We start from the raw sequence: 54,180 nt of genomic DNA on the forward strand, positions 1-54,180 counted from the left end.
CCGGGGCCGCTGCTGTTCGCCAGGCGCTCGCGCTCCTCCCGGTCGCTCCTGCGGACCTGCGCCACGGCATCGTCCGTCAGGCCGACGCCGACCTGACCGGTCTTGCCGTCGACCGAGATGACCGTGCCGTCGGCCAGGTCGGTGATGCCCATGCAGGCGACCACGGCGGGCAGGCCGCGGCCGCGCGCCAGGATCGCGGTGTGGCTGGTCGGGCCGCCCTTCTCGGTGACCAGCGCCACCACGTCCGCGCCCAGGCCCGCCGTGTCGGCGGGGGAGAGGTCCTCGGCCACCAGGATGTACGGGTGGCCTGGGGCGGGGATGCCGGGCATCGGCAGGCCCAGGCAGGCGGCGATGGCGCGGTGCTTGAGGTCGTCCAGGTCGGCGGCCCGCTCGGCGAGGTAGCCGCCCAGGGCGGCCAGGGTCTCGCGGTGGTGGGTGAAGGCGGCGTCCAGGGCGTGGGGCGCGTCCAGGCCATCGCGGACGGCGGCCTCGGCGTCCTCGCGCAGCATCGGATCGTCGGCGATCATGGCGAGCGCGTCGAGAATCTCCGCCGCGTCGCCGCCACCCGCGAGGACCACGCGTTGCCGCAGGTCCGCGGTGACCGACTCCAGGGCCTTCACCACCGCGGCGGCCTCCGCGGCAGGGTCGGCGACCTGCCTGGGGCTGGGAAGTACGGGCGGCGGCGCCATGCGTATCACCGGCCCCGCGGCCCGCCCCTGACTGACCCCCAGCCCAGCCAGCCCCGCACCCGGTGGGCCGTCGCCCGGGTCAGCCATCGAGGGCCCCTTCCGCGTCCAGGTCCTGGGCGAGCAGTGCCACCAGCGCGTCCAGCGCGGCGTCCGCGCCCGGCGCGTCCGACTCCAGCGTCACCTCGGTGCCCTGGGTGGCGCCGAGCGACAGCACGCCGAGCATGCTGTTCGCGGGCACCGACTTCGCACCCACCCGGATCCGCACCGGAACCCCCAATCGCACCGCCTCCTGGACGAACAGCTTCGCGGGCCGCGCGTGCAGGCCGCTCGCCGATGCCACCGTCACCGTACGTTGTGCCATCACAACCCCCTCAGGGCTCGATCGTGACCTTGATGGCCGCGCCCCGGCTGACGAGGTCGATCCCGTCGAGCACCCGGGACAGCGGCAGCCGGTGGGTGATCAGGTCCGCCACCGGCACCAGACCTTCGGCGATCAGCCCGAGGGCCTCGGCGTTGTGCGCCGGGCTGGAGCCGTTCGCGCCGACGATGGTCAGCTCGCGGTAGTGCACCAGGTTGGAGTCCAGGGCGATGATCGGGGCGTCCTTGGGCAGGCCGCCGAAGAAGCTGATCCTGGCCTGCCTGGCCGCCATGCGCAGGGCCTGCTCCTGGGCCGCGCCGGAGGCCGCCGCCGTGATCACCACGTCGGCGCCGCGGCCACCGGTCAGCTTGAGCACCTGGTCCACCGCGTCGGTGTCGACGACCGCGTCGGGGCGTACCAGCTCGGCCGCCATCGCCAGCCGGTCGGCGTTCACGTCGACCAGGAACACCCGCGCGGCGCCGCGCGCGCGGGCCAGCCGCACGTGCAGGCAGCCGATCGGGCCCGCGCCCATGACGACCACGTCGTCGCCCGGGCCGACCCGCGCCAGCGACTGGCCGTTCAGCACGCAGGCGAGCGGCTCGGCCACCGACGCCTCGGCGAAACCGACGCCGGACGGGATGACGTTGACGCCGTCCACGGCCCGCACCTTCGCCGGGATCACCATGTACTCGGCGAAACCGCCGTCGTAGTGGTACCCCACCGACTCCTGGTTCGGGCAGACGGTGAGGCGGCCGCGCCGGCACTCCTCGCAGGTGCCGCACGGGATGGCCGCGATCACCTGCACGCGTTCGCCGGTGCCGACCACCTCGCCGGCGATCTCGTGGCCCATCACCCGGGGCGGGCGGATGTGGTGGTGGCCGTGCTTGAAGATCTTGGCGTCGGTGCCGCAGGTCGAGCAGTTGCGTACCCGGATCTTCAGCTCGCCGGGACCGGCGACCGGCTCCGGCGCGTCCTCCACGCGGATGTCCCCTGGGGCGTGGAAACGGGCGACCTTCACGATCTGAGCTCCTTCATGACTTGGCCGACCTCCGTCGCCTCACGGAGTGCTCTGGCGCGTTCGGGGTCGAGCAGGATGTCGGCGAGCGCCGCCAGCAGTTGTACGTGCCCGTCGTTCTTCGCGGCGATACCGACGCAGAGGGTAACGGGCTCGCCGCCCCAGTCGACGCCATCCGGGAAGCGTACGACGCAGATCGCGTCGTGCCGGACGACCTCCTTGGCGGCCGCGGTGCCGTGCGGGATGGCCACGCCCTCGCCGACATAGGTCGAGATCGTCTGCTCGCGTTCGAGCATGGCGTCGATGTACGGCTCGGCGACCGCGCCCACCTCCACCAGGGCGCGCCCGCACCGCCTGATCGCCTCGTCCCGATCGGCCGCGCTCTCGTGCAGGAGTACGGCCCGCGGATCGAGCAGGTCGTCACGCATCGACCGTGCCGCCGTTCTTGATGGTGGCGACCAGCTTGGTCACGGCCGGGTCGCCGAGGAAGATCTGGAAGGACACCAGCACCTTGCCCGGCGCCGAGACCCTGGCCCGGGCGGCGAGCCCGGAGTGGCAGACCACCACGTCGGCGTCGGCCGGGATCTCGTTGACCGGCGTGTGCTCCACGGTGACGCCGGTGTCCTTGAGCTGCTTGCGCAGCTGGCTGGCCAGCATGACGCTGCTGCCCATGCCCGCGTCGCAGGCCACGATGATCTTGTGAATGTCCTTGCTGTCGATGCTGGCCATGGTTCACGCCTCCTTGGCGACGGGCTGGGCCTGGGTGTCGCGGTCGTTCGCGCCGCTCTCCTCGACGCGGTCGGCCGTGGGTTCGGGGGCGGCGGTGGCTTCCGGGGTGTCCTCCGGCGGCTCCTCCTTCTCGCCGCGGCCGAAGCCCAGCAGGAGCGAGGAGACCGCGAACGACACGGCGGTGGCCACGAGGATGCCGGCGATCACGCCCAGCCAGCCGCCCTTCGGCGTCACCGCCAGGTAGGCGAAGATGCTGCCCGGCGAAGGAGTCGCCACCAGCCCGGCACCGGTGATCATGAAGGTGAACACGCCGGCCGCGCCGCCCGCGATGACCCCGAGGATGAGGCGGGGCTTCATCAGGACGTACGGGAAGTAGATCTCGTGGATCCCGCCGAAGAAGTGGATGATCATCGCGGCGGGCGTGCTCGGGCGCAGCGGGCGCGGGCCGAACAGCAGGAACGCGATGAGCAGGCCGAGTCCGGGGCCCGGGTTCGACTCCAGCATGAACAGGATCGACTTGCCATGCTTGACGGATTCGGCGACGCCGAGCGGCCCGAGGACGCCGTGGTTGACGGCGTTGTTGAGGAACAGCACCTTGGCGGGCTCGATCAGGACCGAGGCGAGGGGCAGCAGGTTGTTGACGATGAGCCACTCGACCGCGTTGCCGGCGGCCGTGGTCACGACGCGGACGACCGGCCCGATGGCCCACATCCCCACGATGGCCATGACGGCGCCGACGATGCCCGCGGTGAAGTTGTCGACGAGCATCTCGAAGCCGGACTTGGTCCGATCCTCCGTGAACTTGTCCACATATTTCAGGATCAGGGCGGTGAGGGGGCCGATGATCATGGCGCCCAGGAACATCGGGATGTCCGACCCCACGATGACGCCCATCACCGCGACCGCGCCCACCACCGCGCCGCGTTGCCCGTGGACCATCCGGCCGCCGGTATAGGCGATGAGGATGGGCAGCAGCGTCTTGATGATCGGGTCGACCATCGCGCCCAGCGCCGCGTTCGGCAGCCAGCCGGTGGGGATGAACAGTGCGGTGATCAGCCCCCAGGCGATGAACGCGCCGATGTTCGGCATGATCATGCCGGCCAGGTGGCCGCCGATGCGCTGGATGGTGGCCTTGGCTCCGGTCCCATAGACCGCGGGTGTGTAGGTTTCGGCCATTGGACGTGCTCCTTCGGGGGGATGAGCAGGTTCCTGGTATGTCGAAGTCGGGTCGGTGAGGGCTTCCAGGAGGTGGGTCAGGTGGGGTCGGCGGGGGATTCCAGCGGGCGGGTCAGGAGGGGCGGGCCGGTGCGGACGCCGTCGCGGCGGATGTCGGCCGGTGCGGGCATCCGGCTGCCCGGCAGGCACACCGCCGCCGCGCCCCAGGCCAGCGCCTCGACCAGCGCCCGCTCGCCGTGCCCGCCGCCGGCCAGGAAGCCCGCCAGCATGGCGTCCCCGGCCCCGACCGAGCTGCGCGGCTCGGTCACCGTGGCGTGGCCGTACCAGATGCCGCTGTCCTGGACGAGAACCGCGCCGTCGGCGCCGAGGCTGGCCAGGACGGTACGCGCGCCCGCCGCCCGCAGCTTGCCCGCGGCCTCCACCACGTCGCCGAGACAGCGGATCGGCATGCCGGTGGCGGCGGCGAGCTCCTCCAGGTTCGGCTTGACCAGGGCGGGGCCGGCGGCCAGCGCGTTGGACAGCGCCGGGCCGCTGGTGTCGACGGCGACGTGGATGCCCGCGCCGGCGAAGCGGCGGCAGAGCCTGGTGTAGACGTCGGCGGGCACTTCCGGCGGCAGGCTGCCCGAGGCCACCACCCAGTCGGCCTCGTGCGCGGCGGCCAGTACGGTGTCGGCGATCGTGTCCAGCTCGCCGGGGGACAGGGCGGTGCCGGGCTCGTTGATCTTGGTGACGGTGCCGTCGGGCTCGGCCAGGGTGACGTTCGACCGGGTCGTGCCGGTCACCGGGACCGTCACCATGTCGAGCCCTTCGAGGGTGAGCAGGCGGACGAGCTGCCTGCCCTCGTCGCCGCCGAACGGGACCACCGCGCGCGAGGCGACCGCGTTGGCGAGCAGCGCGCGCGAGACGTTCACGCCCTTGCCGCCGGGGTCCAGGCGGGCGGCGGCGGCCCGGATGACGGCGCCCCGGTCGAGCGAGCCGATCTCGATCGTGCGGTCCAGGCTGGGGTTGAGCGTCAGCGTGAGGATCATGGCCGCCACCCTCCGCCGAGGTCTCTGTAAGGGTTCATGCGCGGACCACCTCCGGGCCCGCGGCGGACAGGTCGGCGGCCAGCGCCAGGTCGAGACCCGCGTCGGTGATCACCACGTCGATCTCGCTCAGCTCGGCGAAGCTCGCGAGGTAGGTGTTGGTGAACTTGGTGTGATCGGCCAGCAGCACACTGCGCTCCGCGGCCGACACCATCGCCCGTTTGATCGCCGCCTCCGCCGGATCCGGCGTGGTCAGGCCCTTGGCGACCGAGCAGCCGTTCGTCGCCATGAACGCCACGTCCACGTGCAACTGGGACAGCGGCCGCAGCGCCCAGTCATCCACCGTGGCCAGCGTCCGGCCGCGCAGCCGGCCGCCGAGCACGATGACGCTGATGTTGGCGCGGGCGGCCAGCGCGGTGGCCAGCGGCGGTGAGTTGACCACGACCGTGAGCTCCCGGTCGGCGGGCAGGATCTGCACCAGGCGGCCGGTGGTGCTGCCGGCGTCGATGATGACCGAGCCGTCCTCCGGCAGCTCGGCCAGGGCGGCCTTGGCGATGCGCTCCTTCTCCGCGGTCATCACCTCGTCGCGGGTGGCGAGCGCGGGCTCGAACCCCATCCGCTCCACGGGAATCGCGCCGCCGTGCACCCTGCGCAGCACGCCCGCCCGCTCCAGCGCGGTCAGGTCGCGGCGGATCGTCTCGGTGGTCACGTCGAGCTCGCCGGCCAGCGACACCACGTCGACACGGCCCGCGGCGCGGGCCCTGCGAAGGATCTCCTGCTGCCGCTCCTCGGCGTACATGATGTTGATTCACCGCCGTTTCAGTGTGGTTTCATCTGTGTTTATACCCGAGTCTGTTGGTTGGTCAAGACTCTGGTAGGTATGTCGGATGCGAACCAAGCCCTGGGCCGCCGTCGCGGCAGCCTTACCTCTCGCCGTGGCATGCGTCGCCGGGCCGCCGGCGGCCGCGTCCACCGATGGCGTCAAGCCTCCGACGGTGCCGGCTGGTACGACGGCGTCGTGGCTGGCGTTCGACAGGAAGGCGGGCAAGTTCGTCGCCACCCGCAACGCGCACCGCAAGTTCCGCTCGGCCTCGGTCGTCAAGATCCTGATCGCGATCGACTACCTGGACAAGCGCAAGACCGTCCCCGCCGCCGACGCCCGGCTGCTCAAGGTCATGCTGCGCTCCAGCGACGACGGCGCGGCCACCACGTTCTGGAACCGCGGCGGCAAGGGCGCGATCGTCCAGCGGATGGCGCGCGAGCTCGGGCTGTCCGACACCACGCCGCCGCCCGCGTCCAAGCCCGGGTTCTGGGGTTACACGTCGTTGAGCGCGTACGACATCGTGCGGACCTACCGCTACCTGCTCGACACGGCGGCGCCCGGGGTGCGGGAGACGATCCTGGGGCACCTGCGCAACTCCACGCCGTGCGGCACCGACGGCTTCGACCAGTACTTCGGCATCCCGCGCGCGGTGCCCAAACCGTGGGCGGTCAAGCAGGGCTGGTCGGGGTTCGGCGACGTCGCGCCCACCAAGTGCGGCACCGGCGCCTCGATGAACCCGGTCCCGCTGCGGGCGCCGGGGGCCGACCTGTCGATCAGCGGGGTAGCGTCACGGGCCACCGGGTCCGGCGTGCCCGACTACGGCCGTCCGGTGCTGCACACCACCGGCCTGCTGGGCAAGGACGACCGGTTCATCATGGCGCTGCTCACGGCCCACCCCGTGGGCGGCACCTGGAGCTCCTCGGTCAAGCGGATCACCGGGCTGACCCAGGGTCTCTACCGGAGCGTGTCCTAAAGACCGGAGCGTGTCCTAAAGAAAGGTGAACATCCGGACGCCCGGCTCCAGCGGCCTGGGCGGGCCGGTGTAGCGGTGCACGCCGACGCCGTAGTGGCCGTCGCTGTCCAGGTGGATGCGCTCGAACTCGTCCTGCTCGAACCAGTCGCAGATGGTCGCCAGCAGGTCGGGTTCGTGGCGGCCCCTGGTCCAGATCACGGTCGCGCCGGGCGCGCAGAGGCGGGGGAGTGTGGCGACCGTACGCCGGATGTCGGCGTCACTGATGTTGCCGAAGATCCCGCAGGCGAGGACCAGGTCGGCGGGCACGGCCCCCGCGTAGGCGTCGGTCAGCGCGGCGTCGCCGCACACCACCTCGACGCCGTCGGGCGCGTCACGCTCGGCGATCCGGGCGTTGTGCTCGTCGAGCTCCACCAGCCTGGCGCGTACGCGGTCCCTGCGGGGGTGGGCGGCGAGCACGGGCAGCAGGTCGCGGCCCTGTCCGGCGCACAGGCTCACCACCCGTTCGGCGCCGGCGTCAAGGGCGAGCCGGACGTGTTCGCGTACCACGGCCAGCCGCCGGCTCAGGGAGGAGCCGGGCGTGTCGTAGTGGTCGTGCCAGGAAATCCAGTCGCGCTCACTCATGATCACGATCATGCTTGGGTGATGGGTGATGAATCAACGGCTTTGCGGCGGGTGCTCAGGAAAGCGGGCGGTCCCGAGATCCTCGACGTGCTGGCCGAGCGGCTGTCCGGCGCCGACCTCACCACGCTGCTGCTCGAAGTCATGCGGGTGCGGGCGCAAGGCCTGACCCCGGCCGATGTGCTCCGCCGCTACACGACCGACCGGTTCGTGGGGCCGGCCACGGTGCCGTTCGAGCGCGTCCGCCGGGCCGAGGACGCGGTGCTGTCGGTCGTACCGGACGCTTTCGAGCTGCTCACTCTGGCGCCGGTCGCGCCACTCGGGGCGCACTCGGCGCCGGCCACCGTGGACCAGAACAAGGTCATCACCACGATCAGGAACACCGAGGTCGCGGCCGACCCGACGAACGCCCTGGCGCTGGAGGCGGCCGTCCGGCGGCGCCGCTCCACCGGTCCGGTGCGGCTGGCCGCGTTCCAGCGCGTGGTGCGGGCGCAGCACTTCGCGGGCGCGGGGATGTGCGCGCACTTCGGCCTGTTCGCGCTGGTGTCGGGCGACCGGGACACGGGGAACCTGGCGTTCGAACGCCATCATTTGGCCGAGCACCTGGACGTGCTGACGGACGCCGTCCGGGCGTGCGGCGTCCCCGAGCCGGAGGTTCGCGTCACCGTCCTCGACCCTCGCTTCGAACGGGTGGCGGACGGAATCGGCGCGACGGACGACCCGGACCGCCACTCCGGCCGGGGCTACTACACGGGACTGTGCTTCAAGATCTACGCGGACGGTGTGGAGCTGGGCGACGGGGGTTTCGTCGACTGGACGGCCCGCCTGCTCGGCAACCGCAAGGAACGCCTGCTGATCAGCGCGTTGGGTGTTGACCGGCTGAGCTGATGTAGGCGGCGTAGACCTTCTTCGGGACCGTCAGCCGCCACGCCTCGACGACCAGCTCCCGCATCTCGTCGGCGTCGATGGCGGCCATGCGCGCGACGACCCAGTTGAACCGCATGTCGGACTCGCCGGGCAGCAGGAACTTGTCCGGCTCGGCCGCCACCAGGGCGGCGCGCTCCTCCTTGGGGAAGCCGAAGCCCATGAGGGTCTCGTCGCGGGAGAAGGCGACGTAGACGATCGAGCCGACGCGGAACTTGATCCGATCTCTGATGAGATGCTCCGACGAGCGCGGGAGCGTGATCGCCAGCCGCCGCACGTCCTCCACTGTGATCACATCGCCACCGTAGCCCAATTCCATGGTCACCTCACGGCGCGGGACTCCTCGTACGCCGCCAGCACCTGCTTGCGGCGCTTGGCCGGGAGGCGGTCGATGTAGAGGTAGCCGTCGAGGTGGTCCGTCTCGTGCTGCAGGCAGCGCGAGAGCATGCCGGTGCCCTCGACGGTGACCGGCGCGCCCTCGGCGTCGAAGCCGTGCACGGTGGCGTGGTCGGGGCGGGGGAGCGGGGCGTACTGGCCCAGGACCGACAGGCAGCCCTCCTCGCCCGCGTCGAGGTGCCGCTCGCCGAGTCCGGGCAGTTCAAGCGACGGGTTGACCACGACGCCCTTGTGCCGGTCGCCGTTCTCGTCGGGGCAGTCGTAGACGAACACCCGCAACGCCACGCCGATCTGGTTGGCGGCCAGGCCCACGCCCTCCGCCGCGTACATGCTCGCGAACATGTCCTCCACCAGCGCCGCCAGCGCTCCGTCGAACCGGGTGACCGGTTCGCAGGGCGTATGCAGCACCGGGTCTCCCACCTGAACGATCGGCCGGACCTCTCCCACGACCAGTGCCCTTTCCACATGCGGATGTGTCGCCACAAAGTCTACGAGCGACCAGGAGATGATCAGCACTCGACAGTGCTCAAATAATGAGACATATATTCTTGAATTGTGAGATAGGGGCTATGGTCGTCCTACCGAGGCGAGACGAAGGAGTTTCGATGGACGCCGTCTACACCCATGGCCACCACGAGTCCGTGCTGCGCTCCCACCGCTGGCGCACCGCCGAGAACTCGGCCGCGTACCTGTTGCCCCATCTCAAGCCCCAGATGAAGCTGCTGGACGTGGGTGCCGGGCCCGGCACCATCACGGCCGACCTGGCCGGCCGGGTGGCGCACGTGACGGCGTCCGAGGTGAGCGCGGAGACGCTGGAGCTGACCAGGGCCGGAGTGGGAGCTGTAGGCAACGTCGAGTTCGCCGTCGCCGACGTGCACGCGCTCGACTATCCCGACGCCACGTTCTGCGTCGTCCACGCCCACCAGGTGCTGCAGCACGTCGGCGATCCCGTACGGGCGCTGCGGGAGATGCGGCGCGTGACGAAGCCGGGCGGTCTGGTGGCGGCGCGTGACAGTGACTACGCCGCGTTCGCCTGGTACCCGCTGCTGCCGGAGCTCGACGAGTGGCTGGCGCTCTATCAGCGGCTGGCGCGGAGCAACGGCGGCGAGCCGGACGCCGGGCGGCGCCTGCTGTCGTGGGCCAGGGCCGCGGGCTTCGACGACGTCACCGCCACCTCGTCCACCTGGTGCTTCGCCACACCGGAGGACCGGGCCTGGTGGGGCGGGATGTGGGCCGACCGGATCAAGCAGTCCGCCATGGCCGAGCAGGCACTCGCCTCGGGCGCCGCCACGAAGGAGGACCTACGGCGCATCTCCGAGGGCTGGCTGAAGTGGGCCGCGGCCGACGACGGCTGGCTCTCGATCACCCACGGCGAAATCCTCTGCCGCATCGCCCGCTAGCCCGTTCGCCGCACGACGGACCGCCTGCCTCTTCTCCTCCGAGGGGGTGTCCGTCCTTTGGGACCTGTGCCACGACGGACCGCTCGCTTCTTCTCCCCCGAAGGGGGTATCCCTTCCAAGGGACACCAGCCACAACGGACCGTCACAGGGAGCGGACCAAACCCGGGGGCCGTTGCTAAAGGACAGAGGTGCGGGCCCACTGCGGGTCGCGGTAGAGGACCACGTCGGCGCCGTCCAGCAGCTCGTCAGGAGCCGACAGCATGGTGATCTCGCCCGCCGCCTGCAGCCGCAGCAGCAGGTCGCGGACGCGTGGCCCCACCGGCAGGCGGCCGGGCGGGAGTCCGAGGCCCGATCGGACCGCGTCCGCGACCTCCGACAGGTGGAACGGCCCGCCGAACTCCGCCACCACACCCCGCACCAGGCTCATGGTGATCACCTGTTCGGCCTCGGCGTGGGCCAGTTCCCAGACGATCTGCTCCCTGCGGCGGCCCGTGGCCGCGCAGGCCGTGCAGGGGCGCATCAGGCCACGCGAGAGGCCGGGCAGGATGCCGGGCGCCAGGCCGGGCAGCACCGGCTGCTCCGCTGAGCCGAGGCAGACGGTGCACTGGTTGGTCTCGGAGGCGTGCAGCTCGGCGGACATGAGGTCGGGCAGGTCCGCCTCGCAATCGCAGGAGTACGCGCCGAGAACGCCGGTCCGCGGGCTGATCGTGTGGTTCATCATCTCGGGAGACTCTACCCGCGGGCGTCCATCAGGCCGTGCCGGCGCAGCGCCTTGCGGGCCGCCGCCACCACCCGCTCGTCCGGATGGTGGTCGATAAACACCTGTAGCACCCGTTCGGTCCAGGGATGGTCGCCGAGGGCCAGGAGGGCGATCGTGCCCGCCTGCTCGTCCTTCTCCATGCCCTGGGAGACCGACTTGATGACCTCGGCCGCCTCCCCGCCGAACTCCAGCAGCGCCGCCGCCATGTCCACGAACGCCCACGCGATCTCCTCGGGCGTCGGCGGCCGTTCCTCGCGGCCCAGCCGGGCGGCCACGACGGCGCCCAGCCTCGGCGCGCCGAGCAGCCCGTCGAGCGCCTCCGTGCCCGCCTCGCCCAGCCCTGTGGCGAGCAGTTCCACGCCGACGGCCCGGCTCAGCGGGCTGACCTCGCTGAGCGCGGCCGCGATCTCGGCCGCCGCCTCGCCCTGATCCCGGTCGGCCAGCCAGCCGGCGAGCTCCTCGTCGCGCTCCGGCTCCGGGTAGGAGCGCAGGCCGTACAGCAGCGCGCCGGCGTCCCGCCCGGCCAGCGAGCCCATGACCGGGATCTCCTGCCCGGTCGCCTCGCCGATCACCAGCCCGGCCGCCCAGATGCCGAGCGGGGTCAGGGTGCGCGGCGGCGCCTGGCGTACCAGGCCCAGGTCCGTCAGGACGGCGGGCACCTCGTCGCTCAGCGGGCCGCGGCCCAGATAGAGGCGTACCACCTCCATGAACAGCGTCTCGTCGGTGCTCAGCGTGCGGCGGCAGACGTCCGCCCACACCTGGAGCACCTTGTCGTCGGAGCCGTCACGCAGCGCCTCCGCCGCGTCCGGCGCGAACGCCGGATGAGCGGAAGCGTCGGCGTCGCCGGTCGCCAGAGGAGTCTCGCGTACGGCCGCCACCAGCTCGTCGTCGGCCGGCAGCCGGACGGGAGGCTGGAGCGGAAGCGTGTCGTCGTCGTAGGAGCCCACGTCCTTATCCTGTCGGAACTCGCCTTACATTTGCGATAAAGTCCCCGCTGACCGCGAAAAGTCCGGAAGAAGGGAGGCGTCGAGATGGTCCGTGGTATCCGGACGCTCTCCGCGTCCGCTGGTGTAACTTTCCGGAGGAATCGTGCTTTCTGCCACAACGCTTTTCCGCTCCACGGTCGAGGCTGACCTCGACCGACTGCTTGACTGCGTCGTCGACGAGCCCATCAGCTGGGCCGACTCTGACCGGCTGCTCTCCTTCCTCGAAACCGGCCACTACCGCCACGACCGCATGTGGGTCGCGGAACAGGACGGCCGCATCCTCGCCCGCGCCGTCTGGTGGGGCTTGCCCGACGGCGACCGCCCGCTCGCGCTCGACTGCCTCTGGGTCCACCCGTCGGTGCCCGACCGCGTGGAACTGGCCGCCGAGCTGCTGCGACACGCCCATAAGGGGTACGGCGACGCGCCCGCCTACCACGTGTTCGTCACGAACGGCTGGCGGGACGACCCGGAGGTCACGGCCGCCATCGACTGGCGGTGGCGGGCCGGGGCGCTGGCCGGGCTGACCGACGAGCTCGAACGGCTCAGGTATGAGTGGACGCGCGGCACGCCGGTGCCGGAGGCGTCGGAGCGGCTGGTGTTCCGGGCGGAGGCCGACGACGAGGCGTTCGTCGAGGCGTTCAGCCGCGTGGCCGTCGGCACGCTCGACCACCACACCCGGCAGGCCCTGGCCGCGACCGCCCCCGAGGCGCAGGCCCGCGAGGATGTCGAGGGCTACCGGAGCATGCCGGGCGACAGGGGCTGGTGGCGCCTGGCGTACACGCCGGACGGCGACCTCGCCGGTGTGGCGCTGCCGTCGGCCAACGCGGGCGGGCCCGTGGTCGGCTACCTCGGCGTGGTGCCCGAGCACCGCGGCCACGGCTACGCCGACGACCTGCTCGGCGAGATCACCCGGCTGCACGCCGAGCGGGGCGCCGAGCGGATCGTCGCCGACACCGACGCCGTGAACGTCCCGATGGCCAGGGCCTTCGAGCGGTCCGGCTACCACAACTTCGCCGTCAGACTCGTCCTGTCGGCGCCGTCTGACCCTCTGAGCGCGTGATCCGGCGGCACCGCCCGGTCCGGTGAACAGGGCGTCGAACTCACGCGGTGGCGAGGCGCGCCCGGACCACGAGGTCGTGCATGGCCTCCCGGACCGTGGCGGCCTCCGGCAGCGGTGAGGAGTCCCTGGCCGCCTCCAACCCGGCGGTCAGGCGCGCCACGTCGTCCCCCGCCGTGCCCACCCCCGGCGCACGGCCGTGCTCGGCCTCCCGCTTGGCGGCCACCAGGTCGGGCAGGTACGCCGGTACGTACGCGAACAGGTGGGTCAGGTCGGCGTCCAGCTCACCGGTGCGCATCAGGTGGATGCCGGTGGCCAGCACGCGGAAGGTGTAGAGCAGCGGCTTGAGCTCCCCGTTCTTCTCGAACAGCCGCCACTGCGTACGCGCGAACCCCAGATAGTGGTGGGCGTGGTGCCGCGTCAGGCAGCCGGGCGCCAGGTCCTTCAGCTCCTCATGCAGTGGCGAGGAGGACACGACCAAGGGGGAGAGGAGCTGTTCCAGGACGTAGCCGTTGCGGTTCAGCAGCAGCCCGCAGAACTTGGCCAGCTCGTGCGTGACCAGGTCCACCTCGACGCCGTCGCGCGTCCAGGTCCGGTCGAGGGTCGCCGGTCCGGTACGCAGGCCGACGACCTCCCGCAGCGGCAGCAGGTGTACGCCCCGCAGGTCCACGTCCGAGTCGGCCGAGGGGAAGCCGTAGAGGTGCGCGCCGCTTATCGTGGCGAACACCAGCGGGTACGGCTGCTCTTCGGGGATCTCCGGCAGCCAGGCAGGCAGGTTCACACGCGCTCCCGGGACAGGTGGGCCCTCCGCACGGCCACGAGGTACGTCTCGACGGACGCCCGGTCCGGCGCCGCCGGCAGGACGCCGGCCGCGTCGGCCAGGTCGCCGGTCAGCTCGGCCCGCCAGGCGGCGATCTCCGCCCACGCCACCTCGCCCCGCTTGATCGCCAGCAGCCGGTCGCGGTGGTCGCCGACCTGGATCAGGGGCTCGCCGTGGCGTACCAGGTGGCGGCCGCTCAGCAGCAGCCTGATCAGGTGCATCGCCTGCTTCCACTTCGGCGCGGCCGGGTCGAGGCGGCGGAACTGGGCGTCGGCGTACCGGGTGAACGACTCGTGCGCCCGCCGCGACAGGAACGCCCCGCGCAGGTCGCGCAGCCGCCCGCCCTCCGGCGTGAGCACCTCCGTGAGGGGAGACCACAGGCACTCCAGGACCGTGGGGTTCGCGTCGAGGGCGAGCCCGCAGAAGCGCTCGACCTCCCACGAGAACTGCTCGGGCAGCGGCCCGTCGCGGTGCGTCACCGGCTTGTCCAGCCGCCAGAACGCCTCCGTCGGCACCACGAACACACCGCGCCGGTCGGTGTCGGACTCGGCGGTGTCCAGACCGTAGGCCCGCGACCCCACCACGACCGAGAGAATCAGGTCTTCGCTCACGTGGCCACTTTCACGGGGTCGGGGGACAGACCGCTCAGCATGTCGGCTGCTCCAAGCTGGTGTACCTCGCCGAGGCCGTCCGGGTGCAGCGCGTACGCCGCGCAGCCGCTGGGAAGGGGCAGGTCGCCCTGGACGAGCACGGCGAGCTCGACCCCGTCGAACGACACGGGCTGTCCGACGGCCGGGGCGTCGGCGCGGGCCATCAGCCGGTCGGCGAACGCGGCCACGTCCTCGCCCGGCCGCCGCTCGTAGCGGACCACCTCGCCCTGGCGCTTTCGTACCAGGACCTCGGCGGCGCGCGCGGCGGCGTGCCAGCAGCCCACCTCCCACAGCGTCACCCGGTGCGTGAACGCCTGCTCCAGCGCCGCGCCCAGCAGGCTCAGCTCGTCAGCACTCCCGTCCACGCTGTGCCCGTAACCGGCGGCGCCCAGGTTGAAGTCCGCCCACCGCATCGTCCGCGTCCACAGGTCGGCCACCAGCGGAACCAGGATCTTGGCCTGCCCCGTCAGATCGAAGCGCTGCCGGACCGCCAGCGGGTCGAACAGTCCCTCCGGCTGCTCCATGAACCCGGCGAACCCGCGTACCAGCTCCTCGAACGGCACGTCGTTGTAGCTGAAGACGACCGGCACGAGGTAGCGGCCGCGCAGGGCCCGCACGTTCACGTCGATGAACTCCGACGCGCCCAGCGGCTCGGGCGCCGACGTCAGGTCGCCCGAGTGGGTGACGGCCTTGCCCAGCCGCAGGTTCGTGTAGTCGCACAGCCCGACGAAGGCCCAGCGCTCGTCGAAGACGGCCACGGACAGGTCGAGGTCCACCCGGGTGTCCTTCGGCTCGGCCCAATGGAGGAAGAACCGGAGCCGCTCGCCGCCGGGGATGGGCTGGACGCTGCCGCGCGGCAGCTGTACCAGCGTCTTGACCGCCGTCCGCTCGGACGTGGGCGCGATCAGGTCGGCCAGGCCCTCGTCCAGCAGCACCCGCCGCAGCGGGGGGAGCGCGGCGGCGCGGCGCAGCAGCTCGGCGGCCAGCGTCCGCTCGGCCTCCAGCACGACCTCGTCCGGCAGCGGCGGCCGGTCGTCGCGCCGGGTGTGGAAGCGCGCGGTGCCGCCGCGCGGCAGGAACAGCCGCAGCCCGCCGGGCGGCGTCCTCAGCTGCCCCAGGGCGGCGAGGAGCACGCCGGGCGCGACCCGCGCCGCCACACCCGCCAGCCCGGCAGACGTCGCCACGCGCGACAGCCCGGTAGACGTCGCCACGCCCGCCAGTCCGGCAGACGCCGGTCCGGACGCGGGTGTGTCCGCCTCTGCCCGGCCGATGGTCTCCAGCAGGCCGGGGGAGAGGCGGAGCAGCTGCGACAGCCGCCGCATCAGCTCGCCGGGCCGGTGGACCAGCAGGTCGGCCGCGTCGGAGTGGCGGCCGTCGGCCAGGGCCGTCTCCACACGACTCGCGAACGACGTGGCCACCAGCCGCCCGTCGCGCACCCGCAGCACCTCCGGCCGCCGCGCGGCCAGCTCCAGCAGGGTCCGCCCGAACGCCGTCTCCGGATCGAGGCGGGTGCCGCGCACGGCGGCGAAGGCCAGCGCGGCGTTCGGGTAGCGGGCGTGGTGCTCGTGGGGGTGCAGCACCTCGGCCATGCGCTTCCACTGCCCGCCGTACCGGAACAGGTCCTCGATCGCGTACGGCATGGCGTCCAGGCACGACAGCAGGGTCCGGCGGACGGCGCGCGGCAGCGACACGCGGCGCCCCGGGCGGATCCGCAGCCCTGGGTCGGCGTCCATCAGCACGTACAGCAGGCGCAGCACGTCCGTGGCCGTCTCCAGATGGTTGCGCAGCAGCTCGGGGGCGCCCCGGCGCAGGGCGACGGCGAGCACGACGGCGCGCGTCTCCTTGACCGGGACGCTCTCCGGCAGCCAGTCGCCCGACTCGGGCCAGAACGCCTCCAGCAGCGCCTCCAGGTCGGCCCGGTCGTGCGGCGGCATGGGGGTGCGGCGGGTCATCAGGTCCACGGCCACCTCGCGGCAGGCCGCCGTGGGGTCGCCCGCGAGACGCAGCAGGCCGGTGGCGGTGACGGCGGCGCGGTCGACGCTCGTGCGCTCCTCCGACGGGAGCAGGAACGGATCGTCCGGGTCGACGCGCCGGTGGCAGATGGGGCAGGCGCTGAAGTCGGCCCCGTCCCAGCACGTACGGCACACCAGGTGCGCGCAGGGCGACACGGCGTGGACGGTGCCGACGTTCCCGCACAGGACGCACGGCCGCTCCGGCTGCTGCAGCAGCAGCGAGAACACCCGCCGCACGTAGAAGTCGCCGGTGTCCCGGGGCACGCTGTCCGGAAATTTCCGGAAAAGGGGTACGTGCGAGACCGCCGCGCCCAGCTCACCCCGCAGCCCGTGCAGCAGCCGCCGCCCGACGCGCGTCAGCTCCTTCGACGACAGTGCCACCAGCGCCCGATACAGCTCCGCCGACACCAGGAAGCCGAGCTGCAGCAGCTCGAACTCCAGCGCAGCCACCCCGGACCGCACCTCGGCCCGCGTCATGTTCAGGGACTTGGGCAGCTTGCCGACGGCCTCGGGCATGCGCGGATCGGCGGCCAGCAGCGCGGGCGCGACCACCCGCGTACGGCGCAGCAGGATCTCGGCGGGACCGTTCATGGAGACACCTCCGATGCCCTAGAGACCGCGGAGCGACCTTCGCATTGAGAGAGGTCGCGTGGGAGCCCCGCGCGACCTCTGGAGAGGTGGAGAGCGGGCGCGCTGGACTCATTTGAAAGATGAAGAAGGAAGCACACCCAAAGAGCCACCCCGGTGATCCACGGTACCGGCACAAATCGCCAAATGTCCGCCGAATTTCCAGTCCGGCAAGGCCCGGCATGCGCGAGAGCCGCTCCGATGGATAGGGTCTCCGAATTCGACCAGGACAGAGACGTCCAGGACAGAGACCCAGGACAGATAGAAGGGGCCGACCGGTGACCATGCGGAGCTGGCTGCTACACGGGCTGCAGCCGACGTCCGGGATGCACGACGAACATCCCGGCAAGCGTCACTCCTGGTGGCAGGTCATGTGCCTCACAGGTGTCGACTACTTCTCCACCCTCGGCTACCAGCCGGGCATCGCCGCGCTGGCCGCGGGCGCGCTGTCGCCGATCGCCACGCTGATGCTGGTGGCGCTGACGCTGTTCGGCGCGCTGCCGACCTACCGCGTGGTGGCGGCCGAGAGCCCCAACGGCATGGGCTCCATCGCCATGCTCGAACGCCTGCTGCCGAGCTGGTGGGGCAAGCTGCTGGTGCTGGTGCTGCTCGGGTTCGTGGCGACGGCCTTCATCTTCACGATCACACTGTCGGCCTCCGACGCGACCGCCCACATCCTGCAGAACCCGTTCTTCCCCGACGCGCTCGCCGGTCAGCAGGTGCCCATCACGCTGCTGCTCATCGCCGCGCTCGGCGCGATCTTCCTGCGCGGGTTCAGCGAGGCCATCGGGCTGGCCATCGCGCTCGTGGCCGTCTATCTGGCCCTGAACCTGGTCGTCGTCGGCACCGCCGTCGCCCAGGTGCTGTCCCGCCCGGAGCTGGTGGGCGACTGGCAGGACGCGCTCACCGCGGGGCACTCCAGCCCGCTCGCGATGATCGCGCTGTCCGCCTTCGCGCTGCCCAAGCTGGCGCTCGGCCTGTCCGGGTTCGAGACGGGCGTCGCCGTGATGCCGCAGATCGAGGGCGACCTGGAGCAGCGCGTCAAGGGCGCCAAGCGGCTGCTCACCACGGCGGCGTTGATCATGAGCGTGTTCCTGGTGTTCAGCGGGTTCGCCACGGCCGTGCTCATCCCGCACAAGGAGTTCGAGGAGGGCGGCCACGCGGCCGGGCGCGCCCTGGCGTACCTGGCGCACGAATACCTGGGCGACTGGTTCGGCACCCTCTACGACATCAGCACCATCGCCATCCTGTGGTTCGCGGGCGCCTCGGCGCTGACGGGCCTGCTCAACATCGTGCCGCGCTACCTGCCCCGCTACGGCATGGCGCCCGACTGGGCGCGGGCCGTACGCCCGCTGGTGCTGGTGTTCACCGCGATCTCGTTCGTCATCACGATCCTGTTCGGCGCGAACGTCGAGTCGCAGGGCGGCGCTTACGCCACCGGCGTGCTCGCGCTGATCCTGTCGGCCGCGGTCGCCGTCACCATCTCGGTCGCGCGCGCCGGGCGGCGGGGCGCGGCGGCGGCGTTCGGCCTCATCTCGCTGATCCTCACCTACACCTTCGCCGCCAACGTGATCGAACGCCCCGACGGCCTGTCGATCGCGGTGTTCTTCGTCGTGGCGATCATCGTCACCTCGATCATCTCCCGCGCCACGCGCTCCACCGAGCTGCGGGTGACGGGGGTGGCGCTCGACAAGGAGGCCAAGCGGCTCATCGACGAGCTGCCGCCGGGCGAGCTGCGCATCATCGCCAACGAACCCGACGCCCGCGACGAGGCCGAATACGCCGAGAAGGACACCGAGACGCGCCAGTACCATCACCTGCCCGACGACGAGCCGATGCTGTTCCTGGAGGTCACGCTCGGCGACACGTCGGAGTTCGAGTCCGAGGTGCTCGTGCGCGGCGAGGTGCGGCACGGCTACGGGGTGCTGACCGCGACGAGCGCGGCGGTGCCCAACACGATCGCCGCGATCCTGCTGCACCTGCGCGACTCCTCCAGCCGCCGTCCCCACGTGTACTTCCACTGGGCGGAGGGCAATCCGGTGCTGGCGCTGGTGAGATATCTGCTGTTCGGCGGGGGTGACGTGCCGCCGCTCACGCGTGAGGTCCTGCGCCAGGCCGAGGAGGAGCCCGGCCGCCGCCCTCAGGTGCACGTCGGCTGATCCTTTTACCAACCAGACGATCTGTTACGGAACGGCCGCTCCGATCGCCACTCGCCGCACGGAGTGGTTGGCCTCCGGGAATACGGACGATCTGTTACGGCACAGCCGCACCCACCGCCACCCGCCGCACGGGGCGGGTGGCCTCCAGGAAGACGGCCGCTGAACCCGCACGGGGCCGGGCGCCGTTACGCGCGTCTTGTTGGCCATGGCTTCCGTTTGCGCTTGCCATCGGGGGGAGGCGCTGATCTGATCGGATTATGAGTGCTTATGATGCGGTCTACCAGCGGAGCATCGTGGAGCCAGAGGCGTTCTGGGGAGAGGCCGCCCGGGACATCGAGTGGGATGTGGCTCCCACGATCGTGTTCGACAAGGGGCGCTGGTTCGTCGACGGGCGCCTGAACACCTGCCACAACGCCGTCGACCGGCATGTGGCCGGCGGACGGGGCGAGCAGGCCGCGTTGATCTACGACAGCCCCGTGACCGGGGTCGTGCGGAGCTTCAGCTACGCCGAGTTGCTCGACGCGGTGTCCCGGACCGCCGGGATGCTGCGTGATCTCGGCGTGGTCGCCGGGGACACCGTGGTGATCTACATGCCGATGGTGCCCGAGGCGGTGATCGGGATGCTGGCCTGCGCCCGGCTCGGCGCTGTGCACTCGGTGGTGTTCGGCGGCTTCGCCGCCAATGAGCTGGCCGTGCGCATCGACCACGCCAAGCCCAAGGTCGTGCTCTCCGCTTCCTGCGGGATCGAGCCGGCCCGGATCGTGCCGTACAAGCCGCTGCTCGACACCGCCCTTGAGCAGGCCGAGCACCGGCCGGCGCGCTGCGTGATCCTCCAGCGGCCCGAGTCGCCCGCCGACCTCGCCGAAGGGCGGGATCTGGACTGGGCGGAGACCGTACGCGACGCGGCGCCTGCCGGATGCGTGAGCGTGGCGGCCACCGATCCGCTCTACATCCTCTACACCTCCGGCACCACCGGCGTGCCCAAGGGCGTGGTCCGCGACAACGGCGGGCACGCCGTGGCGCTGCGCTGGAGCATGTCCAACGTCTATGGCGCCGCGCCGGGCGAGGTCTACTGGGCGGCCTCCGACGTGGGGTGGGTCGTCGGCCATTCCTACATCGTCTACGCGCCGCTGCTGGCCGGGTGCACGACCGTGCTGTACGAGGGCAAGCCGGTCGGGACGCCTGATCCGGGCGCGTTCTGGCGGGTCGTGGCCACGCACGGGGTACGGACGCTGTTCACCGCGCCGACCGCGCTCCGCGCCATCAAAAAAGACGACCCATCCGGAAATTTCGCGCAAAAGTGGGATTTGTCGGGTCTGCGGTATCTGTTCATGGCCGGGGAGCGGCTCGACCCCGACACCTACCACTGGGCGTCCGACCTCCTCGGGATCCCGGTCATCGACCACTGGTGGCAGACCGAGACCGGCTGGCCGATCGCGGCCAACTGCGTCGGCCTCGAACCGCTGCCGATCAAGCCGGGCTCGCCGACCAAGGCCGTGCCGGGCTGGGACGTACGCGTCCTGGACCCGGAGGGGAAGGAGTGCCCGCCCGGAGTGGAGGGCGCGGTCGCGATCAGGCTGCCCCTGCCGCCCGGCGCGCTGCCGACGCTCTACCGCGACGACGCCCGCTTCGCGGAGTCGTACCTGTCCCGCTACCCCGGCCACTACCTGACCGGCGACGGCGGTTTCCTCGACGACGACGGCTACCTGTACGTCATGGGGCGCATCGACGACGTCATCAACATCGCCGGCCACCGGCTGTCCACGGGCGCGATGGAGGAGGTCATCGCGGCCCACCCCGACGTGGCCGAGTGCGCGGTGATCGGCGTGAACGACGCGCTGAAGGGTCAGCTCCCGCTCGGCTTCGTGGTGCTCAAGGCCGGCGCCGACCGCGACCCGGCCGAGGTCGAGCGCGAGCTGGTGGCCCTGGTCCGCGAGCGCATCGGCCCGGTCGCCGCCTTCCGCCGCGCCGTCGTCGTGGCCCGCCTGCCCAAGACCCGGTCCGGGAAGATCCTGCGCGCCACCATGCGCGACATCGCGGCCGGCCGTGACTACCGCGCCCCCTCGACGATCGAGGACCCGGCGGCCCTGTCGGAGATCGCCGACGCACTCTAACCCAATCCGGCCAAACCCTCATCCGCCGAAACTCTCCCTCAAGGCGATGGAACGCGCCATCATGGGAATTCCTCTGCTCTTCAGAGACCTGATGACGGAGACCGTGATGACGGAGACCTTGAGCTACGCCGACGCTCTGAAGATCCTCGGCTGCAAGGACAGCAGGCTCGTCAAGGTGATCGACTTCGCCGCGACGGCCGCACTGACCGGATGGGCGCTCGCCGGTGGCGCCGACCTGGCGCTGGGCCTGCGCGATCTGCAGGAGGACGCCGTCCGTTACGGCAACGACGTGGTGCGGCGGGTGCCCGAGTGGCGCGGCGGCGCCGGCCGGTTCGCCCGTACCCAACGGCTGGCCGCCGTGCACGCCGTGGTGATCGTCTCGGCGTACTTCGAGGCGCTCGGCCGGGCCAGCCTGCCGTTCGGGCTGGACCGGCTCGACCGGGACCGCGCGGCCGGCGGCACCCGCGCGGCGGCGTTCGCCGAGCTGGTGGAGAAGCTGCTCACGCGGCCGCTGCCCATGCCGGAGCCCTACCGCCCCTACGCGGAGACCCGTGAGGACGTCGAACACCACTACCGGCGGATGTCGGAGGCCGTGGCCGGGTATGTGCGCGAGGTGGCGGCCTGGGACGAGCTCTCGGCCGACGAGCGCGTCCGCGTCCCCCTCGCGCTCGTGGAGGGACCGTCGGCGCACGCTCTGCGGATCTATGACGAGGACTACCGCTCGCTCACGCTCGACAGCCCCGAGTTCCGGATGTGGAGCCTGGTCACCGAGACGCAGGCGTTCGCCCCCGGGCTGTCGCGCGTGGCGCGGCTGCTGGCGGAGCTGGCGCCGCCGCGCGTGGGCGACCGGCCGATGATCCACCTGGTCAGGATGGCCGCCGCCGCGCTCGACCAGTCGCTCATGGCCGTCGGCAGGGCGCCGGACGACGTCACGCTGCCGCTGCTCGGCGAGGGGTACATCAGTCCCCGGTGCAAGGTCGCGGAGATGACGCGCGAGTCCGCGCCGGCGGCGAAGAGCTGGTGGAAGGGCCGGTTGGAGCTGCCCGACGCGGAGGCCTTCCTGGTGGGACACCTCACCTCGCCGCACGCCACCCAGGCGCCCCTGGTGGTGCTGGGCGAGCCGGGGTCGGGCAAGACCAAGCTGACCGAGGTGCTGGCCGCCCGGCTGGCCGCCTCGGAGTTCCTGCCGATCAAGGTGGAGCTGCGCGACGTCGCCGCCGAGTCGTCCGTGATCTCGCAGATCGAGCAGAGCGTTTCCCCCTTACTCCACGAGAAGGTGAAATATCGGCACTTGGTGGAGGCGGCGGAGGGGATGCTGCCCGTCGTCATGCTCGACGGGTTCGACGAGCTGCTCCAGGCCGCCGGCACCAACCGCTACGACTACCTGGAGCAGGTCCAGGAGTTCCAGGACGAGCAGTCACGGCACGGCTGTCCCGTCGCGGTGATCGTTACCAGCCGGACCGTCGTGGCCGACCGGGTCCGCTTCCCCGAGGGCGTGCTCACGATCGAGCTCCAGCCGTTCGAGAAGGAGCAGGTCCGCCAGTGGCTGGAGATCTGGGCGGAGACCAACCGCGCGGTCCTGTCCAGGCGCGGTAGGATGCCGCTGCCGGCCGACGTCGCGCTGGCCCAGGGCGAGCTGGCCAGGCAGCCGCTGCTCCTGCTGCTGCTGGCCATCCACGACGCCGCCGAGAACGCGTTGCAGCGCGACGAGGCGGTCCTCGGCCGCGGCCGCCTCTACGAGTCACTGATCAGGGACTTCGCCTACCGCGAGCTCCTCAAGGACCCCGAGGTGCGGGCGCTGCCAGCCGCCCGGCATGGTGGGTTGGTGGACCGGGAGCTGGTGCGGCTCGGGACCGTGGCGCTGTCGATGTTCGTCCGCGGCCGGGCGGTCGTCTCGGAGACCGCCCTCGACCGGGACCTGCCCGCCCTGTGCGCGGCGCCGGGGGAGGAGTGGGACGGCGAGGGCGGCTGGGCGCGGCGAGCCACCGAGCGGTTCTTCTTCGTGCACATGAACGACCCAGGCGGCACGCGGGGTTATGAGTTCCTGCACGCCACGTTCGGCGAGTTCCTGGTGGCCTGGCTGGCCGTGTACGCGCTGCGCGACCTGATCAGGCGGCACGGCCACGACGAGGAGCTGGCGGGCCAGCTGGTCGACGACGATCTGCTCTACGCGATCACGTCGTTCTCCTGCCTGGCCGAGCGGGGGCCGACGGTCGGCTTCGCCATGGAGCTCATGGGCGCGCTGCCGGCCGAGGTCCGGGCCAGAAGCGTGACGCTGCTCAGCGCGCTGCTGCGTGAGTCGCTGCACGAGCGCCCGCGCCGCTCCTTCCTCGCCTTCCGCCCGGTACGCCATCCCGTGCCGCGCCGCCTGGCTGCCTATTCGGCCAACCTCACCCTCCTGGTGGTGGCCGCGTCGGACAAACCGGTCAGCGTCGCGGAGCTGCTCGGCGACTCGGGGGACTTCGCCCGGTGGAGCTCGTACGCGCATCTTTGGAAGAGCCAGCTCGGCGGGGAGGGCTGGACCGGCCTCATCGGCGCCATGCCGGCCCGTCGCGTCATGGACGGCGGCAAACGCGACATCCGGCTCGGCGGGAGCGGCGAGTCGTGGGAGTTCGAGGGCGCGGGCTGGTGGTTCGGCCGCCCGCGGCCCGCGACGCGCACCAGGGCGCTGGGCCGCTACAAGTCCTACGCCCTGCTGGAACGGCCCTACCTGCTCAACGTCGACGCCGACCTGCTGACCGACTCGCTGCGCGCCGACGACGAGACGCACCCGAGCCTGATCGTCGTGCAGCGGGGGTCCGGCCAGGTGGTGAGCTGCACCCGCCTGGTCGAGGAGGTGCTGATGAACCGGCCGTCGAGCGTCGAGGCCCGCGTCGCGCTGTACGCCGACGCGATCGAGGCGGTCACCGCGTTCCACACGCTCGAGAACCGGCGGCTGCTCGACCTGGTGTTGCGGGCGCTCGCCCTGGAGGGATCGGCCATGCCCTTCCAGGACCGGGCCGGCCTGCTCAGCGGGCTGGCCGGCGATGGCGTCGACCCGGCGCTGTGGCGGCCGCTGCTGGAGTCGATGTTCTTCGAGCGGTCCGACAGCTGGGAGCTCCTCCTGCGGGCGGGCGTCCCGGAAGCGGTCATGCGCGAGGTGCGCTCGCCCTAAGGCGGTCTAAGTCGGCCTCAGGCGGCTGATCGGTCCAGGGGCAGTTCGACCGTGATCGTCAAGCCGCCCTCCTCGCGCGGCCGGGCGACGACCGTGCCGCCGTGGGCCTCGGTGATGACGCGCACGATCGACAGGCCGAGGCCGCTGCCCCGGTCGGAGCGCAGCCGGTCGCCGTGCAGCCGCCGGAACGGCTCGAAGATCGTCTCGATCTCGTACGACGGCACGTGCAGGCCGGTGTTGGCCACGACCAGCTCCACCTGCTCGACGCGCCGCCGAGTCGTCACCCACACCTCGCCCTTGGGCTGGTTGTGCCGGATCGCGTTCTCCACCAGGTTCTGGACCAGCCGCTCCACCAGCACCGCCTCGCCGGTCGTCGGCGCCGCGTCCAGCAGCCGGTGGATCGTCACCTCCCGCTCGGCCGCCTCCTCCGCCGCCTGGTCCAGCACATGCTCGGCCACGTCCGTCAGGTCGAACGGGCGCCGGTCCAGCACCGCCTGCTCGCCCTCGGTCAGCGCCAGCAGTCCGTCGATGAGCCGCTCGTGCCGGGCGTTGACCAGCAGCAGCGACTCGCCGAGCCGTTTGACATCGTCGGTGGCGTCGGGCCGCCGCACCGCCACGTCGACCAGCGTCCGGTTGATCGTCAACGGGGTGCGCAGCTCGTGGGAGGCGTTGGCGACGAAGCGCCGCTGGCCGTCGAAGGAGCGGGCGAGGCGGCCGAGCATGGTGTCGAAGATGCCGGTCAGCTCCTTCACCTCGTCGTTCGGCCCGTCGTACCCGATCCGCTCGGCCAGGTCGTGGCTCTGGGCCACGCGGCGCGCGGTCTCGGTGACCGAGGTGATCGGCCGCAGCACCCACCCGGCCGCCCGCCAGCCCAGACCGAACGCGCCGCCCGTGACGGCCAGCACCGCCAGCGCGCCGATGTTGCGCACGCTGGTCAACGTGTCGCGCTGGTAGGTCGCCACGACCTGGAGGGTCCGGGCTCGCGCCACCTCGTAGTAGTCGTCGTATCTATAGAAGCCCCTGCCGTTGGGCAGGGTGATGGACTTGGGGGTGATGAGATCGGCGCGGTAGGAGAGGTTCGACCGTACGAGGAAGTAGACGGCCGTCAGCAGCAGGCCGCCGCCGATGAGGAACACCACCGCGCAGGCCAGGGCGAAACGCAGACGGACGCTCATGGAATGCGATACCCCGATCCCGGCACGGTCTCGATGACCTGCGGCTCGCCCAGCTTCTTGCGTAACTTCATCATCGTGGTCCGCACCGTGTTCGTGAACGGGTCGATGTGCTCGTCCCACACCTTCTCCAGCAGCTCCTCCGCCGAGACCACCGCGCCCTGCGCCCGCAGCAGCTCGGCCAGCACCCCGAACTCTTTGCGCGCCAGCGGCACATAGCGCCCCTCGCGGAACACCTGCCGGTGCGCCCAGTCCAGCCGCACCCCGGCGCGGGCCAGCATCGGCGGGTCGGCCCGCCTGGCCCGGCGGCCGAGCGCGTGCACCCGCGCCACCAGCTCCTCGAACGCGAACGGCTTGGGCAGGTAGTCGTCGGCCCCCAGCGACAGCCCCGCCACCCTCGCCCGTACGTCCCCGGCGGCGGTCAGCATCAGGATCCTGACCGGCCACCCCCGCTCGACCACCGCCTGACACACCTCGTCGCCGTGCACCAGCGGCAGGTCCCGGTCCAGGATCAGCACGTCATAGTCGTGCACGCCGAGCCGCTCCAGCGCCCCGTCACCGTCGTAGGCCACATCGACGGCCAGCGCCTCCCCCCGGAGCCCCTCGGCGATCGAATCGGCGAGCATGCGCTCGTCCTCCGCGACCAGAACACGCAATGTCGCCCCCATGAAGATCGAAAGTCCCGACAGTCTGCTCCAGCCTGCATAACGCGGACATAACCACTTTTGGTGACGCTCAGGTTAGCGCCGACTCGGTGGACTGCCCTCCCTACGGCCGGGACTCGCCCGGCCTCTCATGGGGGAGAGATGTCATGGTTGCCGCTCTTGTGGCGCCCGCGCGGCCCCGCCTGGCCGATCCGGTCTTGAGGAAGACGGGTCACCGACTGTTCGGGGTGGTCCTGGTGCTGGCCGCGGCGCTGCGCGTGCTGGTCATGCTCGGGTACGACACCGCGCAGGTCTACTGGTACGACTCGTTCACCTACCTGAACACGGCCGTGCACATGAAGCCGCAGGGCGCCTTCCATCCGGCGGGCTACTCGTGGTTCCTGTGGCTGCTGCGCCCCTTCCACAGTGTCGAGCTGGTCGTCGGCGTACAGCACGCGATGGGCCTGGGCATCGGCGTGCTCATCTACGTACTGCTGCGCCGCTGGTCGCTGCCCGGCTGGGGGGCCGCGCTGGCCGCGGTGCCGGTGCTGTTCGACCCGGCGTTCCTGCGGCTGGAGCACGCCGTGCTCTCGGACCTGCAGGTGATCTTCCTCGTCATGTCCGCGCTCACGGTGCTGATGTGGCGTCAGGAGGTGTCGTGGCGGGCCGCCGCGCTGGCGGGGGCGCTGCTCGCGCTGGCCGGACTGACCCGGACCGCCGCGGTGCCGCTGCTCGCCCTGGCCGCGCTCTACCTGCTGCTGCGCCGCACCCCGTGGCGGAAGGTCGTCGTCCTGGTGGTCGCCGGGGCGCTGCCGCTGCTCGCCTACGCGGGCTGGTACGCCCAGTATCACGGCCGGTTCGCGCTGAGCGGCTCCGACGGCGTCGCCCTCTGGGCCCGCACGATGACGTTCGCCGACTGCTCGATCATCAAGCCGCCCGCGGCGGAGGCCAGGCTCTGCCCGAACGGCACCGTCGTCGACGCCGCCTCCGAGTACGTCTGGGCGCCCGGCGCCGCGCTCAACCGGCTGCCCGGCGACCGGTTCGCCTACAACGACCTGGCCAGGTCTTTCGCCCTGAAGGCCATCGCGGCGCAGCCGCTCGACTATCTGCGCGAGATCGTCAAGGACACCTCGCTGGCCTTCACCTGGGAGCCGGTGGCTCATCCCAAGCGGGTGGGCGCCATGTCGAACTTCCCGCACGGCTCGTGGGGGCTGCCGGAGGAGCACGCCCTCATCGGGCAGGTGCGCAAGGAGTATGACCCGGCCATCCGTGGCATGAGCTCGGTCGAGCCGTTCGGGTCCATCCTCGCCGCCTACCCCTATCCGTGGTTCCTGCACGGCACGCTGTTCGGCGTGATCCTCCTGGCGGGGGCGGCCGGGGCGATCGGCCGCCGCCGTCCGGCCCTGCTGCCGTGGGCGTTCGCGATGTTCCTGCTCGTCGCGCCGGTGGCGGCACTGGACTTCGACCACCGCTACGTGCTGCCCGCCATTCCGATCGCCTGCGTGGCCGCCGGGCTGGCCGTACACGGGCTGCCGTGGCGGCGGCGGAATCGCGCGGTGGAGAGTGAGCGGATTACCGTACCGGTGTGATCCGGATTCTGATCGCGGAGGACATGCACATCCTTCGCGAGGCGCTGGTCGAGTTGCTGTCGCTCGAGGACGACATCACGGTGGTGGCGGGGGTCGCCTCGGGCCTGGAGATCGTCTCCGCCGCACTGGAGCACCGGCCCGACGTGGCCGTGATCGACATCGATCTGCCGGGGCTGGACGGCATCTCGGCGGCTGCCGAACTGCGCGGCCGGCTGCCCGGCTGCCGGGTGCTGATCTTGACCGCGCTGGCCAAGCCGGGCGTCCTGCGCCGGGCGCTCGGTGCGCAGGTCGCCGGATTCGTCCAGAAAGACATCCGTCCGGCCGAGCTGGCCGCGGCGATCAGGACCGTCGCCGCCGGGGGACGGGTGGTGGACCCGGCCCTGGCCCTGGTGGCGCTGGAGGCGCCGGAGAGCCCGCTCAGCCAGCGGGAGACGGAGGTGCTGCGCCTGTCGGCCAGCGGGGCCCAGCCCGCCGAGATCGCCGAGCGGCTCTTCCTGACCTACGGCACGATCCGCAACTACCTCACCTCAGCCGTCACCAAGCTGGGTGCTCGCAACCGGGTGGACGCCATCCGGATCGCCACCGAGTCCGGCTGGATCTGAGCCGACTCCCGCTGGGTCTGAGCTGAGTCCGGTTGGGTCTGAGTCGAACTCGGCGACCACCTCGAACCTGTCGCCGGGCAGGCGCACCGCCGTCAACCGCCCGCCGGTGCGCCGCGCCAGGCTGCCGAGCCCGGAGCCGTGATGCCCCGGCTCCGGCGGCGTCGATGGTTGGGTCCGCGTGACGGGCCGGACGCCGTCGTTGACGACACGCAACCGTACGAGTCCGTCGGCGCCGGAGACGGTCAGCTCACAGGTCCGGGCCCGGCTGTGCCGCAGGACGTTGGTGACGGTCTCGCGGAGCGCGGTGGCCACCGCCGTGTCGACCTCGGCCGGCAGCGGGCCCGTCGTGACCCGTGCCCTCGCCTCGATCCCGGCGGCCGTCAGCACCTCTCGCGCCGCGTCCAGCTCGGCCGCCAGCCGCAGCTCGACCCGGTCGCCGGCGATGGACCCCAGCTCCACCAGCGCCTGTTCGACCAGCGACACGAGCGAGGCGAGCTCGGTCCTGGCCCGTCCGGGGTCCGTGTCCAGCAGCCGCTCGGCCAGCTCGCCCTTCAGGGCGACCGCCGACAGGCTGAAACCGAGGACGTCGTGCAGGTCGCGCGCGACCCGGGTCCGTTCCCGCCGTACCGCGGCCTCGGCGAGCTCATGCCGGGCCCGGTCCAGCACGGTGATCAGCCCGGTGAGGCGCCCCAGGCTGTACGCCAGCCACGCGAGCATGACGTGACCTCCGAAGTTGGCCAGCGCGTTCAGGATGCCGATGCCGGCGGTGATGCTGTCGTACAGGAGCCAGGCCAGATGCCCGGCCAGGACGGCGCCGGCGATCGCCCACGATCGAGGCGGTCGTACGGTGAGCAGCACCTTGCCGGTGAAGAAGCTCAGCACGCGGTCCCAGGAGCCGGGGATGACCGCGAGGGGCAGCAGGAACAGCAGGCCCTGCACGACGAACGTGACCCGGGTCTGCGGCAGCACCTGCAGGACCACGATCCCGATGAGCCCGAGCAACGCCCAGGCGACCGTCGGCGGGGCGGCGTGCTCCCAGTAGTAGAGGTTGATCAGCACCAGCACGCACTGGATGAGCAGCACCGCGAGCAGGACGAACCGCGCCAGCCGGGGTGACTCGATCCGCGCCGCGGGCTCGGCGATCGGCTCGGCGCGATAGGCGCCGGCCGTCGCCCGCACCTCCGCCAAGGTACGCCGGGCGAGCGCCACGCCCTCACGAATGTCCTGCCGAGCGTCCACCGGCTCTTCCCCGGCCGCATCGCCCACACGGAACGTGGCCGCTTCCCCCATCGGGAACGCGGCCGCTTCCCCTATCCGGAACGCGGCCGCCTTCCGCATGCGGAACGCGATGGCCCCCAGTTTCCCGCCCAGGACGTTCCGCAACTCGTCGTCCAGTCTCAGGCGCTCCCTGACCAGGGCCGGCCGGGCCAGCTCTCCTTGGGTGTCGTGCAGCCGCCGTGCCGTCCCGACGAGCGCGGCGAGGCTGAACACGATGAGGGCGTCGTCCGCCGTGACGATCACGAACCAGATCGAGTCGTAGACCCCGTACCCGAGCAGCGCGGCCGTCGTGCCGGTGGCGGCCAGGACGAGGGCGAACAGCGGCCAGGCCGGCCGCGCCGGGAGCACGCAGAGCACTCCGGCGGCTACCGTCCACGGCATCCAGTCCCACGCCGAGCCGATCACGAGGAAGGGCAGCAGGTAGAGCAGCACCACTGCCGCCAGCAGCCCGTACCGGACGGCCGGGCGCCGGTGCCGCGCGAGGAGCGCGATCAGCGGCGGGTACGACGCCATCGTCAGCAGCAGCGCGAGCGGGGCGGCGTCGCGCGACACCCCGCTGATCGTGCGGATGTAGACCAGGATGCCGAACGAGGCCCACAGCATGCCCTGGGCGACCCGCAGCGGGAGGTCGTCAGCGGTCCGTGCCAACCCGAGCTCCCGATGAACTATGCAAAATGCATGACCGCCTGATTACAGGGACACTATCGGCGCTTTCCCGGTCGCTGTCACCCTTTGGGGAGATCACCTGGATCCGCTCACCATGACCTGGGTCATGGCCGTACAAGGGCAGGGAGCCTGATGGAGCCCACCAAAGTCTTGCCGATCATCGCGATCGCCTCGCTGGTCACGGTCGAGTTCGGCGGGCACGCGCTGCTGCGCTTCATCACCACCGATCGCGACAAGCTGGGTGAGTTCCGCGAGCGGTTCTTCCGCGCCGGCCACGCGCATGCCGGAGCGTTGCTGCTGCTCTCCCTCGTGTACCTGCTCTACCTGCCCCGTGCCGGTTTCTCCGACGGGCTGGAGTGGCTGACCGGCGGTGTCCTGCTGGCCGGGGTGCTGGCGCAATCGGGTGGATTCTTCCTGCACCTGGCCGTTGGCGAGCAGGGTGCCCGCTCGTCCGGCACGATGGTCACCCGGGCCGGGGGACTGCTCCTCGCCGCCGCGCTGATCGCCCTGGCCGTGGGCCTCGTGGGTGGGGCTTAACACAATGGGAGACATGATGATCTTAGTGACCGGCGCCACCGGCAATGTCGGATCGGCACTGGTGGCCGCTCTGGCTCAGGCCGGGCAGGGGGTGCGCGCGCTCGTACGCGATCCGCGGGCCGCCACGCTGCCGCCCGGCGTCCAGCCCGTCACCGGCGACCTGAACGAGCCCGGCAGCCTGTCCGATGCCCTGAACGGCGTGCGGGGGGTGTTCCTGCTGCCGGGATACGCGGACATGTCAGGACTGCTGGCCCAGATACGGCGGGCGGGGGTGGAACGGGTCGTGCTGCTGTCGGGCGGCTCGGCCGCGCAGGCGGACATGAGCAACGCGGTCTCCCGCTACATGGCGCTGTCCGAGCAGGCCACGCGAGAGGCGGGCGTGCCCTGGACCTTCCTGCGGCCCAGGGCGTTCATGTCCAACGCGCTGCGCTGGCTGCCGCAGCTTCAGGCCGGCGACCTGGTGCGCGTACCGTTCGCCGGGGTGGCGGCCGCGACCATCGACCCCGCCGACATCGCGGCGGTCGCGGCCCTGGCGCTGACGAGCGGCGGGCACGAGGGCCGGATCTACGAGCTGACCGGCCCTGACTCGCTGCTGCCCGCCGACCAGGTCGCCGTGCTGGCCAAGGTGCTGGGCAGGGACCTGCGCTGCGAGGGCCAGCCGGACGAGGAGGCGCGGGCGCAGATGGAGGCGACCACGCCGGTCGAGTACGTCGACGCCTTCTTCAGCTTCTACGTCGACGGCACACTCGACGAGTCCCAGGTCCTGCCGACCGTTCAGGAGGTGACGGGACACCCGCCCCGCACCTTCGAACAGTGGGCGCGGGCACACGCCGACGCCTTCCTCTGATCTCGCCCCTCGTCCGGGTGCCGTCGATCATGGACGCGATTGGTGAGCCGACCGGCGGTTTCCTCGACTGTCCCCCATGCGAGGCTGCCGCTCCAGCGAAATGTTACGTAGTATCCGGACATCACGAGCGTTGGGGGCGCCAGGGTGCCAGGACAGAGCGTGGGTGTGGTCGTCGATCCGGGAGTACCCCCGGAGGTCGCCGGAATGCTGCGTGCGAACGCCCCGCTCCTGTCCAGGATCCGAGCAGGCTGGGTGCCCCCTGCCGTGCAGCCGGTCGAGCGGCGCTGGCCGTCGAGCCTGGCGCTGCTGGCCGCAACACCCCTGGTCGTCGCGCTGATGTCCGCGCTCCTGGCCTCCCCGGTGAAGCCGATCGGCTTCGTGCTGCTGGGCGGCTTCGTCTTCGTCGTGCTCGTCAAGATCGCCTCCATCAACGAGGGGCCGTTACACGACCGCCCCTACGAGCGTGGCGTCTACGAGCGGGCCCGCTGGTATGACGGGCGCTACCTGCTGGCCGACGACTTCGACGCGGAGGCCAAGGTGGTGCTGGCCAGGGCGCAACGGGCGATCGGCGCCGTGCTGCGTTCCCACGTCAACGCCGAAGGACTGCTGGACGACGCGCGCAACGCCGTGATGCTGCCGGAGCAGGAGTGGGAGATCGCCCGGCTGCTGGCCAAGCTCTCGGCCCTGCGCGGTGAGCACAAGGAACTGCTGATCCGCGGCATCGCGCCGGAGGTCGCGGCGGTGATCGAGCCGCTGGATCGCGCCCTGGTCACCAGCGAGGCCGCGGTCGTGGCGCGGGTCGAGGCGCTGGAACGTTACGCCGGGCACGTCGCCGAGGCCGAGCGCGCTTACCACGCCCGCGGCCAGATCGAGGAGCTGCGGGCCCGGCTGCCGCGCTACGAGGAGCTCTTGGCCGAGTCGGGCGCCGACGCGCTGGCCGTACCCGAGATCGAGAAGCTCGCCGAGGACGCCGACGACCTGGAGCGGCTGCTGCGCAGGAGCGTGAGCTCGGCGCACGAGGCGTTCCGCCACCTGGAAGGCTGATGCCGGAACAGACCGTGAGCAGGCGGTTGCGTCTTGTCGTATGACACGTTCCAGCACCTCGCCAGGTGACAATCCCATAAAATCCGTTTTTGTGGCGGATGTGGTGGTCGATCCAGATGTCCCGGAGGATGACGCCCAGCTGATCACGGAGAGCGAGCATCTCCTGATCCGCATGCGGCGTGGCTGGGCGCCCGACCCCCTGCCGTCCAGGGCATCCGGCAAGACCGGGCGCGTGGCCATCGCGGCCATCACGCTGATGGTTCTGTCCCTTCTGCTGTCCGGGACGCACGTCTTCCGGGGAGGCGGCCTGCTGCTGGTCGGCCTCATCGCCATCCCCGTCCTGCTCGTGGTCTTCCTCCGCAAGGACCTCGACGAGGACGAGGAGACGGCCGTCGACCGGGAGACCTACGAGCAGCTGCGCTGGTACGAGGGCCGCTACGTGCTCGCCGCCGACCTCGACGAGTCTTCTCGCAGGCTGCTCGCCCGGGCCAGGCGGGCCGTGGCCACGGTGACGCACTCGGCGGTCAACGTCGAAGGACTGCTGGACGACGTGCGCAACGCCGTGATGCTGCCCGCCCAGGAGTGGGAGATCGCCCGGCTGCTGGCCAAGCTGTCGGCGCTGCGGACCAAGCACCGCGAGACCATGTCGGAGGTGAACTCGCCGGAGGTCGCCGCCGTGGCCGAGCCGCTCGCCCGGGCGCTCGACAGCAGCGAGGAGGCCGTCGTGGCCCGGGTGGAGGCGTTGGAACGGTACGCCGCCAATGTGGCCGACGCCGAGCGCGCCTACCGGGCCCACCATCAGATCGAGGAGTTGCGGGGCCGGATCCACCAGTATGAGGAGCTGGTGTCCGAGTCGGGCGCGGACGGCTTCGCCGTACCGGAGATCACCCGGCTCGCGGAGGACGCCGACCAGCTGGAGCGGGCGCTGCGGCGGAGCGTGCGCTCCGCCCACGAGGCCTTCCGCTACCTGGACCCCTGACAGCTGTCCGGGACTATCGGACGTGCGCGGCCTCCAGCAGCACGTCGCACAGAGCCTCGGCCGCGTCGATCCGGCCCAGCTTGCGCGCCGCCTCGGCCATCGTCGCGCGCAGGCCGGGATCGGCCAGCAGCGGCATCAGCTCGGCCAGCAACTGCTCGCCCGTCGGGTGCGGCTCCAGCAGCGCGCGGCCCGCGCCCGCGGAGGCCAGGTAGCCGGCGTTCTTGCGCTGCTCGTCGCCGCCGGTCGGGATCAGCGGGATCAGCACCGACGGTCGGCCGATGGCGGTCAGCTCCGACACCGTCCCGGCGCCGCTGCGCGCGATCACCACGTCGGCCGCGGCGAACAGATCGGGCAGCTCCGAGCCCACGTACGGCACCGGGTGGTAGCGGTCGGCCAGGTCCGGCGGCAGCGCGGTGGCGCGCATCTGGTCGATCCACGCGGGCCCGCACTGGTGCACGATCTGGGCGTGCGGCAGCAGCCGCGGCAGGATCTCCGCGATCAGCGTGTTGATCTGCTTGCTGCCCTGGGCGCCGCCTGTCACGTAGATCAGCGGCACCTCGAACGTCAGCCCGAACAGGTCGTAGGCCGCGGCCCGATTGCCCTGCAGCAGTTCCGGCCTGATCGGATTGCCGGTCACCACGGCCTTCGCGCGCGCCGACGGCGGCAGGTATTCCAGCGACGACTCGTGGGACAGCGCGATCCGCGTCGCCAGCCTGGCCAGGATCCGGTTGGCCAGCCCCACCACCGTGGTCTGCTCGTGCATCACCAGCGGGCGGCGGATCAGCTTGGCCGCCACACCGATCGGCACCGCCACGTAACCCCCGGTCGACAGCACCACGTCGGGCAGGTAGCGGGCGGCGTGCCCGATCGCCTGGACCACGCCCACCGGGATGCGGAACACGTCGGCGATGTTGGTGCCGAGCTCCTTGAGGTTGGGCCGGCGCCGCAGCTTTCCGGTGGTGATGGCCTTGAACGGGATGCCGTGCTCGGTGGTGATCCTGGCCTCCAGGCCGTTGGCCGTGCCCACCCAGAGCACATCGTGCGGCACCTGACGTCGCTGAACGGCCGACAGGGTCGTCAGGGCCGGATAGGTGTGACCGCCGGTGCCGCCGCCGGTGATCAACAGTCGCAGGGTTCGTGACATGCGATCAGACTAGGGCCCCGGCGGGAAAGGTCGTCGCGCCGCACGGTCACTCAGGGCTCGGCTTCGCCGTACAGGCGGTTGACCGGTAGCGTTTCCTCATGCGACTCGGCGTGCTGGACATCGGCTCGAACACCGTCCACCTACTCGTCGTGGATGCCCACCGCGGCGCGCGGCCACTGCCCGCCTACTCGCACAAGGAGGAGCTGCGGCTGACCGAGCACCTCGACGAGCGCAACGAGCTGTCCGCCGAGGGCATCGAGCGGCTCGGCGAGTTCGTCGAGGAGGCGCTGAGCATCGCCGAGGACAAAGGCGTGGAAAACTTCCTGGCCTTCGCCACCTCGGCCGTGCGCGAGGCCGCCAACGGCGAGCACGTGCTAGCGCAGATCAACGACCGCTGCGGCGTGCACATCGAGGTCCTGTCCGGCAGCGACGAGGCCAGGCTGACGTTCCTGGCCGTGCGGCGCTGGTTCGGCTGGTCGTCGGGGCGGCTGCTCGCCTTCGACATCGGGGGCGGCTCGCTGGAGATCGCCGCCGGGGTCGACGAGGAGCCCGACGTCGCCGTCTCGCTGCCGCTCGGCGCGGGGCGGCTCACCCGCGGCTGGTTCGCCTCCGACCCGCCGTCCGCCGACGAGGTCCGCAACCTGCGCCGGCACGTACGCGCCCAGATCGCCCGCACGGTCGGCGACATCGTCCGATACGGCGAGCCCAACCGGGCCGTGGCCACCTCCAAGACCTTCAAACAGCTGGCCAGGATCGCCGGGGCCGCGCCCACCAACGACGGCCTCTATGTCTCCCGGTCGCTGTCGCGGCAGGACATGGCCGAGTGGGCCGTCAAGCTGACCACCATGAGCTCGGCCGAGCGGGCCGCGCTGTCGGGCGTGTCCGACGGGCGGGCCGCGCAGCTGGCCGCGGGGGCCATCGTGGCCCACGCGACCATGGACCTCTTCGAGGTCGACCGGCTGGAGGTCTGCCCCTGGGCGCTGCGCGAGGGCGTCATCCTGCGTCGCCTCGACATGCTGCCCAGTCGGCCGGATGTGACGTCGAGGTAACCGCGATCTACCCGAATCTCGCGCATAACTGCCGGTTCTCGGGGCATCTCCGGCTGATGTTGGCAGTGCTCAGCACGATCGCCTCGCTGGTGATCGTCCTCATCCTGGCGTTCCTGGCCGTCTTCCTCATCTCCGTGGCCGTCCTGCTCGCGCTCGCGCTGATGGCGGGATCGACGGCCCACAAGCCCGAGGCGCGGCCGGTCATGGGAGGGCTCGAGGCACGGTTGCGGGGGACGACGATTGGGAGAACACGATTGGGGAGGAGGGGTGAGCAGGTACGACCGTCCGCCTGAGCGTGGGGGTCGTGCTTTTCAGTTGGCGATGAAGTGCGGCCCCGCCGCGCCCGGCGCGAAGCGCAGGCGCTTCTCCAGGCATACCACCGACCCGTCCTCGTGCCGGTTGGTGAAGCGGATGTCGTCGGCCAGCGCCCGCATGATCTGGATCCCCCGGCCGGACTCGGCGTTGGGCGCCGCCCCGCCGTTGTTGGGTGGCGGGTCGAAGCCGCCGCCCATGTCGATCACTCTGATGACGCAGAGCTTGTCGTAGACCCCCGCGCTCACCACGAACTCGTCGCTGGGGCCCGCGTGCCTGACGACATTGGAACACGCCTCGGTGAGCATGAGCTCGATGTCGTCGCGGATCTGCGGCTCCACCCCCAATGACCTCAGTGTGCCGTCGAACATCTGCCTGATCAGGGGGACGCTGGCCGCATCCCTGGGCAGCCGGAGCGCTATCGTGGCCTCCACCGCACCTCCTCCGTAGTCCCTTGGACGCGTCAGTGGCCACTCCTCTGCCCATTCAGACCCGCCCCAATCGTCCCTACGGTTCCATGAGGCGGAGCGCCACCTCCATCGCGGCCTGGCTGATCTCCTCTTCGGTCAGCTTCTCGTCCTGCGTCATCCACTTGCCGGCGTGCAGCGTGAACAGCGCCATCGAGCGGCTGATGCGCACGGCCAGCGGGTCGCCGGGATCGGTGACCTCGGAGGTCAGCTCCAGCATCACCTCGCGCATCCGAAGGATCTTCGGGTGATCGCGCAGCGCCGTCTGGTTGCGCTCCATGAAGCGGGCGACCTCGAGGTAGCGCTCGTTCGTCAGCTTGTCGGCGTAGCGCAGGAGCAGCTCGCGGCGCGTCTCCGGCGTGTTCGACCGGCTCCTGAACCAGGCCAGGAGCTCCTCCATGTCCGCCACCCGCAGGTCGGCCAGGCTGGCGACGATGTCTTCCTTGGTCTTGAAGTGGTAGTAGAGCGCCGCCTTCGTCACGCCGAGCTCCTCCGCGATCTCTCGCAGCGAGGTCGCTTCGTAACCCTGCTCGATGAAGAGCTTGAGCGCGATCTCCTGGATCCGGCTCCGCGTGTCTTCCCGCAATGTGCACCTATTTCGACTTGTATCGACTTGACCGTCGGCAAGTAAGGTTTCTAGCTTATTCTATGCTTGCCGGTCGGCAGGTAAGCAAGGACGTCCTGTGGGGGTGTGTATGGCGGAAACGGTCGCACGACGGCGTGAAGTCATGGTGGTCCTGCCCGGGCTGATGCTCGCGATGCTCCTCGCCATGCTCGACAACATGATCATGGGTACGGCGATGCCGCGCATCGTCGGCGAACTCGGGGGACTGACCCATCTGTCATGGGTCGTCACAGCCTACGTTCTCGGTACGACGGTCTCCACCCCCATCTGGGGAAAGATCGGCGACCTGTACGGCCGTAAGACCATCTTCATGATCTCGATCGTGATCTTCATGATCGGCTCCATGCTCTGCGGGATGGCGGGCTCCTCCCTGCTCGGCGGCCCCGACGGCGGAATGGCCGAGCTGATCGGGTTCCGCGCGCTGCAGGGTCTGGGCGCCGGCGGCCTCGTGGTCAACGTGATGGCCATCATCGGCGACCTGGTGCCGCCCCGCGAGCGCGGCCAGTACCAGGGCATCATGGCGGGCGTCATGTCGCTGGCCATGATCGCCGGCCCGCTGGTGGGCGGCTTCATCACCGACAACCTCGACTGGCGCTGGGCCTTCTACGTGAACCTGCCGGTCGGCGCCATCGCCCTGGTCGTGCTGGCGCTGAGGTTGAAGCTCCCCAAGCTGCACAACCGGGTGCGGATCGACTGGCTGGGCGCGATCCTGCTGTCCGTCAGCATCACCGCGATGGTCCTCATCACCACCTGGGGCGGCAACCAGTACGGCTGGGGCTCCTGGCAGATCCTCACTCTGGCCGCGCTCGCCGTGGTCACGCTGGCGGTGTTCATCTTCGCCGAAGGCAGGGCGGCCGAGCCGATCATGCCGCTCCAGCTGTTCCGCAACCGCAACTTCGCCCTGATCTCGGGCATCGGCTTTCTGCTCGGCTTCGCCATGTTCGGCGCCATCAACTTCCTGCCGCTGTTCCAGCAGACGGTTCAGGGCGCCTCGGCGACCAACTCGGGCCTGCTACTGCTGCCGATGATGGCCTCGGCCATGGTGGTGTCGCTGTTCGTCGGCCGGGCCATCACCGCCACGGGCAAGTACAAGATCTACCCGGTGCTCGGCGGCGTCGGCATGGCCGTGGCCATGTGGCTGCTGTCGACCATGGACGTCGCCACGCCCAGCTGGCGGACGGGCGTCTACATCGCCGTCCTCGGCCTCGGCATGGGCTTCCTCATGCAGACCACGATGCTCATCGCGCAGAACAGCGTCGAGCAGAAGGACCTCGGCGTCTCCAGCAGCGCCGCCACGTTCTTCCGCTCGATCGGCGGCTCGTTCGGCGTCTCGATGTTCGGCGCCATCTTCAACAACCACCTCCTGTCCGAGCTGACCGGCCGGTTCGGCCCGCAGGCGGCGGACAAGATCGCCAAGGGCGGCGGCCGGTTGGACCCGGCGACGCTCGGCCAGATGCCGCCGCAGATGCGCATCGGCCTGCTGGAATCACTCGCGGCGTCGATCTCCGGCGTCTTCTGGTGGGCCATCATGTTCGCCGTGGCCGTGCCGGTGCTGGCGGTCTTCATCAAGGAGATCCCCCTGCGCGGGGGCCCGTCGGCCGACGCCGCCCAGCAGGAGGCGGTCAGCCCGGCGGCAGGCTGAACAGCTTGTCGAGCCCGGTCATCCGCATCAGGTTACGCAGATAGGGCGTCAACGCCACCACGCGCAACTCGGCGTCGGCGCCCTCGACCTGCCGCTGGAGGCGTACGAGAGCGGCCAGACCGGAGGAGTCGATGAAGGCCAGCTCCGACAGATCGAGGTCGAGCCGGCGATAACCGGCGTCGAACGTCAGCCCCGATAGCTCGGCGGCGGTGTCGAAGTCGAGGTCGCCGCTGAGCGCCAGCCGGATCGTCATTCCGTCCAGCGTGGCGACATCGATGCGCAGCGGCGTCTTGTCGAGCACCGTCTCAGCTTATCCACCGCGCGGATAATGGGAGGCGTGGGGCGCCCGGGTTCGGGAAAATCGCCGCTATGAAGCCCTCTGCTGCCCATCGGTTCAGCCGCCCACGAGCGGCGGACGCCCCCGCCATCCACGAGCTCGTCGCGGCCTGCGACCTGGCCGTCATCGGTGTTCCCGACGCCACGCTCGCCGACATCGCCGACGAGCTGGCCGAGCCGGACTTCAACCTCGACACCGACGGCTGGCTCGTCCACGACGCCGACGGCACGCTGGTCGGCTGGGCCTGGGCGGGCGCCAAGGGCGACAGCGACATGCTCGACATCGAGGTCCTCGTGCGCCCAGGCGTCGAAGGGCTCGCCGACGAGCTCTGGCGCCTCGTCCTCGACCGCGCCGGGGAGCTGGCGCTGGAGCGGGGCCACGACGCCGCCACGGTCGACATCGGCATCTACCGGGCCGACACCGTCAAGCAGGCGCTGGCCAAGGAGCGCGGTTTCGAGCCCGGCACCAGCTTCCACCGCATGCGCGTCGACCACGAGGGCCCGGTCGAGCCGCCCACCCCGATCCCCGGGCTGACCCTCCACAGCGGGGAGACCGACGCCGTCCGCCGGGAGGCGCACCAGATCTACCAGGAGGCGTTCGCCGACCACTTCGGCTTCGTCAAGAACGACTACGACCATTGGCTCGAACGCAGGCAGGCGCAGAGCATCACCGACTGGACCCAGCTCGCCGTCGCCAGGATCGACGGGCGGCCGGCGGCGGTGGTGATCGGCAACAACCAGTTCGTGCCGGACGAGGACTGCGGCTACGTCGCCACGCTGGCCGTCCTGCCCGAGCACCGGGGGAAGGGGCTGGGCCGCTTCCTGCTGCGGCACGCCTTCGCCGCCGACGCGGCGCGCGGGCGGCGGGGGACGCTGCTGCACGTCGACTCCAACAACACCTCGCCCGCACTCGACCTCTACCTGTCGGCGGGCATGCGGCCGGTCCTGGTGATCGACGTCTGGCGCCGGCTGATCCGCCCCACCCGAGCCGCCTGATCCGCCCCGCCTGAGCCCACCGGCCCCCGTCTTACGGTTGGGTCTCACGGGTGGTGCTCCTTGGGGTGCCGGTAAGAACCTTGTCAGGAGCCCCAAACCGGGTTCTCGATGGTCAGTTCCGGCTTCGTTAATGATCGGTGATGAGCGCGCCCAGGGCGGCGGCCTTGTCGGCCTCGGTGGGCAAGGCGTACCGGCGGGTGGTGTCCAGAGAGCCGTGGCCGAGGAGCTCGGCGACCAGGACGGGGTCTTTGCCGTCGCGGATGAGCTGGGTGGCGAAGGTGTGGCGCAGGACGTGCGGGCCGAAGGGTTCGGTTGGGTCGTCGTTGATGCCGCATGCTTCGCCGAGGCTGGTGATGATGTCGCGGGCGGCGCGGTCGGTCAGGCGGCCGCCGCGCTGGTTGAGGAACACCGCGGCGGCGCCTGCGCCTTTCCAGCCGGCGCGGGCGTCCAGCCAGTCGGTCAGGGCCTGGCGGAGGTCGGGGTGGACGGGCAGGTGGCGGATCTTGCCGCCGTCGCGGCCCTTGCCACGGACACGCAGTTCGCCCTTGCGGGCCGACAGTCGGATGTCGGCCAGGTCGAGGCCGACGACTTCGGCGATGCGCAGGCCGGCGAAGTAGGGCAGCAGGGCCAGGGCCTTCTCGCGAGGGCTGGCGGTGAGCTGGACGTGGCGGACGTAACGGCGGGTGCGCCGTTCGTCCAGGGCACGGGGTGCGGTGCGGCGGGAGTCGCGTTCCCGGCGGGCCTGGGGCTTGCCGAGGCCGCGGCGGGCGTAGAAGTCGTCGATGGCCGATAGGTAGGTGTCGATGGTGTTGGGGGCGCGGCGGCCGTTCTTCAGGTGGCGGCGGAAGTCGCGCACCGCGCCGGTGGCGGCGATGGGGTCGGTGAGCGGGTCGCCGTCGAGGGCGTCGGCTTGGTCGGCGAGCCAGGCGAGGTAGCCGCGCAGCCGGGAGTGGTACTTGGTCTTGCTGGAGTCGGCCAGTGGGGAGCGCTCGAGCGCGGTGGCGTACTGGTCGAGGATCGCCGCGTACGGGGCGGGCAGCGTCACGGCTCGCGACCGGCTTGTGTTTCCGGAAGCTGTTCCGGGGGCCTGCGGGATCTCTGCGGTTGTGTTTCCGGAAGTCACTCCCGGAGTCTACTTCCGGAATTGAGCGATTCCGGAAGTAGGCAGGATCGGTTGCGCCTGCGTCCAGGGGTTTGACCTCAACTGTGGTTGAGGTTGCAGGATGGCGGCCGGGGCGTTGCCCCCTGTATCCGACCTTGAGGAGTGTGCCTGTTGAGCACGGATTCCGGTTTCTATTCGATCATCGACTACACCGTTGATGGCTTTGACACGCAGCGTGAGCTTGTGGAGGCGTTCGCGGAGATCCAGGAGCGGTGGGTGCGCTTCTATCCCGGCTATCGCTCGGCTCGTTTCCATGTGAGCACCGACGGGACCCGGGTGTACAACATCGTGCACTGGGCGAGCGAGGCGGACAACCGCCACTTCGTGGAGACCTCCGACACCGACGGCCGGATGGCCGCGATCGGCAAGGCGCTGGAGGGCCTGTCCGGTAAGGCCGAACCCCGTATGACCGGGGTGCCCACCTACACCGTCGTGCGCGAGGTCGGTCCTGGGCCGCAGCGCCTCGATGCCTGATCGTCCGATCCCTGCCGGCGGGCGGCGGTGCCCGCCGACAGCACGCCGGGTCGCCGAGCTCGCTCCATCAACCACGATCACTGTGCGGAACATTCATGAAGCTTGAGATATACGCCGATGTGCTGTGCCCCTGGTGCTACATCGGCAAGAGACGCCTGACGGCCGCCTTGGCCCAGCACACCGGCCGCGACAGCATCGAGATCGTCTGGCGCGCCTACGAGCTCGCGCCGGACGAAGGCCGCACACCCGGCCCGACCGCCGCGGCGGCCATGGCCGGCTGGTGGGGCGAGCAGGCGCCCGCCCGCATCGACCGGATCCGGTCCCTGGGCGCGGCCGAAGGCCTGGAGCTGAACCTGCATCTGGCCCGCCCGGTGAACACCTTCGACGCGCACCGGCTGGTCAAGCTCGCCGCCGACCGCGGCCAGGCCGACCAGATGATGGAGCTGCTGCTGCACGCCTACCACACCGAGGGGCACAACGTGGCTGACGCGCAGGTCCTGCAGCGCCTCGGCGGCGAGGCCGGACTGGACGCCGGGGAGGTGCGCACTGTGCTGGACGGCGACGACTACGCCGATGAGGTACGCGCCGACCGGCGCCGCGCCGCCGAGCACGGCGTCACCGGCGTGCCCAGCCTCGTGATCGACGGCCGCCCGCCGGTCTCCGGCGTCCAGCCGGTCGCCGATCTGCAACGGCTCCTGCGAAACGACCTGACCGGCTCACACGGCGTTCTGATCAATCCTGACCGGCCAGGCTGACAGACGACTCCGGTCACGCCATCTCGACATCTCTTTCTGGAAGGAATTCTCACCAGCAATGGACATCGGTATCGGGTTGCCCGGTCATGCTCGGTGGGCCGAAGGCACAACCTTGGTGGAGTGGGCACGCCGTGCCGAAGCGCGCGGCTTTTCCACCCTCAGCGTCAGTGACCGTCTGGCCTGGTCGACGCCAGAGCCTTTGATCACTTTGGCCGCCGCGGCCGGCGCCACCTCACGCATCCGGCTCTTGACCAGCGTGCTTCTCGCACCCTTGCGCGCCAACCATGCCCTGTTCGCCAAGGCCGTCACCACCCTGGACCAGCTCGCCGGGTCCGGCCGCCTGCAATTGGGGCTCGCTCCCGGAGCCCGGGAGGACGACTTCCTGCTCAGCGAGGTCGACTACGGCACCAGGGGCAAGCAGTTCGACCAGCTCCTGGTTCGGCTCGCCGCAATCACGGCAGCCGACGACCCCGTGGGCCCGCGGCCGGCCACACCCGGCGGGCCCGCCCTGCTGTTCGGTGGCAACTCGAAAGCGACCCTGCGCCGCATCGCCTCCCACGGAACGGGATGGATCGCCGGCGACGCGACCGTACTGGACGTGCAGGACTTCGCCCCCCAGATTCGGCAGGCTTGGGAGGCGGCCGGCAGAGCCGGCTCGCCCCGCCTGGTGGCATCGGTGATGTACGCGCTCGGCCCCGACGCCGAGGCCGCGATCTCCGATGCCATCGGCTCCTACTACGCCTTCGCCGGCGACGAGTACGCGCAGTACGGCATCTCCATCGCCTACACCCAGCCAGAACAGATCACCGCCGCGATCGCCGCCTTCGACCAGATCGGCTGTGACGAACTGATCTTCATGGGCAACGATCCCGATCCCGCACAAGTTGACCTCCTGGCCGAGGTCATCGGCCTCTGACCGCGGGCCGGGACGGGCGAGGTGGCCAACTGACAGTTACCTCGCCCATGCGGCATCCCCTGGCCACCGAATACAGCGTCGGACGCTCCACCATCCACCGCATCATCCACGGCCCAGAAACCTCCAGGTAGAACGCGGAACCACACCAAGGAGCTGATCTCGAACTCACAGCACCGAGCTGCCCACAAGTCCCATAGCCTCGATCCCGGTCGTTTGTTGGTCGAGCGTGGCGAAGGGTGGTCGATCGGCTGTGAAGCGCGCACGCGCCATCGAGCTCGCCGAGAGCGTCATCACCAGACTGCACACCCAGCGCGACGAGCCGCCCTTGAACGTGGTCAGCGAGCTGCACGTGTTCGGGTCCTTCGCCCGCGGCGCCACCGAGGTCGGAGACCTCGACCTCGACTTCGAGGTTGACGCTCCCTCGCCGCAGTGGACCGCCCTGGCCCGCAGCCTTCCCCTCCAGGTCTTTCCCGAGACCTTGATCATCAGAGAACTGCGGCAGCGACGGCGTTCCATTCAGATCGTCGCCCGCAGGAAAGACGACGACCGATTTCAGATGACGCTCCTGTGGCGCCGCGGCGATGACCTGAGCACGGCGCTCGCCCGCCTCCACGCGATCGCCGAGGACCCGAACGCCGGCCGGGCCCAGCGCGATTACATGCTGGCTGAGTTCGAGGGCCTCGAAGGCCGCATCAACCAGGCCCACCGGCAGCTCATCCTGGAAGCGGTCGAGGCCGATGCGCTGGCCATCGAACGGTTCGACCTGGCTGATCGCGAGCCGCTCTCCGAGCTCGCGCGGCTGCATCTGAAGCGGCGCTGGAAGACGACCAGCCCGCTGTTTCGCGCGGGCGCGGCGGTGCTGGCGCGCTTGGAGGAGGAGGGGGTGGACCTTCATGACGTCCACCTGCACGGCCAGGACCTCGTGTACAACGCCGACACGGCCCACTACGCCGGCTTCAACCTGAAGTACCTGCGCATCCTTCCGCTCTGGATCGCCGAGTTCGGCTGCAGGCAGCACCTGGAGGTCGTGCACCCCACCAAGACGAGCCCCTTGACCTGCCTGCGCCTTTCCGTACGCCGACGCGAGTACCTCGACTCGGAGATGCAGACCCGATGGGAGTAGCGGGCATGGGGCAGGCGCTGTACCTTCGACGGCACTGCAGCCCCATGCGCATCGGGACCACGAGCGAGGCCACGGTCATCCCTCCTTCGGGCACCGTCGCCGACGACGACAGGGAAGGCCAACCCCGGACCTCCACCGAAGCGTCCAGCTAAGTTACTCGCGGGTACCGCCAACGGCTGTCCGCAGGTTCCTCAACCCCGGACTGGACCGCGTTCGCCCCGGAACGCGACCTTGTCCCGCTGCGCGCCGCGCTCGCCGAGCTGGAGCGACGCCACGGTGTCGTCGACGCGCACCGGTACGCGACCGAACGGATCCGGGAGCACGGCGCGCTGCTGCGCCATCCGGACGTCCACCAGGTCGAGATCACCGCACAGGCGCTCAGCCCGTCAGGCCGGTATCTGGCCGTGGGCGACTTCGGCGGCGACGACTACGACCGCGGAGCCACCCTGCAGATCTGGGAGGTGACCACCGGGCGGTGCGTCAACGTCATCGACTGGATCGAGGGCGGGATCGGCTGGCCCGGCTACGGCGAGGTCATCCAGTGGTCGGCGGACGAGTCGCGCCTCGCCCTGGCCTACCGGTCGAGCAACGTGGGCGTCTGGGATCCGTTCGGCGGGGAGACCGAACCCATCGGAACCGCTCGCCTCACCTACTCGGGACGTCCGGATCCGTTCGCCCTCGCGCCCGACGGCGTGCGCGCCTACGTGCTCCAGGAGGCCGACGCGCGCGCTCACGGCGCCGTCGTCCCGCTGGACGGCGGGGCGGTCTGGCCGGACGACCGCCACCTGAGCGCGGTGCTCGCCCTGCTCCCCGAGCTGCCGATGCCCTTCTACGGCGGCATCAGCTCGAACGACCGCCCGTGGGTCGCCTTTACGGCCCTGCGAATCGTCACCACCGGTGTCGACGTCGACCCCTGGTGACGGGAAGGGCGTGCCAAGGCTTCCGTTTGAACAAAGCCGCTCCCGCCGGCGTCTAACCCTCCATGATCAGCGTAACGCTCTCCTTCCTGCTGGCCCTCTCCCCGGCGGCCGTGACCGAGATCCCGAAGAACTTCCTGCTCACCGAAAGCGATGCGCGCAAGCCCCAGCCCGCCAATGTGGCGTCCGAACAGGGCTACAAGATCAGCGACAAGCTCACCGACCCATTGGAGCTGAACCCGTGCTGGCACCGGAAGGCCGTCGACCGCGGCAGGGTGGCGGCCCGCACGATCACCCTCTGGACCAGCGCCCCCAGCAGTTCCTCCGAACAGCTCGTCCTCTACAAGACCCCCCGTGCCGCCCATGCCGCGCTCACCCGCCTGCGCACCGAGGTCAAGCGGTGCGCGCGCAAGGGCGACCCGTCGTCGCCCGAGCTCGAGATCAGGTGGCGGACGAGCAAGGTCAAGGTGGGCGATGAGGCCATGGGGATGGGGTTCGAGACCTTGCAGGACGGGAGCGTGAACGACACGATCAGCGGTGTCGTGGCGCGCCGGAACAGCGCCCTGATGATCTACACGACCACCTTGGGAGGCTACGAGCCCGGCGGGCTGGCCAAGGCGACCAAGAAGATGGCCGCCAAGGTGTGCAAGCTGCCTGGCGTCTGCTGACGGCTGCGGGGCCACTCGGCTTCGGCCGGTGAGTGGTTCTCGGCGGGCGCCAGCCGGACAGCGCGGCTCGCGGGCTCGGTGGCCTGCCCGTGACGGCTGAGCTGTAGCCGGCGCCAGGTGAGGTGGGCGCCGATCAGCAGCATCAAGCAGGGCGGTGCGGATGTTGTTCACAGCGGCGGCGTGCTCGACTTCCTCAAGTGACCACGCACCCGTGGCGCCGTTCCAGGGGGCCGGCGCCACCCGCGCCTGGTACTTGATCGCTCCTACTGCTCGCCCTGGGACAGGTGGGCCTTGGCGTCGTCGTAGGAGGCGTCACCGCTCGCCCCGGCGGGCCGATAGACCAGGTACAGCACACCCGTCGTGAACGTCTCGGACTTGATCAGTTCCAGAGGGATGGAGTTCTCCCCCTCGTCGAACAAGCGCTCGCCCTTGCGGACGGCGATCGGGTGCACCAGCAGGTGCAGTTCGTCCAGCAGTCCCGCGGCCAGCAGCTGGCGGACCACCGAGACCGAGCCGCTGACGGCGATGCGGCCGCCCTGCTCGTTCTTCAACGCGGTCACGGCCTCGGCCAGGTCGCCCTGGAGCAGCTCGGAGTTCGGCCAGGTGAACTCCAGGGGCTGGCGCGACACGACGATCTTCCGCGCGTCGCCGAGCGTCTTCGCGAAGCCGGCGTCCTCGCCGCCCTCGGCCTCCCGCTCTGGCCACGCTCCGGCGAAGCTGTCGTAGGTCTTGCGCCCCAGGAGCAGGGCCGATCCCGTCACCAAGGGCACCGCTCCTGACGCCCGGGCGTACTGGAGGCTGATGGCCATGGCCACCCTCGCGGTCACCGGAGCGTTCGCCGGATACACCTACGTCACCCCGTTCCTGACCGACGTGAGCCATTTCCCCGCCGCGGCGATCGGGCCGCTCCTGCTGGTGCGGGGCATCGCCAGCTTGCTGGGCGTCGCCGTCGGCGGGCACCTGGCCGACCGCGACGCCCGGGCGGCGATGGTCGTCCCCCGGGCGGCCCAGAGCGTGGCGCTGCTCGGGCTGTACGTTCTCGGTGACGTGCCGCTGGTGGCGGCCGGGCTGGTCGCGCTGACCGGGCTGGCGTTCTCCGCCATGTGCACCGCCGCCGCCAGCCGGATCCTGCAGGTCGCCCCGGGCAGTGTGGAGCTCGCCTCGGCGGGCGTGAGCACCGCGTTCAACGTCGGGATCACCGCCGGCGCGTTCATCGGCAGTGTCCTGCTGCCCGGCTTCGGCGTCCGGAGCACCGCGCTGGTGGCGGGGTGCTGAGCCTGGCCGCGCTCGCTCTCACGATCACTCGTCCTTGCGCCAGCGCGCGCAGGTGGAAGGCGGCGGTCTTGGGACGGCGGTCGCGCGTGAAAACACCCTTCTTGTTGCCGTCGACGCGGAAGACGCCCGGCGTGGTGGCGAAGTCGGCGAAGTTCCAGACCTGCTCGCCCACCACCGCGTCGACCCGGTCGAAGACCCGGTGATACACGTCGAGCAGGTCGGCCTGGTACTCCTCGGTCCACGGGGCGGGCACGACGCTGCGCAGGCCGGGGTAGGTGTCGGCGCCGTATTCGGTGATGACGATCGGCTTGTCATGCGCCTCCGCCCACTGCCGCAGTTCGGCCTCCAGCGCGGTCTGGGCCGCTGCCAGGTCGCCGGGGCCGAAGTACCAGCCGTAGTACCGGTTGAGCAGGACGACGTCGAACAGGTCGGTGACCACGCACTGGTCCGGCGTCGCGAGCAGCGCGTTGGCGTAGGCCACGGGTCGGGTCGGGTCGAGGCGGCGGGCTTCCGCGGCGAGCGGGGCGAAGTAGTCGCGCGCTTCGGGCTGGACGTGGTCGGGTTCGTTGGCCACGGACCACAGCACGACGCTGGGACGGTTCTTGTCGCGGGCCACCAGTTCCCGGATCGCCTGCAGGTGGATGCGCCGGGTGTCTTCGCTGATCGTGTCCGGGGAGAAGGTGGACACCCGTTCGCCGGAGGTGAAGACACCACCGCCGATGTTGAGGTTGAGCCCGACGGCGGCCGTCTCGCCGATGACGACCACGCCGTGCCGGTCGGCGTAGTCGAGGACCTCCTCCGCGTACGGGTAGTGCGAGGTGCGGAAGGAGTTCGCGCCGATCCACTCCATCAGCGCGAAGTCATGCACCATCAGCACGTCGTCGTGCCCCTTGCCGCGCACCGCCGCGGCCGGAAGGAGGGCGTGGCGTACGCCGTGCTGCAGTACGTTCGCCGCAACCTCGAACGGCCCGAGATGCTGAGGCTGCTCGCCCTCATGGCCGCCGAGTCGTCGGCGCCGGACCATCCGGCGCATGAGTGGTTCCGTGACAGGTACGAGAGGACGATCGGCCTGCTCGCGACCGCCGTCCGCCGGGACCAGGACGAGGGCCGCGTCTCCAACGCCAGGGACCCCAAGGGCATCGCCGAGTCCCTCGTGGCCCTGCCTGCATGTGCTGAACGGGTTGTCAGCGGACTCAGCGCGGTCGTTGTGGGAGCTGGCCACGGGTGAGGATGGGTTCCTGCTGGAGTGTAAGTCCGACCCCGGGCGGCTGGGGCTGGAGACGCTGCTGGAGGAGATCGTCAAGCTGCGGCGGGCCAAGGCTCTGGGGCTGGCGGCGGATCTGTTCGGCGGGTACTCGGATCGGCTGGTGGCCTCCTGGCGGGCGCGGGCGATGGCCTCGCATCCGTCGGACTTCGCGGCGAACCAGCAGCCGATCCGGTTGACGTTGGTAGCGGCGTTGGCGTGGTCGCGGACGACGGAGATCACGGACGCGCTGGTCGATCTGTTCATCGGCCTGGTGTCGAAGATCAATACTCGGGCGGAGCGGAATGATGCAAGCGAGGGCGGGCTCAAAGGAACGGTGACAGCTCGCGCAGTAGCGCGGCCTTCGGGCGGGCGCCGGTGATCTGCTTGATCAGCTGTCCGTGCCGGTACAGGTTGAGCGTAGGGACTGACACGATGTCGTGCTGCGCGGCCAGGTGAGGGTTCTCATCAAGGTTCACCTTGACGATCTTTAGCTTGCCCTCGTACTCGGTGGCGATCTCGTCGAGGATCGGGGCGAGCATTCGGCAGGGGCCACACCACTGCGCCCAGAAGTCGACCAGGACCGGCTGCTGGCCGGCCAGCACCTCGTCGGCGAAGTCCTGCTCGCTCAGGTGTTTGACGGATGTCATGGGAGGCTCCTCGGTTATGGGTTGCCGGCGGACCGGCTCAGGTCGGTGTGGTCAAGTGGCATGCCGCCGGCGATGGAGATCAGGTGCCGTTGCGCCGCCGTCAGCATGTCCCACATCGCTGCGGAGGCGGTGTCCGGATCACGGTCGCTCACGGCGGTCGCGATGCCCTGGTAGCGGTCCCGCGCATGTTCGTACGCGGCCCGCGGCGGGCTGGTGCTGAGGCTCATCCAGACGCGGTGTGCCTCGAACACCAGGCTGTCGACGATGGGGACGGCTCGCTTGTTGCCGGCGGCGAGGGCGATGTCATGGTGGATCTGCATGGCGAGCCGGACCTGGCGCTGCCAGTCCTGCTCGGCGACATATCCTGCGACGAGTTCCTCCAGGGCGTGCGCTTGGTGCTCCGTGGCCCGGTTGGCCGCGTCGGCCGCCAACCCCGGCTCCAGGAAAAGGCGCAGCCGGAACACCTCGACCAGGTCATCGAGGCCGACCGGGCGGACGACGTACCCGCGGCGGGGCATGACCTGCAGGAGCCCGTCTCCCACGAGCAGGCGCAGCGCCTCGCGCGCAGGCGTCTTCGAGACTTCGAAACGGCGCGCGACATCGGCTTCGAACACCAGGGCTCCGGGGGCGAGCCTGGCGAGAAGGATGTCGTCCCGCACCTGGTGGTAGACAGCGGCGACGAGAGAGTCGGCGAACTCGGCGACGTCTATGGACGGCATGAACCTAATATATCACTGGTTTTTCCTTGACACATCAGTAGCATAACACCTATATCCTGATAGTCCCTTGAACTGCTGATATGGAGAGATGTGGTGAAGGTCGTCATCGTCACCGGCGCCGCGTCGGGGATCGGCCGCGCGGTCGCCGCAGACCTTGCGAGCGACCACCGCGTCGTCGCCGTGGACTGGAACGCCTCCGCGCTCCGCGCCGCGACCCCACCCGCTGCCCAGGTCCTCACGACTGCTGATGTGACCGACGAGCAGCAGGTCCAGGACGTCGTGGATATGGCGGTCGCGGAGTTTGGCGGCGTCGACGGCCTCGTCCACTGCGCGGGGATCGAGGAGCCGGTGATGCCCGCGATCGACATGCCCGCCGAGGTGTTCCGGCGCACCGTCGAGGTCAACCTGTACGGCAGCTTTCTCGTCTGCCGCGCGGTCGCCGCCCACCTGCGATCTACCGGGAGACCGGGATCTCTCGTGCTGATAGGAAGCATCCTGTCCCAGGTCGCCTGGGGCGGAAACCTCGCCTATACGGCCAGCAAAGGAGGCGTCCTGCAGTTGGGCCGCGGTTTCGCCGTCGAGTTGGCCGGGTCCGGCATTCGCGTCAACGTGATCGGCCCAGGCATCGTCGCCACTCCGATGAGCCAGGCGACAATCGACGACCCGCAGCGTGCGCCGCGCATTCTCGAGCGGGTCCCGATCGGACGCTTCGCCGAGCCCGCGGAGGTCGCCGCCGTGGCAAGGTTCCTGCTCAGCGACGCCGCCTCGTACATCACTGGAACGTTCCTGCCGGTCGACGGCGGCTGGCTCTCCCTTTGACCCCGAGGAGACACCATGATCAAGGTCGTCTGGCTGCTCAAACGAGCGCCTCATCTCACACTCGAAGAATTCCGGCGGTGGTGGATCGAGGAGCACGCCCCTCTGGTCGCCGGCAAACAACAGCCACAACTCCGCAAATACCGCATCTCCGTGCGCGACAGCGACACCGACACGCTCGCCGGCGCACCGTCCGCTGACTGCGACTGGGACGGATACGCCGAGCAGTGGTTCGACAGCGAAGAAGCGTTCAACGAGGTCTACGGTCGCCATAGCGCGCATGAGACCCGGGATGACACCGACAAGCATGTGTCCAAGCTCGCCCGCATCTTCGTCACCGAGCATGCCTACGTCGAGCCGGGTTCGGTATGAGCGGGCAGGATCAGGCGAGTGCGGTGCTCTATGCCGATTCCGATGACGTGCCGTGGGACGAGACGGTCGATGTGGCCGTGGCCGGTAGCGGGGCCGCGGGCTGGAGCGCGGCGATCGCCGCAGCCTCGGCCGGCGCCTCCGTGGTGGTGTTGGAAAAGGCAGACGTCGCCGGTGGAACCACCGCGAAGGCGGGTGGGGTGTGCGACGGTGAGCGCGCCGGCACGTGGCTGTGGATCTGCGACAACCCCCTCATGGCCGCACGCGGCATCGAAGACCCGCGCGAGGACGCGATCCGCTACCTGGCCCGCCTCGCCCAGCCCTCCCTCTACCGGCCTGAAGCACCCCACCTCGGCCTGGACGCGGCCGACCACGAACTGCTGGAGGCGTTCTACGACCATGGGCGGCAGGTCGTGCGCGCTCTGGCGGACGACGGCGTCCTCGACTTCCTCATCGTCCCGGACGTCCTCGACTACTACAGCGATCTTCCTGAGAACGCGGCATCCCATGGCCGCACGCTCGGCTTTCGCGTCGCAGACGCCAAGGAGGGGATAGGCGCCGAACTCGTCCAGGCCCTGCAGGGCAAGGCGTTGGCGCTTGGAGTGACCTTACGGCTGCGCTGCGCCGTGCGCGCTGTGGTCGTTGATGACAACACCGGAGAAGTCGCCGGTGTGCTCGCCGGCGACCGGGCCGCCACCTCGAGACTGATCCGCACGCGAGGCGGCGTCGTCTTCGCCACCGGCGGTTTCGGCTCCAGCCCGCATCTGCGCCGGGAGTTCCTGCGTGGCCCCGTCGTCGCGAGCCTGTCCTGCGCCGGCAACGTCGGCGACTTCTTGCCGATCGCCTCCGGGTTGGGCGCCGCCATGGGCAACATGAACGAGGGCTGGCTGACTCCGGTCGTGCTCGACCACGCCCACGACCCGGCGAGCGGCGCGTTCCGACTGCCCGGCGACAGCATGCTCGTCGTCAACAGGCGCGGGCACCGTGTGGTCAACGAGAAAGCCACCTACAACGAGATGACCCGTGCTTTCTTCCACTGGGACGCCACCACGGCCGAATACCCCAACATCCCCCTCATCATGATCTACGACGAGTGGGTGGCGCGGCACTGCCGGCGGCTGCCCGGTGACGCCCCCGTCACGGAAGGCGGCGGCAATCCGATCCCCGTTCGAGGCCGAGACGACAAGCATGAATTGTCCGCGGCAACCCTCGACGATCTCGCCGACGAGATAGGCCGCCACCTCGACCAGTACTCCGGGTTGCTCGCCGGCGCCCGCCTCGCGCCGGATTTCCGCGCCGCGCTGCGCGCTACGATCGACGCCTTCAACACCGACGCCGCGGCAGGCCAGGACCGCGACTTCGGCCGGGGATCAAGCCGGGTACAACGCGCACGCAGCGGGCCCAGCCACCACTCCACCGGCGCCAATCCGACCATGCATCCCCTTGCCGCGACGGGTCCGTACCACGCCATCGTGCTCGTCCCGGGCGTCTTCGACACCAAGGGCGGACCCAAGATCGACAAGTACGGCCGGATCCGTACCCACGACGGAGGCGTCATCAACGGCCTGTACGGGGCCGGGAACTGCGTCGCCTCCCCCGCTGGACAGGGCTATTGGGGCGGCGGCGCCACCCTCGGATTGGCCGTCACCTTCGGCTACCTGGCCGGGCGGCACGCCGCGGGCCGCGGATAACGGGCCTGTCAGAGATTCCATCACCACTGTCACGACGACAAAGGAGACAGCATGCCTCGCATCGGCGACGGACAGCATGGGACCACCGGATTTCAACGGCTGCTCGGGCACAACGCCGCCATCCTTGCCGCCTGGGAGCACTTGGAGGAAATTCTGATCAGCAAGGGCACGCTCACCCCGCAGTTGAAGGAGCAAGTGCGGCGTGTGCTCGCGTTCGGCAACGGCTGTGAGTACTGCCAGGCGTGGGGGCGCGCCGCCGACTCGCATCCTGATCCCAAGGAATCGCTCGCGGTGGCGTTGGCCGAACTCATGCTGCAGGGGCCGCGCGACATCACCGATGCACAGTTCGACGTCCTGCGCTCGGAGTTCAGCGATGCCGAGATCAGCGAACTCCTCGCCTGGATCACCTTCATCACCGCCAGCCAGACGATCGGTGCCGTCCTCCAACTCAAGCCGGAACCGGGGCAGTCTCAGACGGCCCGTTGACACCTCGCCACGGTGTCCAGTGTCGACGTGAAGCACTACCGCTACTGGCAGCCCGGACAGGTTGGGATGATCGGCAGCCTGTCTCGCCTGGTCGGCGGAGCCGCTCAGCTGGCGAGCGTCGCCCTGACCTGCTCAAACAGCCTCCACCGCCAATGGCTGTCCAGTTGTTCCTCAACCCCGGACTTCCCGCTCCGGGCGACCTTGATCTTGCCGCAGGCTCCTAGCCGGGGCGCGCACAACGCCCACGTCCGGGCCGCGGTGAGCGCGTCCGAGCTCGTCGAAGGCGCCTCGCGACGAGGCGGGGGCTCGGCGCTGATTGCCATGATGCGTGACCGGCAGAGAGGAGTACACCCGTGACAGACGTGACGTCCTTCCTGCTCGAACGCCTGCACGCGGCCGGCCTGACCGACGTCGTCGCGGTGGAGCCGGCCACTGGAGGCCTCGCCGCGACGGCGGGGCTGGCGCGCCGCGGTGACGGCACGTCGGTGTTCGTCAAGGCGTTCGGCGAGCCGCCGTCGGACG

60 protein-coding genes (2 of these 60 running past the window's edge) are annotated in these 54,180 nt (G+C 70.5%); 31 read left to right on the top strand and 29 right to left on the bottom strand.

Translation table 11 applies throughout. From position 1 onward, the window contains the following. From ptsP to AB0J16_RS23130, 8 genes are all read right to left on the bottom strand, one after another. Positions 1-776: the 5' portion of a phosphoenolpyruvate--protein phosphotransferase gene (gene ptsP, locus AB0J16_RS23095; protein ID WP_358542752.1), read on the bottom strand. Its footprint begins 832 nt before the window's first position; 776 of the gene's 1,608 nt are visible here — the first part of the coding sequence; the start codon lies at positions 774-776; its stop codon lies off the left edge, out of view. Continuing rightward, a complete protein-coding gene (locus tag AB0J16_RS23100) occupies positions 769-1,050 on the bottom strand; it encodes an HPr family phosphocarrier protein (protein WP_358542754.1) in 282 nt (93 codons plus the stop codon). The genes ptsP and AB0J16_RS23100 overlap by 8 nt, the downstream gene beginning before the upstream one ends. Before the next feature lie 10 nt (positions 1,051-1,060). Continuing rightward, positions 1,061-2,065, bottom strand: a complete 1,005-nt coding sequence (locus tag AB0J16_RS23105) for a zinc-dependent dehydrogenase (RefSeq protein ID WP_358542756.1) — start codon at positions 2,063-2,065, stop codon at positions 1,061-1,063. Further along, positions 2,062-2,490: a PTS sugar transporter subunit IIA gene (locus AB0J16_RS23110; protein WP_358542758.1), complete on the bottom strand. Its 429-nt coding sequence runs from the start codon at positions 2,488-2,490 to the stop codon at positions 2,062-2,064. The genes AB0J16_RS23105 and AB0J16_RS23110 overlap by 4 nt, the downstream gene beginning before the upstream one ends. Beyond that, a complete protein-coding gene (locus AB0J16_RS23115) occupies positions 2,483-2,791 on the bottom strand; it encodes a PTS lactose transporter subunit IIB (RefSeq protein WP_357953209.1) in 309 nt (102 codons plus the stop codon). Before AB0J16_RS23115 ends, AB0J16_RS23110 begins: the two co-directional genes overlap by 8 nt. A 3-nt stretch (positions 2,792-2,794) precedes the next feature. Then, a complete protein-coding gene (locus AB0J16_RS23120) occupies positions 2,795-3,967 on the bottom strand; it encodes a PTS mannitol transporter subunit IICB (protein ID WP_358542760.1) in 1,173 nt (390 codons plus the stop codon). Positions 3,968-4,044: 77 nt separating this feature from the next. After that, on the bottom strand, positions 4,045-4,995 hold the full coding sequence (gene pfkB, locus AB0J16_RS23125; protein ID WP_358542762.1) for a 1-phosphofructokinase: 951 nt from the start codon (positions 4,993-4,995) through the stop codon (positions 4,045-4,047). A 34-nt stretch (positions 4,996-5,029) separates the two neighbouring features. Continuing rightward, positions 5,030-5,791, bottom strand: coding sequence for a DeoR/GlpR family DNA-binding transcription regulator (locus AB0J16_RS23130; protein ID WP_358439762.1), 762 nt, complete (start codon positions 5,789-5,791; stop codon positions 5,030-5,032). An 88-nt stretch (positions 5,792-5,879) separates the two neighbouring features. On the opposite strand from AB0J16_RS23130, the gene AB0J16_RS23135 reads away from it, so the two are divergent. Next, positions 5,880-6,788 (top strand): hypothetical protein, encoded by a 909-nt coding sequence (locus AB0J16_RS23135; RefSeq protein ID WP_358542764.1) that lies wholly within the window; start codon positions 5,880-5,882, stop codon positions 6,786-6,788. 15 nt (positions 6,789-6,803) lie between these two features. On the opposite strand, the gene AB0J16_RS23140 is transcribed toward AB0J16_RS23135, so the two are convergent. After that, positions 6,804-7,409, bottom strand: coding sequence for a class I SAM-dependent methyltransferase (locus AB0J16_RS23140; RefSeq protein ID WP_358542766.1), 606 nt, complete (start codon positions 7,407-7,409; stop codon positions 6,804-6,806). A 21-nt stretch (positions 7,410-7,430) separates the two neighbouring features. On the opposite strand from AB0J16_RS23140, the gene AB0J16_RS23145 reads away from it, so the two are divergent. Further along, entirely contained in the window at positions 7,431-8,294 is an 864-nt protein-coding gene (locus tag AB0J16_RS23145) for a hypothetical protein (protein WP_358542769.1), read from the top strand. Here AB0J16_RS23145 and AB0J16_RS23150 read toward each other — a convergent pair. Continuing rightward, positions 8,263-8,649, bottom strand: a complete 387-nt coding sequence (locus AB0J16_RS23150; RefSeq protein ID WP_358543058.1) for an MmcQ/YjbR family DNA-binding protein — start codon at positions 8,647-8,649, stop codon at positions 8,263-8,265. The two genes, AB0J16_RS23145 and AB0J16_RS23150, sit on opposite strands and share 32 nt — an antisense overlap. Positions 8,650-8,651: 2 nt before the next feature. Further along, a complete protein-coding gene (gene def, locus AB0J16_RS23155) occupies positions 8,652-9,191 on the bottom strand; it encodes a peptide deformylase (RefSeq protein ID WP_358182591.1) in 540 nt (179 codons plus the stop codon). A 140-nt stretch (positions 9,192-9,331) separates the two neighbouring features. On the opposite strand from def, the gene AB0J16_RS23160 reads away from it, so the two are divergent. After that, on the top strand, positions 9,332-10,126 hold the full coding sequence (locus AB0J16_RS23160; protein WP_358542772.1) for a methyltransferase domain-containing protein: 795 nt from the start codon (positions 9,332-9,334) through the stop codon (positions 10,124-10,126). Between the two features lie 175 nt (positions 10,127-10,301). Here the strand turns inward: AB0J16_RS23160 and AB0J16_RS23165 are convergent, their stop codons facing one another. Both AB0J16_RS23165 and AB0J16_RS23170 read right to left on the bottom strand, forming a co-directional pair. Next, positions 10,302-10,847, bottom strand: coding sequence for a hypothetical protein (locus tag AB0J16_RS23165; RefSeq protein ID WP_358542774.1), 546 nt, complete (start codon positions 10,845-10,847; stop codon positions 10,302-10,304). 11 nt (positions 10,848-10,858) lie between these two features. Then, positions 10,859-11,833 carry a hypothetical protein gene (locus AB0J16_RS23170; protein ID WP_358542777.1) on the bottom strand — a complete coding sequence of 325 codons (975 nt, stop codon included), beginning with the start codon at positions 11,831-11,833 and terminating at the stop codon, positions 10,859-10,861. Positions 11,834-11,975: 142 nt separating this feature from the next. Here AB0J16_RS23170 and AB0J16_RS23175 point away from each other — a divergent pair, with 142 nt between their 5' ends. Continuing rightward, positions 11,976-12,932 carry a GNAT family N-acetyltransferase gene (locus tag AB0J16_RS23175; RefSeq protein ID WP_358542779.1) on the top strand — a complete coding sequence of 319 codons (957 nt, stop codon included), beginning with the start codon at positions 11,976-11,978 and terminating at the stop codon, positions 12,930-12,932. Positions 12,933-12,972: 40 nt separating this feature from the next. Here the strand turns inward: AB0J16_RS23175 and AB0J16_RS23180 are convergent, their stop codons facing one another. From AB0J16_RS23180 to AB0J16_RS23190, 3 genes are read right to left on the bottom strand one after another with little or no spacing between them, the layout of a single operon-like run. Continuing rightward, positions 12,973-13,710, bottom strand: coding sequence for a nucleotidyltransferase domain-containing protein (locus tag AB0J16_RS23180; protein WP_358542781.1), 738 nt, complete (start codon positions 13,708-13,710; stop codon positions 12,973-12,975). Continuing rightward, positions 13,707-14,360 carry a nucleotidyltransferase domain-containing protein gene (locus AB0J16_RS23185; protein ID WP_358542784.1) on the bottom strand — a complete coding sequence of 218 codons (654 nt, stop codon included), beginning with the start codon at positions 14,358-14,360 and terminating at the stop codon, positions 13,707-13,709. The genes AB0J16_RS23180 and AB0J16_RS23185 overlap by 4 nt, the downstream gene beginning before the upstream one ends. After that, positions 14,357-17,002 (bottom strand): MXAN_6230/SCO0854 family RING domain-containing protein, encoded by a 2,646-nt coding sequence (locus AB0J16_RS23190; RefSeq protein WP_358542786.1) that lies wholly within the window; start codon positions 17,000-17,002, stop codon positions 14,357-14,359. The genes AB0J16_RS23185 and AB0J16_RS23190 overlap by 4 nt, the downstream gene beginning before the upstream one ends. Before the next feature lie 320 nt (positions 17,003-17,322). On the opposite strand from AB0J16_RS23190, the gene AB0J16_RS23195 reads away from it, so the two are divergent. From AB0J16_RS23195 to AB0J16_RS23205, 3 genes are all read left to right on the top strand, one after another. Next, complete coding sequence (locus AB0J16_RS23195; RefSeq protein ID WP_358543061.1) at positions 17,323-19,197, top strand: amino acid transporter; 1,875 nt, start codon at positions 17,323-17,325, stop codon at positions 19,195-19,197. Positions 19,198-19,454: 257 nt separating this feature from the next. Further along, positions 19,455-21,311, top strand: a complete 1,857-nt coding sequence (locus AB0J16_RS23200; protein WP_358542788.1) for a propionyl-CoA synthetase — start codon at positions 19,455-19,457, stop codon at positions 21,309-21,311. 106 nt (positions 21,312-21,417) lie between these two features. Next, positions 21,418-24,465, top strand: coding sequence for an NACHT domain-containing protein (locus AB0J16_RS23205; protein ID WP_358542790.1), 3,048 nt, complete (start codon positions 21,418-21,420; stop codon positions 24,463-24,465). Positions 24,466-24,482: 17 nt separating this feature from the next. Here AB0J16_RS23205 and AB0J16_RS23210 read toward each other — a convergent pair whose 3' ends face one another. Both AB0J16_RS23210 and AB0J16_RS23215 read right to left on the bottom strand, forming a co-directional pair. Next, positions 24,483-25,640, bottom strand: coding sequence for a HAMP domain-containing sensor histidine kinase (locus AB0J16_RS23210; protein ID WP_358542792.1), 1,158 nt, complete (start codon positions 25,638-25,640; stop codon positions 24,483-24,485). Further along, positions 25,637-26,293, bottom strand: a complete 657-nt coding sequence (locus AB0J16_RS23215; protein WP_358542794.1) for a response regulator transcription factor — start codon at positions 26,291-26,293, stop codon at positions 25,637-25,639. Before AB0J16_RS23215 ends, AB0J16_RS23210 begins: the two co-directional genes overlap by 4 nt. 155 nt (positions 26,294-26,448) lie before the next feature. Between AB0J16_RS23215 and AB0J16_RS23220 the strand changes: the two genes are divergently transcribed. Next, positions 26,449-27,870, top strand: coding sequence for a hypothetical protein (locus AB0J16_RS23220; RefSeq protein ID WP_358542797.1), 1,422 nt, complete (start codon positions 26,449-26,451; stop codon positions 27,868-27,870). After that, complete coding sequence (locus AB0J16_RS23225; protein ID WP_358542799.1) at positions 27,867-28,472, top strand: response regulator transcription factor; 606 nt, start codon at positions 27,867-27,869, stop codon at positions 28,470-28,472. Before AB0J16_RS23220 ends, AB0J16_RS23225 begins: the two co-directional genes overlap by 4 nt. Here the strand turns inward: AB0J16_RS23225 and AB0J16_RS23230 are convergent. Beyond that, complete coding sequence (locus AB0J16_RS23230; protein ID WP_358542802.1) at positions 28,398-30,398, bottom strand: histidine kinase; 2,001 nt, start codon at positions 30,396-30,398, stop codon at positions 28,398-28,400. The genes AB0J16_RS23225 and AB0J16_RS23230 overlap by 75 nt on opposite strands. Positions 30,399-30,548: 150 nt before the next feature. Between AB0J16_RS23230 and AB0J16_RS23235 the strand changes: the two genes are divergently transcribed. The 4 genes from AB0J16_RS23235 (at position 30,549) to AB0J16_RS23250 (ending at position 33,823) form a co-directional block, all read left to right on the top strand. Next, positions 30,549-30,953 (top strand): hypothetical protein, encoded by a 405-nt coding sequence (locus tag AB0J16_RS23235; protein WP_358542804.1) that lies wholly within the window; start codon positions 30,549-30,551, stop codon positions 30,951-30,953. A gap of 13 nt (positions 30,954-30,966) precedes the next feature. After that, positions 30,967-31,800 (top strand): NmrA family NAD(P)-binding protein, encoded by an 834-nt coding sequence (locus tag AB0J16_RS23240; RefSeq protein ID WP_358542806.1) that lies wholly within the window; start codon positions 30,967-30,969, stop codon positions 31,798-31,800. A 159-nt stretch (positions 31,801-31,959) separates the two neighbouring features. Then, positions 31,960-32,844 carry a hypothetical protein gene (locus AB0J16_RS23245; protein WP_358542808.1) on the top strand — a complete coding sequence of 295 codons (885 nt, stop codon included), beginning with the start codon at positions 31,960-31,962 and terminating at the stop codon, positions 32,842-32,844. A 91-nt stretch (positions 32,845-32,935) separates the two neighbouring features. Beyond that, positions 32,936-33,823 carry a hypothetical protein gene (locus AB0J16_RS23250; protein WP_358542810.1) on the top strand — a complete coding sequence of 296 codons (888 nt, stop codon included), beginning with the start codon at positions 32,936-32,938 and terminating at the stop codon, positions 33,821-33,823. Positions 33,824-33,836: 13 nt separating this feature from the next. Here AB0J16_RS23250 and AB0J16_RS23255 read toward each other — a convergent pair whose 3' ends face one another. Then, entirely contained in the window at positions 33,837-34,967 is a 1,131-nt protein-coding gene (locus AB0J16_RS23255; protein WP_358542812.1) for a UDP-N-acetylglucosamine--N-acetylmuramyl-(pentapeptide) pyrophosphoryl-undecaprenol N-acetylglucosamine transferase, read from the bottom strand. Positions 34,968-35,065: 98 nt separating this feature from the next. Here AB0J16_RS23255 and AB0J16_RS23260 point away from each other — a divergent pair, with 98 nt between their 5' ends. After that, positions 35,066-36,016, top strand: a complete 951-nt coding sequence (locus AB0J16_RS23260) for a Ppx/GppA phosphatase family protein (protein ID WP_358542815.1) — start codon at positions 35,066-35,068, stop codon at positions 36,014-36,016. A 56-nt stretch (positions 36,017-36,072) separates the two neighbouring features. Further along, positions 36,073-36,309: a hypothetical protein gene (locus AB0J16_RS23265; RefSeq protein WP_358542818.1), complete on the top strand. Its 237-nt coding sequence runs from the start codon at positions 36,073-36,075 to the stop codon at positions 36,307-36,309. Between the two features lie 18 nt (positions 36,310-36,327). Here AB0J16_RS23265 and AB0J16_RS23270 read toward each other — a convergent pair whose 3' ends face one another. Both AB0J16_RS23270 and AB0J16_RS23275 read right to left on the bottom strand, forming a co-directional pair. Beyond that, positions 36,328-36,762, bottom strand: a complete 435-nt coding sequence (locus AB0J16_RS23270) for an ATP-binding protein (RefSeq protein ID WP_358542821.1) — start codon at positions 36,760-36,762, stop codon at positions 36,328-36,330. 73 nt (positions 36,763-36,835) lie between these two features. Beyond that, positions 36,836-37,381, bottom strand: a complete 546-nt coding sequence (locus AB0J16_RS23275) for a helix-turn-helix domain-containing protein (RefSeq protein ID WP_358542823.1) — start codon at positions 37,379-37,381, stop codon at positions 36,836-36,838. 109 nt (positions 37,382-37,490) lie between these two features. Here AB0J16_RS23275 and AB0J16_RS23280 point away from each other — a divergent pair, with 109 nt between their 5' ends. Continuing rightward, positions 37,491-39,062: an MDR family MFS transporter gene (locus AB0J16_RS23280; protein ID WP_358542825.1), complete on the top strand. Its 1,572-nt coding sequence runs from the start codon at positions 37,491-37,493 to the stop codon at positions 39,060-39,062. Here the strand turns inward: AB0J16_RS23280 and AB0J16_RS23285 are convergent. Continuing rightward, positions 39,043-39,363: an STAS domain-containing protein gene (locus tag AB0J16_RS23285; RefSeq protein ID WP_358542829.1), complete on the bottom strand. Its 321-nt coding sequence runs from the start codon at positions 39,361-39,363 to the stop codon at positions 39,043-39,045. The two genes, AB0J16_RS23280 and AB0J16_RS23285, sit on opposite strands and share 20 nt — an antisense overlap. Before the next feature lie 68 nt (positions 39,364-39,431). Between AB0J16_RS23285 and AB0J16_RS23290 the strand changes: the two genes are divergently transcribed. Then, entirely contained in the window at positions 39,432-40,394 is a 963-nt protein-coding gene (locus AB0J16_RS23290) for a GNAT family N-acetyltransferase (RefSeq protein WP_358542831.1), read from the top strand. A gap of 127 nt (positions 40,395-40,521) precedes the next feature. Here the strand turns inward: AB0J16_RS23290 and AB0J16_RS23295 are convergent, their stop codons facing one another. Continuing rightward, positions 40,522-41,439 (bottom strand): tyrosine-type recombinase/integrase, encoded by a 918-nt coding sequence (locus AB0J16_RS23295; protein ID WP_358448526.1) that lies wholly within the window; start codon positions 41,437-41,439, stop codon positions 40,522-40,524. A 219-nt stretch (positions 41,440-41,658) separates the two neighbouring features. On the opposite strand from AB0J16_RS23295, the gene AB0J16_RS23300 reads away from it, so the two are divergent. The 4 genes from AB0J16_RS23300 (at position 41,659) to AB0J16_RS23315 (ending at position 44,824) form a co-directional block, all read left to right on the top strand. Beyond that, positions 41,659-42,030 (top strand): antibiotic biosynthesis monooxygenase, encoded by a 372-nt coding sequence (locus AB0J16_RS23300; RefSeq protein ID WP_358542833.1) that lies wholly within the window; start codon positions 41,659-41,661, stop codon positions 42,028-42,030. 95 nt (positions 42,031-42,125) lie between these two features. Next, on the top strand, positions 42,126-42,785 hold the full coding sequence (locus AB0J16_RS23305) for a DsbA family oxidoreductase (RefSeq protein WP_358448530.1): 660 nt from the start codon (positions 42,126-42,128) through the stop codon (positions 42,783-42,785). Between the two features lie 58 nt (positions 42,786-42,843). Then, positions 42,844-43,701 carry an LLM class flavin-dependent oxidoreductase gene (locus AB0J16_RS23310; protein ID WP_358448532.1) on the top strand — a complete coding sequence of 286 codons (858 nt, stop codon included), beginning with the start codon at positions 42,844-42,846 and terminating at the stop codon, positions 43,699-43,701. 250 nt (positions 43,702-43,951) lie between these two features. Continuing rightward, positions 43,952-44,824, top strand: a complete 873-nt coding sequence (locus AB0J16_RS23315; RefSeq protein WP_358542835.1) for a hypothetical protein — start codon at positions 43,952-43,954, stop codon at positions 44,822-44,824. A gap of 191 nt (positions 44,825-45,015) precedes the next feature. On the opposite strand, the gene AB0J16_RS23320 is transcribed toward AB0J16_RS23315, so the two are convergent. Then, complete coding sequence (locus AB0J16_RS23320) at positions 45,016-45,165, bottom strand: hypothetical protein (RefSeq protein ID WP_358448538.1); 150 nt, start codon at positions 45,163-45,165, stop codon at positions 45,016-45,018. Between the two features lie 63 nt (positions 45,166-45,228). On the opposite strand from AB0J16_RS23320, the gene AB0J16_RS23325 reads away from it, so the two are divergent. Next, positions 45,229-45,744, top strand: a complete 516-nt coding sequence (locus AB0J16_RS23325) for a hypothetical protein (protein ID WP_358542837.1) — start codon at positions 45,229-45,231, stop codon at positions 45,742-45,744. A gap of 62 nt (positions 45,745-45,806) precedes the next feature. After that, positions 45,807-46,409 carry a hypothetical protein gene (locus AB0J16_RS23330; protein WP_358542839.1) on the top strand — a complete coding sequence of 201 codons (603 nt, stop codon included), beginning with the start codon at positions 45,807-45,809 and terminating at the stop codon, positions 46,407-46,409. A gap of 263 nt (positions 46,410-46,672) precedes the next feature. Here AB0J16_RS23330 and AB0J16_RS23335 read toward each other — a convergent pair whose 3' ends face one another. Then, positions 46,673-47,218 (bottom strand): dihydrofolate reductase family protein, encoded by a 546-nt coding sequence (locus AB0J16_RS23335; RefSeq protein WP_358542841.1) that lies wholly within the window; start codon positions 47,216-47,218, stop codon positions 46,673-46,675. On the opposite strand from AB0J16_RS23335, the gene AB0J16_RS23340 reads away from it, so the two are divergent. Next, positions 47,217-47,684 (top strand): hypothetical protein, encoded by a 468-nt coding sequence (locus AB0J16_RS23340; RefSeq protein WP_358542843.1) that lies wholly within the window; start codon positions 47,217-47,219, stop codon positions 47,682-47,684. The genes AB0J16_RS23335 and AB0J16_RS23340 overlap by 2 nt on opposite strands. Here the strand turns inward: AB0J16_RS23340 and AB0J16_RS23345 are convergent. Next, positions 47,620-48,555, bottom strand: coding sequence for a glycoside hydrolase family 2 TIM barrel-domain containing protein (locus AB0J16_RS23345; protein WP_358543064.1), 936 nt, complete (start codon positions 48,553-48,555; stop codon positions 47,620-47,622). The two genes, AB0J16_RS23340 and AB0J16_RS23345, sit on opposite strands and share 65 nt — an antisense overlap. Here AB0J16_RS23345 and AB0J16_RS23350 point away from each other — a divergent pair. Together AB0J16_RS23350 and AB0J16_RS23355 are read left to right on the top strand one after the other, a co-directional pair. Then, positions 48,547-48,912, top strand: a complete 366-nt coding sequence (locus AB0J16_RS23350) for a hypothetical protein (protein WP_358542845.1) — start codon at positions 48,547-48,549, stop codon at positions 48,910-48,912. The genes AB0J16_RS23345 and AB0J16_RS23350 overlap by 9 nt on opposite strands. Continuing rightward, positions 48,866-49,309, top strand: a complete 444-nt coding sequence (locus AB0J16_RS23355) for a hypothetical protein (RefSeq protein WP_358448548.1) — start codon at positions 48,866-48,868, stop codon at positions 49,307-49,309. The genes AB0J16_RS23350 and AB0J16_RS23355 overlap by 47 nt, the downstream gene beginning before the upstream one ends. Here the strand turns inward: AB0J16_RS23355 and trxA are convergent. Together trxA and AB0J16_RS23365 are read right to left on the bottom strand one after the other, a co-directional pair. Further along, positions 49,254-49,577, bottom strand: a complete 324-nt coding sequence (gene trxA, locus AB0J16_RS23360; RefSeq protein ID WP_358542847.1) for a thioredoxin — start codon at positions 49,575-49,577, stop codon at positions 49,254-49,256. The two genes, AB0J16_RS23355 and trxA, sit on opposite strands and share 56 nt — an antisense overlap. Positions 49,578-49,591: 14 nt before the next feature. Then, the gene (locus tag AB0J16_RS23365; RefSeq protein ID WP_358542849.1) at positions 49,592-50,296 is read right to left on the bottom strand and encodes a GntR family transcriptional regulator; all 705 of its coding nucleotides are present in this window, start codon (positions 50,294-50,296) and stop codon (positions 49,592-49,594) included. 93 nt (positions 50,297-50,389) lie between these two features. On the opposite strand from AB0J16_RS23365, the gene AB0J16_RS23370 reads away from it, so the two are divergent. From AB0J16_RS23370 to AB0J16_RS23390, 5 genes are all read left to right on the top strand, one after another. Then, on the top strand, positions 50,390-51,115 hold the full coding sequence (locus AB0J16_RS23370; RefSeq protein ID WP_358542852.1) for an SDR family oxidoreductase: 726 nt from the start codon (positions 50,390-50,392) through the stop codon (positions 51,113-51,115). A gap of 15 nt (positions 51,116-51,130) precedes the next feature. Next, complete coding sequence (locus tag AB0J16_RS23375; RefSeq protein ID WP_358542855.1) at positions 51,131-51,484, top strand: EthD domain-containing protein; 354 nt, start codon at positions 51,131-51,133, stop codon at positions 51,482-51,484. Next, the gene (locus tag AB0J16_RS23380; RefSeq protein ID WP_358542858.1) at positions 51,481-53,172 is read left to right on the top strand and encodes an FAD-dependent oxidoreductase; all 1,692 of its coding nucleotides are present in this window, start codon (positions 51,481-51,483) and stop codon (positions 53,170-53,172) included. The genes AB0J16_RS23375 and AB0J16_RS23380 overlap by 4 nt, the downstream gene beginning before the upstream one ends. A gap of 51 nt (positions 53,173-53,223) precedes the next feature. Then, positions 53,224-53,658: a hypothetical protein gene (locus tag AB0J16_RS23385; RefSeq protein WP_358542860.1), complete on the top strand. Its 435-nt coding sequence runs from the start codon at positions 53,224-53,226 to the stop codon at positions 53,656-53,658. Between the two features lie 353 nt (positions 53,659-54,011). Further along, a protein-coding gene (locus AB0J16_RS23390; protein ID WP_358542862.1) for a fructosamine kinase family protein crosses the window boundary here: on the top strand, positions 54,012-54,180 show its 5' portion. It continues 716 nt past the right edge of the window; the window shows 169 of its 885 coding nt (coding positions 1-169); the start codon lies at positions 54,012-54,014; the stop codon falls past the right edge of the window.

This window comes from Nonomuraea sp. NPDC049750 (genome assembly GCF_040659625.1).
Classification (GTDB): domain Bacteria; phylum Actinomycetota; class Actinomycetes; order Streptosporangiales; family Streptosporangiaceae; genus Nonomuraea.

Bases quoted from the DNA above. Each gene is read 5' to 3' on its own strand.
- AB0J16_RS23100 (WP_358542754.1), bottom strand. From the start codon at position 1,050: ATGGCACAACGTACGGTGACGGTGGCATCGGCGAGCGGCCTGCACGCG.
- AB0J16_RS23110 (WP_358542758.1), bottom strand. From the start codon at position 2,490: ATGCGTGACGACCTGCTCGATCCGCGGGCCGTACTCCTGCACGAGAGC.
- AB0J16_RS23115 (WP_357953209.1), bottom strand. From the start codon at position 2,791: ATGGCCAGCATCGACAGCAAGGACATTCACAAGATCATCGTGGCCTGC.
- AB0J16_RS23120 (WP_358542760.1), bottom strand. From the start codon at position 3,967: ATGGCCGAAACCTACACACCCGCGGTCTATGGGACCGGAGCCAAGGCC.
- pfkB (WP_358542762.1), bottom strand. From the start codon at position 4,995: ATGATCCTCACGCTGACGCTCAACCCCAGCCTGGACCGCACGATCGAG.
- AB0J16_RS23130 (WP_358439762.1), bottom strand. From the start codon at position 5,791: ATGTACGCCGAGGAGCGGCAGCAGGAGATCCTTCGCAGGGCCCGCGCC.
- AB0J16_RS23135 (WP_358542764.1), top strand. From the start codon at position 5,880: ATGCGAACCAAGCCCTGGGCCGCCGTCGCGGCAGCCTTACCTCTCGCC.
- AB0J16_RS23140 (WP_358542766.1), bottom strand. From the start codon at position 7,409: ATGAGTGAGCGCGACTGGATTTCCTGGCACGACCACTACGACACGCCC.
- AB0J16_RS23145 (WP_358542769.1), top strand. From the start codon at position 7,431: ATGGGTGATGAATCAACGGCTTTGCGGCGGGTGCTCAGGAAAGCGGGC.
- AB0J16_RS23150 (WP_358543058.1), bottom strand. From the start codon at position 8,649: ATGGAATTGGGCTACGGTGGCGATGTGATCACAGTGGAGGACGTGCGG.
- AB0J16_RS23160 (WP_358542772.1), top strand. From the start codon at position 9,332: ATGGACGCCGTCTACACCCATGGCCACCACGAGTCCGTGCTGCGCTCC.
- AB0J16_RS23165 (WP_358542774.1), bottom strand. From the start codon at position 10,847: ATGATGAACCACACGATCAGCCCGCGGACCGGCGTTCTCGGCGCGTAC.
- AB0J16_RS23190 (WP_358542786.1), bottom strand. From the start codon at position 17,002: ATGAACGGTCCCGCCGAGATCCTGCTGCGCCGTACGCGGGTGGTCGCG.
- AB0J16_RS23195 (WP_358543061.1), top strand. From the start codon at position 17,323: ATGCGGAGCTGGCTGCTACACGGGCTGCAGCCGACGTCCGGGATGCAC.
- AB0J16_RS23200 (WP_358542788.1), top strand. From the start codon at position 19,455: ATGAGTGCTTATGATGCGGTCTACCAGCGGAGCATCGTGGAGCCAGAG.
- AB0J16_RS23205 (WP_358542790.1), top strand. From the start codon at position 21,418: ATGACGGAGACCTTGAGCTACGCCGACGCTCTGAAGATCCTCGGCTGC.
- AB0J16_RS23210 (WP_358542792.1), bottom strand. From the start codon at position 25,640: ATGAGCGTCCGTCTGCGTTTCGCCCTGGCCTGCGCGGTGGTGTTCCTC.
- AB0J16_RS23220 (WP_358542797.1), top strand. From the start codon at position 26,449: ATGGTTGCCGCTCTTGTGGCGCCCGCGCGGCCCCGCCTGGCCGATCCG.
- AB0J16_RS23235 (WP_358542804.1), top strand. From the start codon at position 30,549: ATGGAGCCCACCAAAGTCTTGCCGATCATCGCGATCGCCTCGCTGGTC.
- AB0J16_RS23240 (WP_358542806.1), top strand. From the start codon at position 30,967: ATGATGATCTTAGTGACCGGCGCCACCGGCAATGTCGGATCGGCACTG.
- AB0J16_RS23255 (WP_358542812.1), bottom strand. From the start codon at position 34,967: ATGTCACGAACCCTGCGACTGTTGATCACCGGCGGCGGCACCGGCGGT.
- AB0J16_RS23260 (WP_358542815.1), top strand. From the start codon at position 35,066: ATGCGACTCGGCGTGCTGGACATCGGCTCGAACACCGTCCACCTACTC.
- AB0J16_RS23265 (WP_358542818.1), top strand. From the start codon at position 36,073: ATGTTGGCAGTGCTCAGCACGATCGCCTCGCTGGTGATCGTCCTCATC.
- AB0J16_RS23280 (WP_358542825.1), top strand. From the start codon at position 37,491: ATGGCGGAAACGGTCGCACGACGGCGTGAAGTCATGGTGGTCCTGCCC.
- AB0J16_RS23290 (WP_358542831.1), top strand. From the start codon at position 39,432: ATGAAGCCCTCTGCTGCCCATCGGTTCAGCCGCCCACGAGCGGCGGAC.
- AB0J16_RS23305 (WP_358448530.1), top strand. From the start codon at position 42,126: ATGAAGCTTGAGATATACGCCGATGTGCTGTGCCCCTGGTGCTACATC.
- AB0J16_RS23310 (WP_358448532.1), top strand. From the start codon at position 42,844: ATGGACATCGGTATCGGGTTGCCCGGTCATGCTCGGTGGGCCGAAGGC.
- AB0J16_RS23320 (WP_358448538.1), bottom strand. From the start codon at position 45,165: ATGGCGCAGCAGCGCGCCGTGCTCCCGGATCCGTTCGGTCGCGTACCG.
- AB0J16_RS23330 (WP_358542839.1), top strand. From the start codon at position 45,807: ATGATCAGCGTAACGCTCTCCTTCCTGCTGGCCCTCTCCCCGGCGGCC.
- AB0J16_RS23340 (WP_358542843.1), top strand. From the start codon at position 47,217: ATGGCCACCCTCGCGGTCACCGGAGCGTTCGCCGGATACACCTACGTC.
- AB0J16_RS23335 (WP_358542841.1), bottom strand. From the start codon at position 47,218: ATGGCCATCAGCCTCCAGTACGCCCGGGCGTCAGGAGCGGTGCCCTTG.
- AB0J16_RS23350 (WP_358542845.1), top strand. From the start codon at position 48,547: ATGCACCATCAGCACGTCGTCGTGCCCCTTGCCGCGCACCGCCGCGGC.
- AB0J16_RS23345 (WP_358543064.1), bottom strand. From the start codon at position 48,555: ATGGTGCATGACTTCGCGCTGATGGAGTGGATCGGCGCGAACTCCTTC.
- trxA (WP_358542847.1), bottom strand. From the start codon at position 49,577: ATGACATCCGTCAAACACCTGAGCGAGCAGGACTTCGCCGACGAGGTG.
- AB0J16_RS23365 (WP_358542849.1), bottom strand. From the start codon at position 50,296: ATGCCGTCCATAGACGTCGCCGAGTTCGCCGACTCTCTCGTCGCCGCT.
- AB0J16_RS23375 (WP_358542855.1), top strand. From the start codon at position 51,131: ATGATCAAGGTCGTCTGGCTGCTCAAACGAGCGCCTCATCTCACACTC.
- AB0J16_RS23380 (WP_358542858.1), top strand. From the start codon at position 51,481: ATGAGCGGGCAGGATCAGGCGAGTGCGGTGCTCTATGCCGATTCCGAT.
- AB0J16_RS23385 (WP_358542860.1), top strand. From the start codon at position 53,224: ATGCCTCGCATCGGCGACGGACAGCATGGGACCACCGGATTTCAACGG.